The 57,671-nt window shown below is 71.4% G+C and carries 24 protein-coding genes and 2 pseudogenes (1 of these 26 running past the window's edge); 10 read left to right on the forward strand and 16 right to left on the reverse strand.

Features of this window, described 5'->3' with window-relative positions:
- A partial coding sequence (locus DTL70_RS01260) for a beta-ketoacyl synthase N-terminal-like domain-containing protein (RefSeq protein ID WP_281278643.1) occupies positions 1-4,687 on the reverse strand: 4,687 nt, incomplete at its 3' end.
- Between the two features lie 444 nt (positions 4,688-5,131).
- Here DTL70_RS01260 and DTL70_RS01265 point away from each other — a divergent pair.
- The 7 genes from DTL70_RS01265 (at position 5,132) to DTL70_RS01295 (ending at position 12,932) form a co-directional block, all read left to right on the forward strand.
- The gene (locus tag DTL70_RS01265) at positions 5,132-6,349 is read left to right on the forward strand and encodes a nucleotide disphospho-sugar-binding domain-containing protein (RefSeq protein WP_245978905.1); all 1,218 of its coding nucleotides are present in this window, start codon (positions 5,132-5,134) and stop codon (positions 6,347-6,349) included.
- Positions 6,349-7,773: an NDP-hexose 2,3-dehydratase family protein gene (locus DTL70_RS01270; protein ID WP_114019945.1), complete on the forward strand. Its 1,425-nt coding sequence runs from the start codon at positions 6,349-6,351 to the stop codon at positions 7,771-7,773. Before DTL70_RS01265 ends, DTL70_RS01270 begins: the two co-directional genes overlap by 1 nt.
- Before the next feature lie 11 nt (positions 7,774-7,784).
- Positions 7,785-8,789 carry a Gfo/Idh/MocA family protein gene (locus tag DTL70_RS01275; protein ID WP_114019946.1) on the forward strand — a complete coding sequence of 335 codons (1,005 nt, stop codon included), beginning with the start codon at positions 7,785-7,787 and terminating at the stop codon, positions 8,787-8,789.
- Positions 8,790-8,811: 22 nt separating this feature from the next.
- A complete protein-coding gene (locus DTL70_RS01280; RefSeq protein WP_114019947.1) occupies positions 8,812-9,672 on the forward strand; it encodes an NAD-dependent epimerase/dehydratase family protein in 861 nt (286 codons plus the stop codon).
- An 11-nt stretch (positions 9,673-9,683) separates the two neighbouring features.
- On the forward strand, positions 9,684-10,895 hold the full coding sequence (locus DTL70_RS01285; RefSeq protein ID WP_114019948.1) for a nucleotide disphospho-sugar-binding domain-containing protein: 1,212 nt from the start codon (positions 9,684-9,686) through the stop codon (positions 10,893-10,895).
- Positions 10,896-10,904: 9 nt separating this feature from the next.
- Positions 10,905-11,972 (forward strand): glucose-1-phosphate thymidylyltransferase, encoded by a 1,068-nt coding sequence (locus tag DTL70_RS01290; protein ID WP_114019949.1) that lies wholly within the window; start codon positions 10,905-10,907, stop codon positions 11,970-11,972.
- Positions 11,973-12,125: 153 nt separating this feature from the next.
- Positions 12,126-12,932, forward strand: coding sequence for a thioesterase II family protein (locus DTL70_RS01295; protein WP_114019950.1), 807 nt, complete (start codon positions 12,126-12,128; stop codon positions 12,930-12,932).
- 229 nt (positions 12,933-13,161) lie between these two features.
- Here the strand turns inward: DTL70_RS01295 and DTL70_RS01300 are convergent, their stop codons facing one another.
- The 3 genes from DTL70_RS01300 to DTL70_RS01310 form a co-directional block, all read right to left on the reverse strand.
- Positions 13,162-13,824, reverse strand: coding sequence for a DedA family protein (locus tag DTL70_RS01300; protein ID WP_114019951.1), 663 nt, complete (start codon positions 13,822-13,824; stop codon positions 13,162-13,164).
- Between the two features lie 204 nt (positions 13,825-14,028).
- The gene (locus DTL70_RS01305; protein ID WP_114019952.1) at positions 14,029-15,015 is read right to left on the reverse strand and encodes an SDR family NAD(P)-dependent oxidoreductase; all 987 of its coding nucleotides are present in this window, start codon (positions 15,013-15,015) and stop codon (positions 14,029-14,031) included.
- A gap of 128 nt (positions 15,016-15,143) precedes the next feature.
- Positions 15,144-16,109, reverse strand: a complete 966-nt coding sequence (locus tag DTL70_RS01310) for an alpha/beta hydrolase family protein (protein WP_114019953.1) — start codon at positions 16,107-16,109, stop codon at positions 15,144-15,146.
- Positions 16,110-16,325: 216 nt separating this feature from the next.
- Between DTL70_RS01310 and DTL70_RS01315 the strand changes: the two genes are divergently transcribed.
- From DTL70_RS01315 to DTL70_RS01325, 3 genes and pseudogenes are all read left to right on the forward strand, one after another.
- A complete protein-coding gene (locus tag DTL70_RS01315) occupies positions 16,326-16,880 on the forward strand; it encodes a TetR/AcrR family transcriptional regulator (protein WP_181860732.1) in 555 nt (184 codons plus the stop codon).
- Positions 16,881-17,367 (forward strand): annotated as a pseudogene (locus DTL70_RS01320) (transposase); the annotation flags it as partial.
- A gap of 132 nt (positions 17,368-17,499) precedes the next feature.
- Positions 17,500-17,943, forward strand: coding sequence for a nuclear transport factor 2 family protein (locus DTL70_RS01325; RefSeq protein ID WP_114019955.1), 444 nt, complete (start codon positions 17,500-17,502; stop codon positions 17,941-17,943).
- Positions 17,944-18,211: 268 nt separating this feature from the next.
- Here DTL70_RS01325 and DTL70_RS01330 read toward each other — a convergent pair whose 3' ends face one another.
- The 12 genes and pseudogenes from DTL70_RS01330 to hemA form a co-directional block, all read right to left on the reverse strand.
- Positions 18,212-19,054: a class I SAM-dependent methyltransferase gene (locus DTL70_RS01330; RefSeq protein ID WP_181860725.1), complete on the reverse strand. Its 843-nt coding sequence runs from the start codon at positions 19,052-19,054 to the stop codon at positions 18,212-18,214.
- A 10-nt stretch (positions 19,055-19,064) separates the two neighbouring features.
- A complete protein-coding gene (bagA, locus tag DTL70_RS01335; RefSeq protein ID WP_114019957.1) occupies positions 19,065-20,660 on the reverse strand; it encodes a bagremycin/ferroverdin biosynthesis tyrosine ammonia-lyase BagA/FevW in 1,596 nt (531 codons plus the stop codon).
- Positions 20,657-21,175 carry an adenylyl-sulfate kinase gene (locus DTL70_RS01340; RefSeq protein ID WP_114019958.1) on the reverse strand — a complete coding sequence of 173 codons (519 nt, stop codon included), beginning with the start codon at positions 21,173-21,175 and terminating at the stop codon, positions 20,657-20,659. The genes bagA and DTL70_RS01340 overlap by 4 nt, the downstream gene beginning before the upstream one ends.
- Positions 21,172-21,927 (reverse strand): phosphocholine cytidylyltransferase family protein, encoded by a 756-nt coding sequence (locus DTL70_RS01345; protein ID WP_114019959.1) that lies wholly within the window; start codon positions 21,925-21,927, stop codon positions 21,172-21,174. The genes DTL70_RS01340 and DTL70_RS01345 overlap by 4 nt, the downstream gene beginning before the upstream one ends.
- On the reverse strand, positions 21,924-22,583 hold the full coding sequence (locus DTL70_RS01350; RefSeq protein ID WP_181860726.1) for a gamma-glutamyl-gamma-aminobutyrate hydrolase family protein: 660 nt from the start codon (positions 22,581-22,583) through the stop codon (positions 21,924-21,926). Before DTL70_RS01350 ends, DTL70_RS01345 begins: the two co-directional genes overlap by 4 nt.
- Positions 22,580-24,928, reverse strand: a complete 2,349-nt coding sequence (locus tag DTL70_RS01355; RefSeq protein ID WP_147266712.1) for a PEP-utilizing enzyme — start codon at positions 24,926-24,928, stop codon at positions 22,580-22,582. The genes DTL70_RS01350 and DTL70_RS01355 overlap by 4 nt, the downstream gene beginning before the upstream one ends.
- Positions 24,925-25,692 (reverse strand): class I SAM-dependent methyltransferase, encoded by a 768-nt coding sequence (locus tag DTL70_RS01360; RefSeq protein WP_114019962.1) that lies wholly within the window; start codon positions 25,690-25,692, stop codon positions 24,925-24,927. The genes DTL70_RS01355 and DTL70_RS01360 overlap by 4 nt, the downstream gene beginning before the upstream one ends.
- Before the next feature lie 8 nt (positions 25,693-25,700).
- A complete protein-coding gene (locus tag DTL70_RS01365) occupies positions 25,701-26,606 on the reverse strand; it encodes a sulfotransferase domain-containing protein (RefSeq protein ID WP_181860727.1) in 906 nt (301 codons plus the stop codon).
- Between the two features lie 1,492 nt (positions 26,607-28,098).
- Positions 28,099-39,498 (reverse strand): annotated as a pseudogene (locus DTL70_RS01375) (SDR family NAD(P)-dependent oxidoreductase); the annotation flags it as partial.
- A 20-nt stretch (positions 39,499-39,518) separates the two neighbouring features.
- Positions 39,519-55,220 (reverse strand): type I polyketide synthase, encoded by a 15,702-nt coding sequence (locus DTL70_RS01380; RefSeq protein WP_114019966.1) that lies wholly within the window; start codon positions 55,218-55,220, stop codon positions 39,519-39,521.
- 118 nt (positions 55,221-55,338) lie between these two features.
- A complete protein-coding gene (locus DTL70_RS01385; RefSeq protein WP_114019967.1) occupies positions 55,339-56,880 on the reverse strand; it encodes a long-chain-fatty-acid--CoA ligase in 1,542 nt (513 codons plus the stop codon).
- On the reverse strand, positions 56,877-57,671 hold the 3' portion of the coding sequence (gene hemA / locus DTL70_RS01390) for a 5-aminolevulinate synthase (protein WP_114019968.1). 465 nt of this gene lie beyond the right edge of the window; 795 of the gene's 1,260 nt are visible here — the last part of the coding sequence; its start codon lies beyond the right edge, outside the window; the stop codon is at positions 56,877-56,879. Before hemA ends, DTL70_RS01385 begins: the two co-directional genes overlap by 4 nt.

Below are 57,671 nucleotides of genomic sequence, written 5' to 3' on the forward strand. Positions count from 1 at the left end.
AAGACCCCTCAGCAACCGCACGCAAACCACCCACCACACCACCACGCCCCACACCCACCACCGCAGCACGACAACCAAACACACCACGCCGACCCAACACACCAGCAACCTCAGCAAGCCCATACTCCGCACGCGCCCCCACAAAATCCGCAAGCTCCGCAGCGTTCCGACGTAGCTCCGGCTCGGACTCGGCCGACAACGCCAATACCACCGGCTCGGTCGGCTCTGCCGGGGCGGGCGGAGCTTCGAGGATCAGGTGGGCATTCGTCCCGCTGATTCCGAACGAGGAGACCGCAGCCCGACGGGGACGCCCCGTCTCCGGCCACTCGGTCGACTCGGTCAGCAGCCGCACCGCACCCGCCGACCAGTCCACATGCGGGGTGGGCTCATCCACATGCAACGTGCGCGGCAGCACACCGTGCCGCATCGCCTCCACCATCTTGATCACACCCGCCACACCCGCAGCAGCCTGCGTATGACCGATGTTCGACTTCAGCGAGCCGAGCCACAGCGGCCGCTCGGCGGGGCGGTTCTGCCCGTAACTCGCGAGGAGGGCCTCCAGCTCGATCGGGTCGCCGAGTGTGGTGCCGGTGCCATGTGCCTCCACGACATCGACATCGGACTCGCTCAGCCGGGCATGGGCCAACGCCGCCCGTATGACGCGCTCCTGCGACGGGCCGTTGGGAGCGGTCAGACCGTTGCTCGCGCCGTCCTGGTTGACGGCGCTGCCCCGGATGACGGCCAGCACCGGATGACCGTTCCGCTGCGCGTCCGACAACCGTTCCAGGACGAGCAACCCGACGCCCTCGGCCCAGGCGGTGCCGTCAGCGGAGGCGGCGAACGGCTTGCAGCGGCCGTCCGGTGCGAGCCCGCCCTGCTGGCTGAACTCCACGAACATGCCGGGGTTGGCCATCACGGTGGCTCCGCCGGCGAGGGCGAGCGAGCATTCGCCCTGCCGCACCGCGGCCGCGGCCAGGTGCAGTGCGACGAGAGAGGAGGAACACGCGGTGTCCACCGTGACGGCCGGGCCCTGCAATCCGAGGGTGTACGCGATCCGGCCCGACGCGACGCTGGCGGTGTTGCCGGTCAGCAGATAGCCGCCCAGGGCGTCCTCCGCCTCGTGCAGGCGTGGGCCGTAGTCCTGGGCCATGACGCCGCTGAACACCCCCGCCGTTGTCGCCTTGAGCGACGCGGGATCGACTCCGGCCCGCTCCAGCGCCTCCCACGAGGCTTCCAGCAGCAGGCGCTGCTGCGGGTCCATCGCCAGCGCCTCGCGGGGGCTGATGCCGAAGAACTCGGCGTCGAACTCGTCGGCGTCGTAGAGGAAGCCGCCGTGCCGGGTGCTGGACTTGCCGGGCGTGCTCCCGGCGGGGTCGTAGATATCCTCGATGTTCCAGCCGCGCCGGGTGGGGAAGGGGCCGATGGCGTCGCGGCCTTCGGCGGCGAGCCACCACAGCTCCTCCGGGGAGCGCACCCCGCCGGGGAACCGGCAGGCCATGCCGACGATCGCGACCGGCTCGTCCGCGACGGACGCGGCCGTGGACCCGTTGGCGCGAGCGTGGGCGGCGTTGCCCTCGTCGGCGCCGGCGGCTTCCCGGGCAGGGTCCGCTCGCACCAGCTCGCCGCGGATCCGCTCGGCCAGGGCGTCGGGGTTCGGGTGGTTGTAGGTGAGCGCGCTGGGGAGCTCCAGCCCGGTCGCCGCCGCCAGCCGGTCGCGGAGCTGGACGGCGGAGATCGAGTCGAAGCCCAGTTCCTTGAAGGTCCTGTCCGGGTCTATGGCCGCGGGGGTGACATGGCCGAGGACGAGGGCCATCTGGGAGTGCAGCAGCTCTCGCACGGCCTCCGTCTGTGCGGGGGCCGGCAGCGGGGCCAGCCGCTGCCGCCAGGCCGACAGTCGCTCCGCCGGCGCGTCCTGCGCGGTTGCGGAGGGGTGGGCATCGGAGAGTGCGGCGGTGGACGAGGACGTCTGGTACGCGTCCTCCCTCAATGGCGTCTCGCTGGGCAGTTCGGGCCAGTGGCTGCGGCGCTGGAACGCGTATGTCGGCAGGGTGACGGGAAGCGCGCCCTCGGGCGGTGACGGGAGCACAGAGTTCCAGTCGACCTCGGAGCCGAGCACGTGGAGCGTGCCTACGGCCCGCAGGACCCGGGACGCCGGCAGCCGCTCGGCGTCGGGCCCGTGGGTCCCCGCATCGGTCAGCGACCCGTTCTCGTCGTGCCCGTCGGTCGCGACAGCACGCACGTCCTCGGCGCTCAGTTCCAGGCGTACGGTGCAGCCGAGATCGGCCCACTGACGCTCCTCGCCCGCGCGCCCCGCGAGCTCCGGTGCCGGCCTCTCCCGTTCCGGGTTCTCCCTTTCCGGGGCCTCCCGTTCCGGGTCACCGCTCTGTGCGCCTCGCCCGAGGCTCCGCAACCAGTACTCGGCCGTCGCGTGCTCGGCGGCGTCGATCACACGCCCGGTGGCCGCGCACAGCACCGGCAGGCGAGGCTCCGCGAAGGAAACCTCCCCCACCGCACGGGCCACCTCGCCCCTCCTCGAACGGACCGCGTCCCCCGTACCGTCCGCGTCCTCGACACCGACCGCATCGTCCATACCGTCCGCGGCCTCGGCGCCGTCCGCCTCGGAGTGCTCACAAGCGGCGATCAGTGTGACCGCGTCGGCCGCGGACAGGACGCCCGCCACGTGCGCGGCGGTCACCGCGCCCGCGGACCGTCCCGCGACGACGTCCGGGCGCACGCCCCAGCGCTCGAAGAGCCGGAACAGCGCGGTCTCCACCGCGAACCGCTCCGTCAGCGAGCCGGCGGTGTCCGGGTGCGACGGGCGCAGCGGAGGTGCGAACAGCGGACGTACAAGCAGCGGGTCAAGTTCCGCGCGCACGTCGTCCAGCGCCCGCGCGAACCCCGGCAGCTGCTCTCCCAGTGCGTGCACGTCGTCGGCCCTCAGGCCGCCGTCCCCGGTGAACACCGCGGCGACCCGGGGCGCGTTGGCGGCCCGGCCCCGCACGAGGCTCGTGGCGCTCTGCCCGTCCGCCAGGGCGTCCAGTTGCCGCATCAGGGTGCTGTGGTCGGCGCCGATGAGCACGGCGCGGTACTCGAACGCCGTGCGGGTGAGCGCCAGGCCCCGGCCGATCCGCGCGACGTCGGCTGCCTCGGCCGGGCCGTCCGGCGCCCCGCCCCCGTGCGTGCCGGGCCGCTCAGCGGCCGTGAGATGGTCGCGCAGCCGGGCGGCCTGTGCTCGCAGGGCGGCGTCCGTGCGGGCGGAAACGGTCCAGGGCACGAGAGGGCGGGCGGCTGCGTCGCCGCTCCGGCCGGGCTCGGCGTGCCGTCGTGCGCTCGCGGCATGGCCGGGACGCGCGGGAGGCTCGGAGACGATGACGTGGCAGTTGGTTCCGCCCATGCCGAAGGAGCTGACACCGGCCGTCAGCCGTCGGTCCTGCGCGGGCCACGCGCCCAGCGAGGTCTGCACCTTCAGGTTGAGCCGTTCCAGGGGAATGCGCGGGTTCGCCTCGTGGAAGTTCAGGCTGGCGGGCACCGCGCGGTGCCTGATGCTCAGGGTGGCCTTGACGAGTCCCGCGATGCCCGCGGCGCTCTCCAGGTGGCCGATGTTGGTCTTGACAGAACCCACGAGCAGTGCGTGGTCCCGCTCGGCCGCTCCGTACACGGCGCCCAGGGCGGCTGCCTCGATCGGGTCGCCGACGGGGGTGCCGGTGCCGTGCAGTTCCACGTACTGGACCTCGTCAGGAGAGATGCGCGCGCGCTCGCACGCACGCCGCAGGACGTCCTGCTGGCCCTCGGCTCCTGGCACGGTCAGCCCGTCCGTCGCGCCGTCGTTGTTGACGGCCGATCCGCGGACGACTCCGTGGACGGTGTCCTGGTCGGCGAGTGCGCGGCCCAGGGGCTTGAGCACCACGAAGGCGCCGCCTTCCCCGCGTACGTAGCCGTCGGCGCGGGCGTCGAACGTGTGGCACCGGCCGTTGGGTGACAGCGCGTTGAAGTGGGCGGCCTTGGCGGTGCTGTGCGGGTGGGTGATCAGGTTGACGCCGCCCACGAGGGCGAGGTCGCACTCCCCGTTCCGCAGGCTCTCGGCCGCCATGTGGACCGCGACGAGGGACGAGGCCTGGGCGGCGTCGACGGTCAGGCTGGGGCCGCGCAGGCCCAGCGTGTACGAGAGCCGGTTGGCGATGATGGCGCGGTTGGTGCCGGTCATCGTGTGATGGGTGTACGAGGCGTCGCCGTACTGGGCCGTCAGTGTGGCGTAGTCGTCGGCGCCCGCACCCACGAAGACGCCGGTGCGGCTGCCGTGCAGCGCGGCGGGCAGCAGGGCGGCGTCCTCCAGTGCCTCCCAGCCCAGTTCGAGTGTCAGCCGCTGCTGGGGGTCCATGACGAGGGCCTCGTGGGGCGAGATGCCGAAGAAGTCGGCGTCGAAGCCGTCCACGCGGTCCAGCAGGGCGGCATGGCGGAGCCGGACGTCGGCGCCGCCGCCGGGGCCTTGCGTGCCGGGGTTCTGCGGGTACCGCAGGGCCAGGGTCTCGGCGGGCGCGTCGGAGACGGCCTCGGCGGAACCGGCCAGCAGCCGCCAGAACGCGTGCGGCGCGGGGGCGTGCGGAAGCCGGCAGGAGAGGCCGATGATGGCGAGGTCGTCGTCGTCACAGTGGGCTCCGGTCACTGCGGAATCCCGCTCGTTCGTCATCGTTCAGCCGACCTTCCATTGTCCCCCCGCCGGCACGGTCCGCATGGCCCCGGGGAAAGCTGTCATGGCATTCCTCTGCTGTTCTGCCACCCTCAGGACAATTGCTAAGGAGCCCCTTGGCGTCCTCTAAAGCTGATGCGCCGCTCTTTTCGGCGCGCAATCAAAGCGGCGTTCTCACACCGGTCAGCCGAGCGGTCACCCAGCGCTGGAGGGAACGCTGGGGAGTTTCTGGGCCGCGTGGCTGCCCGGGCCGGCGCGGGGTTCCGCCGGGCGGGCGTCAGCGGGATTTTAGGGGCGGGTTGGCGAGGAACTACCGCGAGGTTAGGGCTGCCTGGTGTCCTCGGAACCGTTCATTTGCCGAGGTCGGATGAGAAAACTCTGTCACGGAGGGGACGTTTTTCGCGCCGGAACCGTGGCAGCCCACATGTGGAGTTCACATTGCGTGTGTTGTTCGTCCCGCTGGCCGCGGCTGGCCACTTCTACACCATGGTTCCACTGGCGTGGGCCTTCCGTGTGGCCGGCCACGACGTGCGGGTCGCCGCCCAGCCGTCCGTGCTCGGTCTGGTCAACAGCTCGGGGCTGACCGCTGTGCCCGTGGGCGAGCCCACCAACGTGCTGTCGAACATCAAGGGTTCGGTCGACGCGCTGCGCAGCGAGACGGGCAAGAGCCTGGCCGACTACGGCGACCTGGAGTCCATGCCCGACGAGGTCCGTGAGCGGTTCAAGGAGTTGCGGCGCGAGACGTTCGTCGCCATGGCGTCCGAGATCGCCGACGACCTGGTGGGGCTGGCGCGCGGCTGGCGTCCCGACCTGATCGTCACCGACCCGGTGATGTTCGTCGGTGCGCTGCTGTCCGAGGTGACCGGCGCGCCCCTGGTGCGTCATCTCTCCGGCCCGCTGCTGCCGACGTTCCACCGGGCCCTGGGCAGCGGTCTCCCGGTGGACGAGTGGCCCGCTTCTCTGCTGGCGCTCTTCGAGCGTTTCGGAGCCGAGCCGCGCCCCGACCCCGCCATGGTCAACGTCGATCCCACGCCGCCGAGTCTGCTGACGCGGCCGGCGGCGAACCGTGTGGGTTTCCGCTACGTGCCGTACAACGGCGCGACACAGATGCCGGGCTGGCTGCGTGAGCCGGCCGGCAGGCCGCGGGTGTGCGTGTCCTGGAGCATGACCAACACGGTGACGTCCGGTGAGAAGGAGTACCCGGCGGCGGCGATCGCCAAGGCGCTCGCGCAACGCGGCACCGAGGTCGTCGTCACGGTGAAGGCGACGGACCGGCCCCACTTCGGCCAGGTGCCGGACGGTGTCCGTATCGTCGAGGAGCTGCCGTTGCAGCTCGTCGTCCCGTCCTGCGCGGCGGCGGTCAACCACGGCGGCGGCGGTACCTCGCTGACGGTGGTGACGTCGGGTACGCCGCAGGTGATGATGCCGCAGGACCCGGCTCACGTGGTCAACGCGGAGCGGATCGCCACCGCCGGGGCGGGCGTGGCGCACCGCACCCGGCCGATCGACATCCCGGCCGTCGTCGAGGCGGCGTCGGAGATGGTGGACGAGGGCCGGTGGCGCGCGGCGGCGCGGGCGGTCGAGGAGGAGAACGCGCGGCAGCCGTCACCCGCGGAGGCGGTCCGGGTGCTGGAGCAACTCGTCATGGCGAGGCTGCGCTGATGGCCGCACTGGACCGCAGCGCTGTCCGGTTCACCGCGTCGGCTCTGACGGACCTCAAGCCCACCGCTCTCGCGGACTTCCACCGGTGGTGGGCGGAGCGGCTGCGCGCCGGGGTGTTCGAGGTGACGCCCCTTGCGTTCGCGGAGCTCAACGGCTGGTACTTCGCACCGGGCTCGGGCAACCTCGTGCACGAGAGCGGCAAGTTCTTCGAGGTCAGCGGGATGCGCGTGGACTCGGGGGACGGTGAGCAGTGGTCGCAGCCGATCATCCACCAGCCGGAGGTCGGCATCCTCGGCGTGCTGGTCAAGGAGATCGACGGGGTGCTGCACTGCCTGCTCCAGGCCAAGATGGAGCCCGGCAACGTCAGCACCCTGCAGCTGTCGCCCACGGTCCAGGCGACGCGGAGCAACTACACCCGGGTGCACGGTGGTGCGCAGACCCGCTATCTGGAGCACTTCCGCGGGCCGGGCCGCGGGCGGGTGCTGGTCGACGTGCTCCAGTCCGAGCAGGGCTTCTGGTGCTGGCACAAGCAGAACCGGAACATGGTCGTCGAGGCCACCGGGGACGTTCCGCTGCACGAGGACTTCGTGTGGCTGCCGCTGAGCCAGGTGTGGCAGCTGATGCGGTGCGAAAACCTCGTCAACATGAACACCCGTACGGTGCTGGGCTGTCTGCCGCTGGCCCGCCCGCCGAAGGCGCTGCTCCCCGTGGAGGACCCCTTCCGTGCGGCGCTGCTGCGCTCGTACGGGCCGGTCGGCGACGACGCGGGGGGCGAGCCTGAGGCGGAGGCCCTGCACACGCTGACCGACGTCGTGAGCTGGCTGACCGAGATGAAGACGCGCACGGCGTGGACCTCCCGGCTGGTTCCGCTCGACGAGGTGACCGGGTTCTCCCGCACGGCGGACGCGCTGGCGGACGACGAGGAGCGCGACTTCGCGATCGTGGCACGCGGCGTGCGGGCGGGCAACCGCGAGGTGACGCGCTGGACCCAGCCGCTGCTGGAGCCCCGGCGGCAGGGCCTTGCCGTGTTCGTGGCCAAGCGGGTCGGCGGCGTCGTCCACCTGCTCGTACGCGCGCGTCCCGAGCCGGGGCTGCTGGGCCGCGTCGAGATCGGTCCGACGGTGCGGCGCCCGCCGGCCTTCGACACGATGCTGTCCTGCGGCCCCGAGCCCTTCCACAGCCACGTCTCCGGCGCGGACCCCGCGCAGGTCCGCTTCGACACCGTGATGTCAGAGGAGGGCGGCCGATTCCTGCACGCCGAGACCCGGTACCAGGTGATCGAAGTGGGTGACGACTTCCCGCCTGACGTGCCCGAGGACTACTGCTGGCTGACAGTGCAGCAGCTCACGGAGCTGGTGCGGCACAGCCACTACCTCACCGTCGAAGCACGCAGTCTGCTCGCCTGCGTGCACTCCCTGTGGTGATGTGACGCCCCGTGAACGCCGAGACCGCGACACCCCCGCCCCTGCGACTGGCCGTGCTGGGCTGCGCCGAGTTCGCCTGGCGCAACACACTGCCGGCCGTCCGCCGCACCGACGAGGTCCACCTCACCGTCCTCGGGAGCCGCGACGGCGCGAAGGCGGCACGGTACGCCGAGGAGTTCGGCGGTGAGCCCGTCGAGGGGTACGAGAAGGTACTGGAGCGCCACGACGTCGACGCCGTCTACATCGCGCTGCCGACCGGCCTGCACCACACGTGGGCGCGCCGGGCTCTGGAGGCCGGAAAACACGTGCTGGTGGAGAAGCCGCTCACCACGGGGCTCGCCCAGACGGAGGACCTGGTCGAGGTGGCGGTACGGCGGCGGCGCTGGCTGACGGACGGCTTCCAGTTCCCGCACCACGGGCAGCACGCGCAGGTGCGCGAGTTCGTGGACGAGGGCGGCATCGGCGAGCCGCGGTTCTTCACCGCGGCCTTCGGCATCCCACCCCGCCCGCCGGGCGACGTGCGCCACGAGGCGGACCTCGGCGGCGGCGCGCTTCTCGACGTCGGCGTCTACACCGTGCGGGCGGCCCGCATGTTCCTCGGTGAGGACCTCACGGTGCAGGGAAGCACGCTGCGGATGGACACGGCTCGCGGTGTGGACCTCGGTGGCGCCGCACTGCTGTGCTCCGGCAGCGGCGTGCCCGCACAGCTCTCGTTCAGCTTCGAGACGTCGTACCGCTCCTCCTACGCGCTGTGGGGCAGCGACGGGGCGCTGACCCTGGAGAGGGCCTTCACTCCTCCCCCCTCGTTCCGGCCCACGCTGCACGTGCGGCGTGGCAACGACACCCGGGAGCTGCCGCTGACCCGCGACGACCAGCCCGCACAGCTCATGCGTGCGTTCGCACGGGCCGTGCGGGAGGGGGCGTCGATGACCGCGCACGGCGAGGAGCTGAGGCGTCAGGCGGCTCTGGTCGACGACATCCGTAATCGAGCGCTGCGCACCGCCATCCGCCTGTGAACGGCGCAAAGGAGACAAGCTAGTGGAAATCATCGGTCGCGGTTTCATCGCGCGGCACCTGGGGTCCATGGAGCACAGACATCCGCACGTGGTCGCACTGGCGTCCGGGGTGTCCCAGGTGGACGGCGTGAGCGCGGACGACTACCAGCGCGAAGCCGATCTGGTGTACGAGACGATCCGGCGCTGCCAGGAGAAGGACCAGCTTCTGCTGTACTTCTCGACCGCGAGCGCGGGCATGTACGACGCGACCCGCGGCTGCCGGGGACGCGAGGACGACCCGGTGTTCCCGGGCAACGCGCACGGCCGCAACAAGCTGCTGCTGGAGACCGTCATCCGGGCGTCCGGCGTGCGCCACCTCGTCATCCGGCTGAGCCACGCCTTCGGTGTGCACCAGTCCTCGCACCAGCTCATGCCCGCGCTGCTCGGCGCGGTCAGCTCCCGCAAGGTGCGCATACACCGGGGCTCGTCCCGGGACATCATCCACGTCTCCGACGCCATGACGATCGTGGACCGCCTGCTGACCGCGGGCGTCGACGGCGAGGTGGTGAACGTCGCCTCGGGCGTGACCGTGCCACCCGAAGCGATCATCGAGCACATGTCCGAGCGGCTCCAGCTGCCCATCCTGGAGAAGCAGGTCGTCGAGGGCGACGCGTCGGTGTGCCTGGTCTCGCTGGACAAACTCCGGCGGCTGGTCCCCGAGATCGACGAGCTGGGCTTCGGCGACACCTACTACAAGCGGGCCATCGACCGGTACGTCGCGGAGGTCGAGGCGCTCGGCGCCGCCGAGGGCACCACCGCCGAAGCCGCCGGGGGCAGTTCCTCCGCCGCGCAGGAGCGGCCGAGCGGCGGCACCGGCGCAACGGGCCGACACCACGTCAGTTAGGAGAGACACGCATGCGGATCCTGTTCATCCCGCTCGGCCTGTCGACGCACTACCTCCACCTGGTGCCCCTCGCCTGGGCGTGCCGATCGGCCGGCCACGAGGTGCGGATCGCCGGCCAGCAGCACGCGTTCGCGGCGATCGAGCAGTCCGGTATGACCGTCACCCCCGTCGGTGAGCGGTACGACTTCGTGGAGCACTGGAAGGAGGCGCTCACCGAACTCGGGCGGCTCATCGAGGCGACAGGCGGCCACCGGGCCGGCACCGAGCGCACGCCCGAGGAGCGCCGGCGGCTCGTCCAGCTCAGGAGCGACCCGTTCCTCAAGAGCGCCGAGGCCATGATCGAGGACCTGGTCCCGCTGGCACGGAGCTGGCAGCCCGACCTCATCGTCGCCGACCCGCTCGTCCTCGCCGCGCCCCTGCTGGCCAAGACCGTCTCCGTACCGCTCGTGCACCACATGTGGGCGCCCGAGGTCAACGACAAGGTCGGTTTCGGCGGCGTACGCGGCGGCGGCCTCCCCTGGCCCGACGACCTGCGGCGGCTCTTCGAGAGCTACGGCCTCCAGCCGCAGGACCGGTACTCGACCGCGGTCGTCGACCCCTGCCCCGACAGCCTCCAGGCCCCCGGCATCCCCGGCCGGATGCCGATCCGCTACGTGCCCTACAACGGGCCCGGCACCGCGCCCGCGTGGCTCGCCGAGCCGCCCGCACGGCCGCGGGTCTGCGTCACATGGGGATCGACGCACACCGAGATGGTCGGGACGCACAACTTCCTGGTGCCCGAGATCCTCGCGGGCCTGGAGAAGCTCGACGTCGAGACCGTCGTCGTGGTCCGTGGCGCCGACCGCGCACTCGTCGAGCCCGCCGCCTCCCCCGAGCGCGTGCGGATCGTCGAAGGGCTGCCCCTGCACGCGCTGCTGCCCACCTGTGACGCGATCATCCACCAGTGCGGCTCCGGCACGATGCTGACGGCCGCGGCGCTGGGCGTCCCCCAGGTGCTGATGCCCACCACCGTGGACCGGGCGGAGATCTCCCGCATGGTGGCGGACACCGGGGCCGGCATCGTGGCCGACACCTCAGACACCGCGGCCGAGACCCTCCGGCCGGTCTTCGAGCACGCGCTCTCCGACACCGCGGTGCGGGAGTCGGCCGACCGGCTGAGCCGTGAGATCGCCGCGCAGCCCTCACCGGCAGCGGTCGCCGCCTCCCTCGACAAGCTGCTCTGAGAGGTGCATGTGAAGGCCCTCGTGCTCTCCGGCGGCGCCGGCTCCAGGCTGCGCCCTTTCAGTCACACCACGCCCAAGCAACTCGTCCCCGTAGCGGGCAAACCCGTGCTCTTCCACGCCCTCGACGCACTCACCGCCGCAGGGATCGACGACATCGGCCTCATCGTCGGCGAGGCCGACGGACCGGTCAGCCGGGCGGTGCGCGAGCGGCCCGGGTTCGACGCCCGCGTCACCTGCATCGCCCAGGACGCGCCCCGGGGCCTGGCCCACTGCGTGCTGATCGCCCGCGACTTCCTCGGCGACGACGACTTCACGATGTACCTCGGGGACAACATCTTCCAAGGAGGCATCACCGACACCCTCGACGCGTTCCGCGCCCGGCGCCCCACGGCACAGCTCGCCGTCAGGAAGGTCACCGACCCCGGCCAGTACGGGATCGCCGAACTCGACGCCGAAGGCCGCGTGATCGCGCTCCAGGAGAAGCCGGAGCACCCCCGCAGCGACCTGGCGATCACGGGCGCGTACGTGTTCACCTCCGAGATCCACGAGGCGGTGCGCGCCATCGGGCCCAGCGCCCGTGGCGAGCTGGAGATCACCGACGCCGTGCAGTGGCTCGTGAGCCGGGGCCGCACGGTCACCGCCCACCACTTCTCCCGTTATTGGGCGGACACCGGCACCCTCACCGATCTGCTGGCGTGCAACAAGGTGCTGCTCCAGGCGCTCACGCCCGCCGTCGGAGGATCCGTCGACGAACACAGTCGGCTGCTCGGCCCTGTGGTCGTCGAGGAAGGCGCCACGCTCCGGGCATCCGTCGTCGAAGGCCCGGCGATCATCGGCCGGCACAGCACACTCGTGAACTGCCGTGTGGGGCCGTACTCGGCCGTCGGCGCGCACTGCCGGATCGAGGCCTCGGACGTGGCGGACTCCGTCCTGCTCGACCGGTCCACCGTGCAGGGCGTGCACAAACTGCGGGGCTCGATCATCGGCAAGGCCGCGGACATCAGGCGGGACTCCACCGACCCGGGCTGCCACAAGCTGCTGGTCGGTGACGACTCCCGCGTCTTCGTGCCCGGGTGACCACGCGCCGCCGGCCGGCGGCGCCGACCGGCCGCACAGGTCGGCGGCACAGGCCCGCGGCACAGGCACCGGGGCCGCGCCTGCGGCGGCCGCTGCGCTGTTGCCGCGCCCCCGACCGCACCACACCACCACACGACTTCCACGGAGTACCGCATGACAACGGCATCCGGCAGCCGGCCCCACCGCACCCCGGCCGACCTCAGAACCGATCTGTGGCTGCGCCGGCTGACCCGCTCGGCGGACGCCCGTGCCCGGCTGGTCTGCCTCCCGCACGCCGGAGGGTCGGCGAACTTCTTCTTCCCGTTCGCGGACTCGCTGCCCGCCACGGTCGAGGCCTACGCCATCCAGTACCCGGGCCGCCAGGACAGGCGCACCGAACCGTGCCTGACCACCGTCGAGGAGCTGGCCGACGCCGTCTACCCGGTACTGCGCCAGGGCCTGCCCGGCCTCCCCCTCATCCTCCTCGGCCACAGCATGGGCGCGATCGTCGCCTTCGAGGTGGCCACGCGCATGGAAGCGTCGGGAACCGGATCGCCGCTCGGGCTGATCGCCTCCGGCCGCCGTGCGCCGTCCATCCACACCGTCGAGACGGTGCACCAGAGGGACGACGCGGGGCTGGTGGCCGAGATCCGCCGGCTCAGCGGCACGGACGACGCGCTGCTCGACGACCCCGAGATCCGCGAGATGCTCCTGCCCGCCCTGCGGGCCGACTACAGGGCGATCGAAACCTACCCGGGCCCCGCAGGGCCCCCGCTGAACTGCCCGGTCAGCGTCTTCGTCGGGGACGACGACCCGCGGGTGTCCCTCGACGAGGCGGACGCCTGGCGCCACCACACCCAGGGCGACTTCGCCCGCCACATCTTCCCGGGCGGCCACTTCTACCTGCGGGACAGCCCCCGGGAGTTCACCACGACGCTGACCCGCGAACTGTCGCGGCTGTGCGGGTCCACCGCTCCGTGAGGTACCCGGGGGCGCGGACGTGCCGCGTGCACACACGGCGTCGCTGACCGCGTGCGTACCGGTCGCTCCGCCGAGGAGGAGGCACCCGGTGCGTCGTCGGGAGCGGCTGGGCGGCCACGTCCACCGGGCCCCTCGCCCGTCGTCGGGAGCGGCCCCGCGGCGCGGGCGGAACACCAGCGTTCGGACCGCGCGGCGACGGGGCCGGTCACGGCGTAGGCGGTGGCGGCGATCACGGCGTACGGCGGTGGCGGGCGGTGCCACGCGAGCGCAGCCGGACCACGACGTAGCAGACCAGTGCGGCCACCACCAGGACCAGGACACCCTTGCTGACCACGCCGACGTAGTCCCCGACGGTGTCCCACTGCTCGCCGAGCCAGTAACCGGACATGACCAGTACGGCGTTCCACATCAGGCTGCCCAGGGCGGTCAGGATGAGAAAGGTCGGCAGTGGCATGCGCTCGACGCCCGCCGGCACGGAGATCAGACTGCGGAAGATCGGCACCATGCGGCCGAGGAGAACGGCCTTGGTGCCGTGCTTGGCAAACCACGCCTCCGTCCGCTCCAGGTCGGACGCCTTGACCAACGGCAGCCGCGCCCAGAGCGCGTGCATGCGCGCACGGCCGAACAGCCCGCCGATCCAGTAGAGGACCGTGGCACCCACCACGGAGCCGAGAGTGGTCCAGAACAGGGCCGCGAAGACAGTGACGACACCCTGCCCCGCGGCGAAGCCGGTCAGCGGCAGGATGATCTCGCTGGGCAGCGGCGGGAAGAGGTTCTCCAGAGCGACAGCGAGGCCGGCGCCGGGTGCCCCCATGGCATCCACCAGGTCGGCTGCCCAGCCGGCGATGCCGCCGGCTGGCTCCTGCGGCAACGCGAGGGTGACGTGGTCCATTCGAAGTCTCCAGGTACGAAGCGCTCGCCGCGGGCCGGTGCCGCGGTTCGATGACCACGCTAGAAATCGCGGCTCAGCACCGGCATGCGGAGAACCGTCGTGCGTGTACGGCTTCCCGCACCCGGGACCCTGCGGCTTTCCGCAGGGTCCCGGGTGCGGGTCGGGGCCCGGCCCCCGGTACCCGGAGGCCGGCGTGTGGCGCCGTCAGGAGTCGAGCAGCCGCTCGCTCAGTTCCCAGAGCCGGAGGGCGTTTTGCGGGTCGAGCGAGTGTGACGCCGCGTCCGCCGGGATGCTGTCCGCCGTCAGCGGCCGATGCTCGTCGTCCAGCGGTGCCACATCGCTGTCCTTCAGGTAGACGCCGCCGATGTCGGCGAGAAGCGGGCTCACAGCGCCGAACACGACGGTCGCCGCGCCTTGCTGCACCGTCTTCTTCCCGACCGCCGGGTCGATGACCGGCCTGCCGTCCTCGTCGACGAGCCCGGCGGCGCGCAGCCCCTCCTTCCCGGCCCCGCTGTTGAGCGCCGTCCCCACCACCACGCCGGGATGGACCGCGTAACCGCGAATGCCGTCCTGTGCCCAGCGGCGGTCGAGCTCGACTGCGAAGAGGACGTTGGCGGCCTTCGACTGGGCGTACGCCGGCTGCGGAGCATAGTCACCGGAGTCGAAGTGCGGGTCGTCCCAGCGGATGCCGGAGAAACGGTGCGCGCCCGAGCTGACGTTGACCACCCGGGCGCCGTGGGCCGCTCGCAAAGCGGGCAGCAGGGCGCGGGTGAGCTGGAAGTGGCCGAGATGGTTGACCGCGAACTGCAACTCGTGTCCGCGCGCGTTCACTTCCCTCGTCTCGGGAGCCACCACCCCCGCGCAGTTGATGAGGATGTGCAGGGGCCGTGCCGACTCGTTCCACCGGTCGCCGAACGCGGCGACCGAGGCGGGGTCGGCCAGGTCGAGCCGGCTGACCTCGACGCCGTCGATCCCGGCCACGGCCGCACCAGCCCGCTCCGGGCTGCGGGAACCGACGGTCACGGAGGCACCGCGTGCGGACAGGGCGCGGGTGACTTCGCGCCCGATGCCCGCGTGCCCAGCGGTGACGATGACGTTCTGGCCGCTCAGGTCCGTGCCGGCGAGAACCTCGTCGGCTGTCGACGCCGGTGTGAATCCGGACCCGAGGGGCTTTTGCTGAGGGTGTGTCACGTGGTTTGTCCTCTCGTCAGGGGCAGCAGCCGCGAGGCGGCACCCGGGCCGTGCCGCGCCATGCCGTGCCGAGTACGCCTTGCCGATGCCCGGGAGCACGCCTTGCCGGTGCGGGGAAGCGCTGCCGGCTACTTGGACTCGACGCGCCCGACCGCGTCAGGGCCCGTCGTCAGCCCGCTTCGGGCCCGCTGCCAGGCGCCCTCGTCACGGCCGAATCGCGCGCGCAGGTAGGCCGCGGTGAGCTGCGCGATCGCTGCGACGTGTGCCGGGTTCTCGTCCGACAGTTGCGCGCTCTCGGCCGCGTCGTACCCCTGTATTCCGCCGAGCAGATGCCCCGCGCCGAAGACGGTGAACAGGGTCTTGGCACCGGGGGCGAGGTGGTAGGGGTCGTGGTACCAGGCCGGGCCCATGTCCGTGAAGTGCCGGGGGTCGTCCTGGTCGCCGGCCACGACCAGCGCCGGCTGGGCCATCGTGGAGAAGTCGACGGTGCGGAAGGGCCGCATCTGGTCGGCCATCGGCCCGTTGAGCGTGTCACCGCCCCGGCCGGGCGCGGCAAAAAGAATCCCCTCCTTGATGCGCGGTTCGAGGTAGCTCACCCGCTCCCCGGTGTCGGGGTCGGTGATCTCCGCCCCCAGCAGCACCTCAGCCGTGGCGCCGCCCAGGGAGTGTCCGGCGACCGCGATGTCCTCGCGGCTGAGGCGCCCGTCGAGCAGCGGCACGCTCTTCTCGACCTCGTCGAGGCGGTCGAGGATGTGGATCATGTCCTCGGCGCGCGAGCGCCAGAACAGCGGTGCCCCGGGGGTGGTCTCCCACAGGTGGCCGAGTCGGCGGGAGCTGAGGTGGGTGGGCTGGATGACGACGAATCCGGCCGACGCCCAGCGCTGGGCGATCGGCATGTAGCCGTCCTCCGAGGAGAGGCTGAGGGAGCCCCCGTGACCGTGCGAGAGCAGGATGACGGGCAGGTCGTCCCCGGTCGCGGGCGCGGTGACCCGCAACGTCAGGTCCGCGGGGCGCCCGGGCACCCGGAGTACCAGGGGGCTGTAGGACAGGGTCGGGGCGGTGTCGCGGGCGGGTGAGGTGATCGATGCGGGCATGCTGCGTCGTTCCCTTCGATGTGCGGACGGTCCATGGAGGAGCACGGGGAGTGCCCGGTTGCCGCCACCGACAACCGGAACAGTGCTCCATTTACTTTACGGAGCACTGTTCCGGTTCGCAAGCGGAGTAATGTTCCGCCTGGGTTCGCCCACAACGGGAAGGAGAGCGCGGTGCCCACCACAGAGGAGTCAGACGAGCGGCCGGCCCCCCGGCGCATGCGGGCCGACGCCCAGCGCAACCAGGAGAAACTGCTGGCCGCCGCGGCCGAGGTGTTCGCGAGCGCGGGCGTCGACGCACCGATCCGCCAGATCGCGGCCAAGGCGGGCATGGGCGTGGGAACGATCTACCGGCACTTCCCGACCCGCTCCGACCTCGTCGTGGCCGTCTTCCACCACCAGATCGAGGAGTGCGCCCAAGCCGGACCGAGACTCCTCGCCGACGCCGACTCCCCGTTCGCCGCGCTGCACCGGTGGGTCGACCTGTTCGTCGACCTCCTGGTCACCAAGCACGGCCTCGCCCAGGCACTGCAGTCGGACAGCAGCCGCTTCGCCCCTCTGCACGCCTACTTCCTCGACCGCCTGCTCCCCGTTGCCACGCAACTGCTCGACGCCGCAGCCGGGGCCGACGAGATCCGCTCCGGCACGCACCCCTACGAACTACTGCGGGGCATCGGCAACCTGTGCATCGGACACGACGACGACCCCCGCTACGCCCCCCGCCGACTGATCACGCTGCTGCTCCAGGGGCTACGGCGCCCAGGGCCGACCTGAGCCCCCGACGCCGCCGTGATCGCGGGCGCGGCCCGCACCATGCCGCACACCCTGCGCTCGCTGGAGCTCACCGAGGTGATGCGGCCCGAGGCCCCGCGCATGGCCGCCCGGCTGATCGACGACATCTCCAACGCCCTCGATGAACAGACCGTCGTCGTCCCGGGCACCGGCACCCTCGATGTGGTCATGCCCTCGCCGGCCCGCTCGCTCGCCGCGGTCCACGAACAGCGCCGGGCCCTGGAAAACCAGATCAAGGCCCTGCTGGAGGACCACCCTCTCCCCAAGGTCCTGACCTCGATGCCGGGGGGCGCGGTCAGGACCGCCGCCGTACTGTTGGTCACCGTCGGCGACGGCACCGGCTTCCCCACCGCCGCCCTGTACGACCCCGCGCCACCGCATCAGCGGGCTCTTCGCCATGCTCCGCGACGGCACCTTCTACGAACCACGCACTCCCGAAGCGGCCGTCGCACGACCAACTCGGGCTTGACGCGGGACGTAGAAGCCCTCCACCCGGCCATTACCTCTGACGTAATCGACCACGCTCCCCTGCTGCGGCAGCGTGTCACATGTCAACGAGATCCCGACGAGGGTTCCGGCACCTAAGGCGCGAGGAGCAACCATGGCCACCAAGTCCGCTGACCGCACCGCGAGTTCCGTCACCGATACCACCCGCCACGTCGTCCAGGAGTTCCTCGCCGCCCGGATGGCCGGGGACGTCGAGCGGCTCGTCGCGCTCTTCGCGGACGACGTCGACTGGCTACTCGCCGAGAACCCCGCCGTCCCGTGGATCCGGCCGCGCTCGGCCGGAGCCGAATGCGCCGCCCAGTTCACGGAGCTGGCCGAGCACACGGTGGCCGAGGACGCACGGGCCTCCGTCGACACGTTCCTCGTCGACGGCACCGACGCCGTCCTGATGGGGTACCTCTCGGGGACCGTGCGCGCGACGGGGAAGTCCTTCGAGGGCCCCTTCGCGCTGCGCCTCACCGTCGAGGAGGGCCGGATCACCCGGCATCACCTCTACGAGAACAGCGTATCGATCGCCGAGGCGTGCACCCCTTCCTGAGTCCCGCCCCCCCCTCAGTTGCGACCTGGCTGGTGCCGGGGCAGGCCCTCGCGGAGATGGTCCGCTCGCCGAGCGGGTGGCGTGGCGCGGTCTTCGGAAAGACCATGCCCGAGCCCCCTTCGCCTGGCCCGCCACCGCACCAGTGTGCTGCCGCGATGCTCGGCGACAGCACCTTTTACGAACCCAAAACGCCGCGCGCCGCTTGACGAAAGACATAGAGGCCCCCCGAGAGCCGCGAGTTCGACGTAGCCGGTCGGGTCGCAAGTCGTCAGGTGTCACGGGGTGGCCCAGGCAGGGGGTCCGTGGTGCGGGCGGTGAACAGGAAGTCCGTCGGGGCGTCTGGTTTGTCGCGGGGTACCACCGGCAGCGGCCACCGCCCCGTGCCGTCCTCACCCGGCTGTATGACATCCACCGGCTGCCAGCCGTGGGAGGCCAGCAGTTCTTCGGGGCGGTCCACGCCGAACTGCCAGGGGGAGCCACCTTCGGCCAAGCCCTTGATGAACGGACGGGCCTTCTGGTCGGTGATGGCCGCTTGGTTGAGCAGGTCCCCGGTGAGCAGGCTGCCCGGACCGGACAGGGCGCAGCTCTCCGTCAGCAGTCGGTGCGCCGCGTCCTCGGGCAGGTAGTAGAGGAGCCCCTCGGTCACCCACACCGTGGGACAGCCGGGGCGGAAGCCCGCGTCCTTCAGCGCCTCCGGCCACGGCTCTGCCAGGTCGACGGGAACGGGTACGCGGGTCACGCCGCCGGCGGGTGCGGCGCCGGAGAGCAGTTCCTCCTTGATGTCGAGCAGTTCGGTGTGGTCGAGCTCGTAGACGGTCAGCCCTGCGGGCAGCGGGAGCCGGAGGGCGCGGGTGTCCATACCGGCGGCCATGAGCACCACTTGCCGGATCGGACCGTCCGCCGTGGCCTCCAGCACCACACGGTCCAGGTACGCGGTGCGGATGGCGAAGTAGACGTTGCTGATCGGGGTGTTCAACCGGTCGATGATCTCGAACCCGGCAGAACCGGCGAGGGAGCGCGCGTAGGGGTCGTCGAACAGGGCGTCCGGGCGCTCGGACTCCAATGCGCGCGCGGCGGCGACCCATTGGGCCGTGCGCGAGACGGCTTTCACGATGGTCCTCCTAATGCGTCAGCGTCTTCGCGGTCTCGCCGAGGGCACCCGAGGAGATCAGCTCGACGACGGCGGCGATGTCGCCGTCGAAGCGGCGGTCTGTGGAGGCGAAGGGGACCTTCTCCCGGATGCGCTCGTACACGGCCCTGGTGCGGGGGCTCATCTGGTCGGCGCCGCGCAGCTCGACCGCCTGGCAGGCGGCGATGAGGTGGATGGCCGCGACTTCGCGAGTCAGCTCGATGACGGTGCGCGCGTCACGGGCGGCGATCGTCGACATGCTGACCTTGTCCTGGTTGTGCGCCTCGGTCGAGCGGGAGAAGGTGCTGGCCGGGCCCGCGTTCTTCAGCGCCTCGGCGGTGAGCGCCGAGCAGGCGATCTGCATGCCCTTGAAGCCGTGCTGAAGCCCGGCTTCCCGGTCTTCGTCGGCCACACGGGCGATCAGGTTCGGGGTGAGGCCGTTGTTGAACTTCTCGTCGACCAGCAGCGCGAGCTGCCGGTCGAGCAGGTCGGCGATGCCCGCGACGGCTGTTTTCAGCGCGTCCATCGCCGTGACGATGTGGCCGCCGTAGAAGTTGCCGCCGCTGAACACGCTGTTCGTCGCGGGGTCGAACAGCGGGTTGTCGCTGGAGGAGTTGATCTCCACGCGCAGCCACGTGCGGACCCAGCTCAGCATGTCTCCCAGCACGCCGGTGACGTGCGGGGCGCAGCGCAGCGAGTAGCGGTCCTGGATGCTGCGGGTGAGCTTTTGATAGTGGCGGCCGTCCAACGGTTCGTTGAGGTCCACGACCTGGTCGTAGGACATCGCGAGGTTCGATCCGTCGAGCAGATCGTGGATGCGCCGGGCGCTTCGCCGCTGGCCGTCGTGGGGTTTCTCGTTGTGGATGAACGGCGCGTAGTGCCCGCGGTTGCCGAGCGTTCCCTCGCTCGCGAGGGCGGTGCATATGTCGGCGACGTCGGCGATCTCCGCCGCCGCCTGGACGTTGAGGACGGCGAACGCAGCGCTGAACGACGTCCCGTTGATGAGCGCGAGTCCGTCCTTCGCCTCCAGCACGACGGGGTCGAGCCGCAGCTCGGACATCACCTCCGCAGCGTCGCGCACCTCGCCGCGGTAACGCACGCTCCCCTCTCCCATGACCGCGGATGCCAGGTAGCACAGGGGGACGAGGTCGCCGCTGGCCCCGACCGAGCCGCGCTCCGGGATGAGCGGGAGGACGTCGAAGCGCAGAAAGTCGAGCAGCCGCTCGACGACGGGCGTGCTGACGCCCGAGTTCCCGCGGGCGAGGCAGTTGGCGCGGATCAGCAGGGTGGCTCGGACGACCTCGTCGGAGGTCAGCGGGCCTGTGCCGTTGAGGTGGTAGCGGATCAGCTCGTGCTGCAGCCGCGCGGTCTTCTCCGGCGAGATCTGGCGGTTGACGCTGTCACCGAAGCCCGTCGTCACGCCGTAGATGGGCTTGCCGGTTTCCAGGATCATCAGCTTGAAGTCGCGCGAGGCGGTCATCGCCTTCATCGCGTCCTCGGACACCGAGACCGCCGTACTGTCTCGATACGCGGCAGTTACGACCTCCTCGATGTCGAGGTCGTGCCCATCGATGGCTATGTCTGTCACTGGGACGCCTTTCTGGTAGCCATGGCGAGAACCTGTTCCGCTGCCTTGTCCGGGGTGGTGTCTCCGTAGTTGTCGATAATCAGGTCGGGTGCGAGGGGAAACTCGGCCGCGGAGTCCAGCCCCACGACGTGGGATCCCGCTTCGGCGTTGTAGAGCGCCGAGCGTCCGTCCCGTTCGCTCAGTTCGCTGACGGGCACGCGCAGCCACACCTCGAGGTAGCCGGGTGTGTTGTCGCGGTTCCATGCCTGGACCTGGTGGAACAGCGAGATCGTGGAACAGATGACGAGGTGGCCCTGTGCCGCCAGGTTGTTCGCGAGGCGCGCGTAGAACATCGCGAGCCGCAGACGGTCCTCGCGTTCGTAGCCGAGCTTCACGGGCAGCACCTCGCGAAGCCGGTCGCCATCGAGGAGCACCGGGCGCCCGCCGTCGGCCGGCAAGCCGTCCCGTACGAGACCCGCCACGGTGCTCTTCCCCGCACCGGACAGGCCCGTCAGCCAAAGAACTCCTTGTCTCATGCGCCCGTATCCTCCAGCGTGAGTTCGGTGTCGAGTCGGCGCAGGATTTCCAGCCCCACGGTGAAGTCGGAGGGATGGTCGAACTCGCACCACGGGCCGGCGGTGGGAACAGCCGCGACCTTCAGCTGGAGTTCGCGCACCAGGTGGCGGAGCAGGCCCGTCATGTCCAACGCGGCGATCTCGGGTACGGATCTGGCCTCGCGAATGACCGACCAAGCGGGTGGCGTCATGCGCACCAGGCCCATGAACTGTCCTTGCACATCGTCCACATTCCCGGCCCTGGCGCCGATGTCGGTCAGAAATCCCGACGCGTCCATGGCGAACGTCTCGGCGTCCTGCAGGGGATCGACGAATCGCCGTCGCCACAGTGGCAGCCACTCCGGGTCGTAGGCGATCGCGACATCCGCCTTGGCGGCGGCAAGCCTGCGGACGGTTTCGCCGGTGTAGACGATGTCCCCGTACGAGATCAGCACCGTGTCGCTGGACAACCAGGAATCGGCGGACGCCAGCGACTCGGCCATTGTCGTCTCGGCCCATCTGGGGTTGGGGAAGACCGGAAGCCCGGTGGCCGCGAAGAGTTCGGCGCACCAGCCCACGGCGACTCCCACGCTGTCGACGTCCGCAGCGGACAACGCTTTCAGTTGCCGCTGGAGAAGCGTCCTGCCGGCGACCTCCACCAGGCACTTGGGGCGGTCGACGGTGAGGCCGCCCATGCGTGATCCGCGCCCGGCAGCGAGGATCAGCGCCTTCACGGCCGGCCTCCACCGGTCGGAAGCGGACCTCCGGTCGCAGACGTGGTGCCGCTCGGCGGACTCGTCGAAGACGTGCTGAAGAAGGCGCGCACGCTGTGCACGTCACGCGGGTCGAAGGGGCGCTCGCGCTCGGGATGCCACATGATCCCCTGCACGCGCGCGTGGTCGTGCTCCACGGCCTCGACCACGTCGCCGCTGTACGCGAGGGCTCTCAGTGGGGGCAGTACGGCGCGGGCCGCCATCCGATGGTAGCTGTTCACCTCACGTCCCTGGGTGATCGTGTGTCTGGTCGCCACGTGGTCGCTCACTTCCGTCAGTTCTGTCCCGTAGGCGCGGAGAATGATCTGCATTCCCCGGCACACTCCGAGGACGGGGATATCGTGTTCAACCGCCCAGGCCAGCAGGCGGTTCTCCGTCTCGTCCCGGTGCGGTGAGGGGCCTCCGTACACCGCAAGATCGTCCCCGCCCGAGAGGACGAGCCCGCGCACGCCGCTCTCGCGTGCCACAGTCAGGACGAGATCGGGACGGTTGGGCAGCGGTACCGGAGCGATACCGCAGGCCGCGAAGAAGTCGGGCCAGCGGATGTCGAGCGCGTCGCGGCGCTCGCCGAACTCGTTGGCCGGCTGCACTCTTTGCGTGATACCGATCAGCGTCACAGCGGCACCACCATGCCGCTCGCGGCGTCGATGTCCACCATCCTGGCCTGGGACCATCGGTGGAAGAGCGCCTCACCGGCCCCGATCACCGAGGGGATGCCGAGCTCCAGAGCCCTTATCGCCATGTGGGAGTTCGCCCCGCCGAAGGCGGTCACCAGGCCCGCGATGTTCCGGGCGAACAACCAGTCGTAGCCCGGATCTGCGCTGGTGACGAAGGCGATGGCGCCTTCCGGCGCGGCTCCCGCGTCGATGTCGGCGACCGGCGCCAGCGCCCTCTTCTGGGTGATGAAGTTGGGCTGTGCCTGGGGAATCACGAAGCTGAAGGCATCGCGTTCGCCGGCGACGAGCGGCGGCAGCGACGTCACCCGGGTGGCTTCGTACGCCTCCCGTCCTCTCGCCACGGCCGTGCGGAGGATGCGTCGGTCGTCGGCTCTGCGCCCGGTGAGCGCGGCGATCGTGTCGACGGGCACGTACGACAGGTCGTCAGGGGTGAACCCCAACCGCTCGCCGAGCAGTTTGATCTCGACCAGGGTGTCGCTGAGTACCGCGGTGAAGTCGAACTTCCCTTTCTCCCTGCCCCGGATCGCGGTAGCGGCGAACCGCAGCAGCCGCTCGGCGTCGAAGGTGAGACCTTCCCGTGCGATCAGGTCGTCGATGCGCCTCAACTGGCTCGGAGACGGGGTGAATGGCGGCGCGTCGTCGGGTACGTGGCGTGGCGTCGACCAGTCGAAGTAGCGCTCGGGTGCCTCGTCATACCGGGGTGAGAGGAGGTCGTACGTACCCGGCCTGAGGTGTCCGTACCGCTTGAGGAAGTCCTCGCGATCCAGTACCGCCAGGTCGCGTTGCAACGTTCCGGAGACGAGGCCGAGGCCGCCCACGAACGCCGCCACATCCGCGCGGGTGAACACCTCCTCGGCGCTCAGATCCTCCAGCAGCCCGGTCGCGATGAACGCGGCGCGGGCCAGAGCCGCGAAGGGCTCGGTCCCGAACTCTGCGCACAACGCGAGCCGGCCGGCGACGGCGGGGCCGCAGCATCCAGGACGGTCTGCCGGGCAGCCGGGCGCGTGCACCGCGGGTGTGCGAGCGCCGCCGAGCCGGTCGAAACGCGCGAGGTCGCGCTCCCACAGGTCCGAGCGAACCAGTCTGTCGGTCAGCCCGCGCAGACTGCTGCTGAGCATGTCCCGGTCATGGGCGCCGAACCCGGCGTCCGCGAGCCGCTCGATTCGCCGTCCCGTCCGGAATCCCCAAGCGGAGACGACGACGTGGGACTCCAGCTTGTCGTGCAGGTGGGGCGATTCCACCAGCTCGCCGAGCCAGTGGTCCACCAGCCGGCTCGCCAGCGCGTCGGGCACGTCTGCCGGGATGAACGAGGTGACGCTCGCGCGGACGTCGACGTAGGGCAGGCCCCCGAAGTCCACCATGAGCGGCGTGCCGCGAAGATCCCGGTAGCCGTAGCGGTGCCGGGCGTGTGCCCAGACCTGGTCCGTGATCAGCCGCCGGTACAGGGAGAGCGGCAGCGGGCGGGGACGCAGCCCGATCATCTCCGCGGGATTCCAGTCGGGCATGACGCCGAAGACGCCGCGGGAACCGAGGACGCCGCGCGCCGGCCGCTCGGTGTCTTCGGCGATGCGCCGCGCCACGCGTGTCAGTACGGTCCGGTGGGCGTCCTTGTCGACGGTTTCGGTCGCCACGGCCAACGGCCGCGCCTGGAGCAGCACCGTCTCACCCTCCGGCGACTGCGCGAACTCGATCTCCAGGCGGGGTTCGCCGGTGAGCGCGACCACCTCGCTCAACAGGTCCCACACGGCGGCGACAAAGGGCGAGGGAGCAACGACCGAGGGATCGTAGAAGGCGCCGTAGGAGATCCGCAGTCCGGACGACCTCCCGCCTGTCACGGCGTCGGTGCGGGCACCGTCGCTCCAGTTGACCACCGCGTACGGCGCTCCGTTGCTGGGGTCGCACGAGAAGGCGACGCCACTGCCGCGCACGTCTACGAGCTGCGGCTGCACGAGGACCTGATCTTGTGGGCGCTCCTGGTCGTACGACCCGAAGACCTGGTCCACAGCATCGGCGAGTTGGGATCTGCCGCGCCGTCCCACGAGGGAGGTGAACCGCCCTGCCTGCGAACCGGTGCCGGTGTCCTCGATGACCGCGCTGCTGCGGACGATCAAGGGACCCGACGCCCAGTCGCGACGGAGCAGATCGGCGAGCAGACGCGTCCGGGAGCGCCGCCAGTCGTCGAGGGTGAAGTGCGCCAGCGGCAGGACGCGTGCGGTGGTCAGTGCCGGCGCGAGGCGCGCCAGCGTCTCGGCCTTGGTGCCGAGCCGCACACGCGGGCCGGTCATCGCCTGCCGGCCCGATCGGCGGTCCGCGCGACCCACACCCGCGTCACGTACGGAACGTCGACGAACGCGTCACCGGCGTCGTTCACCAACTCGCGTATGCCCGCCACGATGTCGCGGAAGTGCGTCCCCGCCTGGCGGCCGAGTGTCGCGTGCGACGCCCAGGCGTCGCACCAGGCGTCGGCTCGCAACCGGACGACCCGCCGGGCCGACAGGTGAACGGGCGGCTCGAACAGGCCGCTCTCCTCGATGACGGGACGCTGGTCGGAACGCCGTATCCCGTAGCCGTATCCGGGGACGTGCTCGTGAATGAGCGCCTCGATCCGCGCTTGGAGCGGATCGTCCAGGTCTCGGTGGTTCCACAGGCAGGCGAAGGACCCGCCCTGCCCGAGGATCCGTGCCGCCTCCGCCAGTGCCGCCGGGCGGTCCATCAGGTCGAAACACGACCCGAATGTCACGAGGCGGTAGCTGCCCGGAGGCCTGCCGGATTCCTCGCCCGTGCCCGAGTGCCAGGTCACCTCGTCGTAGTCGGCGGTGCGCGCCTCGCCCTCGGCGCGCATGGCCCGAGTCGGCTCCACCGCGTGGACCCGCAGTCCGTACTGCAGCAACGGCTCGGTCAGGTGCCCCGCTCCGGCGCCGACGTCGCACACGAGGTCGCCGGGGGTCACGTCGGCGACGCGGAGCAGGGCGCGCAGTGCCTCCGGCACGTAGTCCGGTCGGGCCGCGTAGGTGGGTGCGTAGGGAGCGTAGTCGTAGAAGTTACCCATGTTCGTCCTCAGTGGCCGGGAGTGGAATCGTCACTTCGCGTCACCTGGTAGCCGAAGCGGTCCGCCGTCTCGACGAGCCGGGGTTCGTGGAAGGGAGCGGCGAGTCCTGCGTTCCCCCACCATTCGCGCCATTCCTCGACCTTGCCGCGCCGCATAACGAGCGGCCGGTCTGTGGCGCCGGCCCCCAGGCTTTTCTCTTCGTGTGCGCGCATGTTCTCGTACCGGCTGTTCCGTGTCGCGCGCGCGATGGACTCCGGTGAACGCTCGAAACCGAATGCCTCGACGAGGCGGGCAGTGGTGGCCTCGGGATCGGTCTTGAGATCCTCGAACCTGATGACAGCGGAGCGTGGGAAACCTTCCAGCGCGTCAGCCCAGGCTCGGTTGAAGTGGCACCATCCCTCGACGGGAGGTTCGCCATTGAGGGCGATGCCGTCGAGGAACTCGGCGAATGTTCCCTGGCCTTTCGCCTGCGCCAGCCGGTCCGCCGAGAACGAGTGATACCAGTGGTAGCACGAATGCAGCGTGTCTCGTGGATCGCGCACCAGCAAGACGGCCCCTGCCAGTCCTTCGGGGCTGAAGAACCGAGGATGCAGGTGATTCTTGACGAATCGGAGCTGTCCTTCCGGCCGTGTCCCGGTGGACCGTATCTTCCGGTCCAGTGCGGCCATCGCCGACAGCCGGCTCCGGTAGGCCAAGTCTTCCTGGAGTACGTCGCAGCGGCCGTCTTCGGCGATGACCTCGGAATAGGGATCGACATGGTCGAAGCCCAACTCGATCAGGATGTTGCTGATAAGCGAGGCCCCGGATCCGGGGTAGGCCGCGATTACCACGTCACGAGGACCGAGACGTGCTGCGTTCTGCCGGTGCAGTGCTACAGGATCGCTCTTCTCGCGCGACTGTTGGTCCATGTTCATCTCCCCCATGTTCACCGGAATTTTTCCCGCTCGACAGCGAGAGGCCTTCCAAACGCACTTTTACATGGCACAGTTCAATGTGGCTATAGAGGTGGCGGCAATATCGGGTCGGAAAATCCGTGACCCGCGTCCGCAACGCGCTATTGCGCTCCCCTGGCGCAGCAGTGCGAGGTTCCGGTTCCGACCGGCCCCAACCAGTCGAATAGCTACCTGGGTCGCGGTGGGTTCTGCTGTTTTCCGTCGCGTCAGGAACTGTCAGTGCCAGCGCCCGCATGCGTGGGTTGGTCACCCGATTCCGGCGCGATGGGCCGGTCCCGCCGCAGAGCGGCTACTCCGCCGACCGTCCTCAGACTCCCGCGCCGGCCCCTTGGGTCTTTCGCCCGTACGCAAGGCGTAGGCCGGCACGGCTGTTGCGAAGAGTCCGACGGACATGCTCCAGACGACGCCGAGGTGCACGGCCTGGATGAACGCGTGATCGGCGGACTGCGCCAGGGCGGACCGGTCGGCTGTGGCGGCGGCGCGCCGGGCCTGTTCCGCCGATACCCGGGCGCCGGCTGAGCAAAAGTCCTGCCCATACCGGGCCCGCTGCCATTCCAGCCCCGATGGAGGTCGAGGAAATGGCGATTGCGGTCGCCCGGGTGGGGCCGGTGAAGGTCCACAACAGGACGGCGAAGCCGGCGGGCGTGATCAGTGCGGTGCCCACTCCCATCGCGGCCCGGGCGGCAATCAGCTGGTCGGCATCGCCTGCGTATGCGGCCCAGATCGAAGCCCCGGCAAAGATCACCAAGCAGCGAACACACCATGAGAACGGAAAGAATCAACCGCTGCCTGGACTTCGACACTGTGGGAGGCGTAGCCATGGCCACCTTTGAATATCAGCGGGAGCACGGAACGTGTGGACTATAAGCAAGCTCCACAACACTGTCAACCTTGGACTTACTCGCCAAAATACTTGCGACCCAGCGCACTATATGCCTCTCCGATATTTGCCGACTGAACAATTTTATGCCTCCGAAGGATTTCTCGAGGTGAAAAGCCCGCTGTTCCGCGCTCGGGCGATCGGCAGAGTCCGGAGACCGGAGTCCGGCCTTCGGACAGGATCTGCCGCGGCGCATCAGGAAGTAGTTGGCGGCACGCCTCCGTCGGCTGCTTCCTGGACACCTTGCGGTCCACCCCGGCGGGCCGGACACCTGGCTTCTGGACCGGCCCCGCGTACCCATGCACAGAGCGCTCGACGACGTCGACCACGGTGTCCATGTCGCCCCTTCCACCCGGCGCTGTCCATCGGCCTCTCGGAGCCGTCGAGGGGCCTCGACGGCTCCGAGAGGCCAGGACTCTCACCCCGGGCGCCGGTGCCCGTGCGGAACCCGACCGACGAAGGAGCGGACCGCTGTCATGTGCCCCCTTCCATCAAATCTCCTCGAATCTCCTAGGAATTACCTCGAATTACCTCGGGTTTCCTCGGGTTTCCTCGAATCCGACGGTCCGCATATCAATGGCCGCCCAGCGCGTCGAGCCAGCGCCCGAGGTGCGCGGCGGTCTCCGCCGCCTGTTCCTCGATGATCGAGAAGTGATCTGCCTCGATGTGCTCGCTCGGCCCGCGGTGTTGCCAGTCGGGAACGGGGTCGACGTCTCCGAAGCTGCCCAGCGCCACGGTGGCCCGCAGATTCAGTGTCGGCGCGGCGATCGGCTTGGCCTCGCGCTCCGCATACAGCTGCGCATAGCCCCCCATGGCGACCAGTCCGTGGTCGTCGACGGGGGTCAGTGCATTGTCCCTGGACAGGATCTGCCCCAGCGCGTCGGTGAGTACGCCGCGGTTGAGTTCGACGTCTTCCGTGGAGTAGGTGTCGATCATCGCGACACCCGCGAGGTCGTAACCGTCGTCTTCGAGCCGCCGGGCGACCGCGTGGGCGAGCGCACCACCGATCGAATAGCCGATGAGCGCCACCGGGCCTCGTTCGAGTTGCGAGGCGACGGCCGCGGCGAGGCTCCCGATCGCCGCCGTCCATGTCGCCGGCAGGTCGTCGCCCGCGCTCGTCCCGGGCAGCCGCAACGCGCTGACCTGCCGCTCACCGCCCAGTTCGCGGGCCAGGCGGGCGAACTGGTGCGGGCCAGAGCCCGGCAGGAACGAGGGGACACACATCAGCGCCGGTGCCGCGGCGCCGCGCGCCAGGAGCCGCGCTGCCGGGCGCTGTGCGGCGGCCTCGTCAGCGGGGTATGTGGCCATCAAGGCCGAGCTCGCGAGCAGCAGGGGCATCGCCCCTGCCAGCTCACCGCGGCGATGCGCCGCCGACACCAGGTCGGTGATCGTGCCGCGCACGCCGGAAGGTGCCTGCTCGACCACGCCGGTGTCGGATTCCTCGATCAGCGAGCGCACCAGTTTCGCCACATCGGTGGCGGTCGGGTGGTCGAAGACCAGCGTCGACGGCAACGTCAGCTCCGTCAGCCGTGCGAGCCGGTTGCGGAATTCGACGGCACCGAGGGAGTCGAATCCGAGCTCGGTGAACGGCGCGTCCGGGTCGATCGCGTCGCCGGACAGATGCCCCAGGACCGCCGACGCGACGTTGCGCACCTCGCGCAGGATCGCACCGTCGCGGTCGGCGTCGGGCAGTGCCGCCAACTGCCGCGCCAGGTTGACATCGGCGCTCGCGGCAGCCGGGGGAACCCGGATCATGCCGCGCAGTACTGCGGGCAGTGTGCCGGCGCGCGCCAGGTCGGTGAGCGCCGAGGTGTCCAGCAGTGCCGTCATGGGTGTGGCCCGATCGGTCGCGAGTGCGGTGTCGAACAGCGCCATCCCGGACTCCGAGTCGATCGGGACGAGACCCAGCCTGGCCCGGATCTGGCGGGCGTACTGCTCGGCGCCCTCCCCGCTGAGGAGCTCTGCCATGCCGACGGTCCACAGTCCCCAGGCCAGTGAGTGCGCGGGCAGGCCCGCGGACCGCCGCACGCGTGCCAGCGCGTCCAGCGCGCTGTTCGCGGCGGCGTAGTTGCCCTGTCCTTGTCCGCCGAGCAACGGCGCCGCGGACGAGAACAGCACGAACGCCGACAGGTCCAGGCCGCGGGTCAGCTCGTGCAGGTGCAGTGCCGCATCGATCTTCGGTGTCAGCACCCGTGTCGTCTGGTCGGCGGTGAGGGTGTCGAGCGTGCCGTCGTCCAAGACGCCCGCCGCATGGATGACGGCAGTCAGCGGGGCGTCGTCGTCGATGCCGGCCAGCAGGGCCTGGACCGCGGCGCGTTCGGTGACGTCGCAGGCCGCGACCCGCACCTGGGCGCCGAGGTCGGTCAGCTCAGCGACCAGGTCGGCGACGCCGTCGGCGGCGGCACCGCGCCGCGATGCCAGCAGCAGCCGTCGTGTGCCGTGCGCTGCGACCAGGTGCCGGGCGACGATCGCGCCGATGCCGCCGGTGCCGCCGGTGATGAGCACCGTGCCCTGGCCGAACGACAGGGGCACGTCCGGTTCGGTGGCGGGCAGCGACTGCAGTCGCGGTGCCAGGAGCCGGCCCTCGCGAACGGCCAGGTGCGGTTCGTCCCGGGCCGCGGCGTCGGCGAGCGACGTGATCGGCAGGGCGTCGCTGTCGTGGTCGATGAGCAGGAACCGCCCCGGGTGCTCGGACTGTGCGCTGCGCACCAGGCCCGCCACGGCGGCTCCGGCCACATCGGGTTCCTCACCGGGCAGTCCGGCGGCCGTACGCGTCACGATCGCGAGCCGGCCGGGGTGCCCGGCCGCTATCCAGTCCTGCAGCAGTGCGAGCGTCCGCAGCACGCCGGCGTGTATGTCCGCCGCGCCGGCACCGGCTGCGCGGGGCGCCTGCCATACCACCGTGTCGGGAACATCCTGCAGCGCGGCGAGTTCCGCGAGACCGACACAACTTGCCGGGGGCTCAGGGGCCTCGACGGTCGCCGGGTCGCCGAGCACGACGATGCGCCCGGGGTCCGCCTGGGCGACGGCGGGTACGGCCACCCACTCGAGGTCGAACAGCGGTGCCGCGCCGCGCAGCTGGGCCAGCGCCCGCCGCTCGATCGGGCGGACTCGCACCGAGTCCATGCTCAGCACGAGGGCGCCGCTCGCGTCGACCGCCTGCACGCGGAAGGTGTTCGGTGCGGTGCGGACGATGCGGGCGCGCAAGGAATCCACGCCGGGCTGTGCCAGCTGGACACCGTCGAAGACGGAAGGCAGTGGCACCCGGCCGTCGGGCCCGCCCTCGGCGAGCGGGCCGACAGCCGCGTGGAAGAGCGCGTCCAGCAGTGCCGGATGCAGTCCAAAGGCGGTGGCCCGCGCTGCGGTGTCGGTGTCGAGCGCCAGGTCGACGAAGACTTCCTCCCCGCGCGTCCACGCAGCGCGCACGCCCTGGAACACCGGGCCGTACCCGAAGCCGAGGTCGCCGAGCGCGCGGTACACCTGCTGCCCGTCGACCGGGTCGCCCGCGGCCGGAGGCCACGCCTGGGACCAGTCCGGTGCCGGGGTCGGCGCGGCGGGCGTGAGCAGGCCGCGGGCATGCGGCACCCAGGCGTCGGCGGCGCGGGCGTGGATGGTCACGGTCCGGTGCCCGTCGGCGTCGGGTTCGCCCACGGCGAGCTGCATGTCCGCGGCGCCATCGGCCGAAAGCATCAGCGGCGCCGCGAGCTCCAGTTCCGCCAGGCGCGGCACGCCGAGCCGGGCACCGGCTGCGAGGGCCAGTTCCACGAATCCGGCACCCGGCATCACGACCGTGCCGAGGACGGTGTGATCGGCGAGCCATGGGTGCGTGCGCAGCGAGAGCCTGCCGGTGAACAGCCACTCGTCCTTGCCGGCGAGCTGCACTCGGGCGTGCAGCAGCGGATGGTCGGCGGAGTCGGCGCCGGCGAGCGGCGCCGCGCTCTCCGCGGGCTGCAGCCAGAAGTGTTCGTGCTGGAAGGCGTAGGTGGGCAGGGCGATACGGGCCTGCGGTCGGGCTCCGAAGTAGGCCGCCCAGCGCACCGGCAGGCCCGCGCAGTGCGCGGTGGCCAGTACGGTGGCCAGCTGCTCGGGTTCGGCGACGGTGCGCCGGGATGCCGCGGCCACCGATGCCCGTGCTGCGGGGTCTGCCGCCACAGTGGCGCGGGTCATGGCCGTCAGCACCGCGTCCGGGCCCAGCTCCACGAACAGGCCCACACCCGAATCGAGCAGTGACTGCACCGCCGGGGCGAAGCGCACTGACTCGCGCACCTGCCGTACCCAGTACTCGGGCGTGAGTACCGCGCCGTCGGCGAAGGCGCCGGAGACCGTGGAGCACAAAGGTATGCGCGGCTCGTGATACGTCAGGCCCGCGGCGATCTCCGCGAAGTCGGCCAGCATCGGATCCATCAAGGCGGAGTGGAACGCGTGGCTCACCCGCAGCCTGCTGGTCTTGACGCCCTCGGCCGCCAGCCGCGACTCGAGGTCCGATACCGCCTCGGTGTTTCCGGAGAAGACCACCGCATCGGGGGCGTTCACGGCGGCCAGCGAGACGGCCCCGGCCGCGCTCAGTTCCCGCGCCCTCTCCTGCGGCACCGCGGCGGCGAGCATCGCTCCCCCGGCCGGCAGCGCGCCCATCAACCGGCCACGGGCGGCCACGAGCCGGCACGCGTCCGACAAGGACCACACCCCGGCCGCATACGCCGCGGCCAGCTCACCGATCGAATGCCCGGCCAGCACATCCGGTGTTACGCCCAGCGACTCGACAAGGCGGTACATCGCCACCTCGAACGCGAACAGCGCGGGCTGGGCGTACTCGGTGCGGTCCAGCAGAGTCCCGGCGGCCGCGCCGCTCGCGGCGGCCGGCACGCCGAACATCACCTCCCGCAGCGGATGCTCCAGATGTGCGTCGAATTCCGCGCACACCTCGTCGAGCGCGGCGGCGAAAGCCGGGAACTCCCGGTACAGACCAGCGCCCATCCCGGTCCGCTGCGCGCCCTGACCGGTGCACAGGAACGCCGTCGTGCCCCTCCGACCGACGCCGTCGACGAGGCCCGGTCCCGGCTCGCCGGCTGCCAGGCGCGCCAAGGCCGCCAGCAGCGTCTCCCGGTCCGTGCCCACGACGGCGGCACGCTGCTCGAGTTGCGCGCGGTGCTGCGCCAGCGTCACCGCGACGTCGGTCAGGTCCAGCTCGGGACGTGCGCGCAGCGCGTCGTGCAGCCGGCGCGCCTGCGCCCGCAGCGCGGCGGTCGTCCGCCCGGACAGCAGCAGCGGCAGGGCTGCCGGGTCCGGCAGCTCGGCCGGCCGCGGCGGGACCGCGGGCGCCTCTTCGAGGATGACGTGCGCGTTGGTCCCGCTGATTCCGAACGACGACACTCCCGCCCGGCGCGGACGCTTCCCGGCCGGCCACGGCTCGGCCTCGGTCAGGATCCGTACCGCGCCCTGCGACCACTCCACGTGCGGCGACGGCGCGTCAACGTGCAAGGTGGGCGGCAACATCTCCTGCCGCAGCGCCTGCACCATCTTGATCACACCGCCGACACCGGCCGCGGCCTGCGCGTGCCCGATGTTCGACTTGAGCGACCCGATCCGCAGCGGCTCGGCGCGCTCCTGTCCGTAGGCGTTGATCAGTGCCTGCGCCTCGATCGGGTCACCCAGCGTGGTGCCGGTGCCGTGCGCCTCCACCGCGTCCACGTCGGCCGCGGCCACCCCCGCGTTGACCAGTGCCTGCGCGATCACCCGCTCCTGGGAGGGGCCGTTCGGTGCGGTCAAGCCGTTGCTCGCACCGTCCTGGTTGACGGCGCTGCCGCGGATCACGGCCAGCACCGGACGCCCGTCGCGCTGCGCGTCGGACAGCCGCTCGAGGGCGAGCACACCGACGCCCTCCGCCCACGAGACACCGTCCGCGCCACTCGCGAACGCCTTGCAGCGCCCGTCCGGTGACAGCGCCCGCTGCCGGGAGAACTCCAGGAACAGCAGCGGAGTCGACATGACCGTCGCCCCGCTGGCCAGGACCAGCGAGGCCTCCCCGGCGCGCAGGGCCTGCACCGCCAGATGCAGGGCCACCAGCGACGACGAACACGCCGTGTCCACCGTCACCGCGGGGCCTTCCAGACCGAGGGCGTAGGACACCCGGCCGGAGACGACGCTGCCGGCCGATCCGGTCGCCAGGTAGCCGTCCGCGGCACCGTCGGCGGCCTCGCGCGCCGTGTAGCCGTAGTCCTGGTACATGACGCCCGCGTACACCCCGGTGTCGCTGCCCCGCAGTGCGGTCGGATCGATGCCGGCGTCTTCGAGCGCTTCCCAGGACGCCTCGAGCAGCAGCCGCTGCTGCGGGTCCATCGCCGCTGCCTCGCGGGGTCCGATGCCGAAGAAGGCGGCATCGAAGTCACCCGCGGCATGCAGGAACCCGCCTTCCCGGGTGTAGATCTTGCCGGGTTTGCCGCGTTCGGTGTCGTACAGGTTGTCGAGGTCCCAGCCGCGGTCGCCCGGGATCGGGGTGATCGCGTCGACGCGCCCGGCGAGCAGTTCCCACAGCTGGTCGGGATTCTCGACGCCGCCGGGATACCGGCAGCTCATGCCGACGATCGCGATCGGCTCGTCGGCCGTGGCTTTGGCCCTGGTCGAGGCCGGGCGCGGGCGCGCCTGCTCCTCTCCGTCGACCCGGGTACGCAGGAAGCCCGCCACAGCGGCGGCGGTTGGATAGTCGAATACCAGCGTGGAGGGAAGCTGAACGCCTGTGGCGGCGGTCGCCTTGTTGCGGAACTCGACTCCGCCGAGCGAGTCGAAGCCCAGCTCCGTGAACGGTGTTTCGGGGTCGATGGCGTCGGCCGACTCGTGGCCGAGGACCGCGGCAGCGATCGCGCGGACCTCATTGCGGATCAGCGCCTCCCACTGATCGGTGGGGGCGTCGAGCAGCCGTCGGCGCAACGGGCTGTCGGCGACCCGGCCTCGCGACGGTATGTGCATCAGGCCGCGCAGCACCGCGGGCAGCGTGCCGAGCCGGCCCAGCGCGGTGAGGGCGGGTGTGTCGAGCAGCGCGGTCATCAGCATCGGTTCGCCGGTGCTCAACGCGTCGTCGAGCATCTGCATGCCGGTGTCCGGCTCGATCGGGGACAGCCCGAGGCGCGCGCGGATCTGACGCGCCAGATGTTCGCCGCCCGAGTCGTTCAACGCCTCGGCCATGCCGCGCTTCCACAGCCCCCAGGCCAGCGAGTGCGCGGGCAGACCGGCGCTGCGGCGCGCCTGGGCGAGTGCGTCCATCGCCGCGTTCGCGGCGGCGTAGTTGCCCTGGCCCTGCCCGCCGAGCAGCGGCCCGGCGGAGGAGAACAGCACGAACGCCGACAGGTCCATGTCGCGGGTGAGCTCGTGCAGATGCCAGGCGGCATCGGCCTTCGGGGCGAGCACCCGGTCCACCTGCTCCGCGGTCAGGGTGTCGATGGTGCCGTCGTCGGCCACGCCCGCGGTGTGCACGACGGCGGTCACCGGTTCGTGCGCCGGTACGGATTCCAGCAGCGCCGCGACCGCGGCGCGGTCGCCGACATCGCACGCGGCGACGCGTACGTCGGCGCCCAGCTCGGTCAGCTCGGTGACCAGGTCGGCGACGCCCGTCGCGGCGGGGCCGCGGCGCGAGGCGAGCAGCAGTCTGCGTACCCCGTGCCGGGTGACCAGATGACGTGCGGTGACGGCGGCCAGTCCGCCTGCGCCGCCGGTGATCAGGACGGTGCCGTCGCCGAAGGGCTCGCCGGTCGGTTCGGCGGTGGTCGCACGCGTCAGCCGGGGTGCCACGGTGGCGCCGTCGCGGATCGCGAGCTGTGGTTCGTCCGTGGCGGCTGCGGCGGCGATCCGCTGGTGCGGGTCCGCGAGGTCGCCGTCGTCGAGGTCGACGTTCACGATGCGCCCCGGGTACTCCGATTGCGCACTGCGTACCAGGCCGCGGACGGCCGCTGCCGCGAGGTCCGGCCTCTCGCCGGGCAGGCCGGCTCCATTGCGCGTCAGCACGATCAGTGTCGAGTCGGCGCAGCCCGGTTCGGCGAGCCAGTCGCGCAGCACCGCGAGGGCGTCGTGTACGGCGGTACGGATGGTCGCGGGGACGTCGTCGTCCGCCGACGCCGTTTCGGGCGACCAGAGAACAGCCGCGCCCGTGTGGCCCCCGCCTGCCGCGAAGGCCGCGACATCCTCGAACGTCTCGGCGCAACCTGCGACGGGTCGACCCAGTGCGACCAGTTGCCGGTCCGACACCGCAGGCGCCGTCACCGCCGTCCAGTCGAGAGCATAGAGCGGGCTGCGGGCACCGGCCAGAGCGCTGGCGGCCGCGGGGCGGGCGAGCACGGAGTCGATCGACAGCACCGCGGCGCCGGTGGCGTCGCAGGCGTCGATGCGCACCTTCTCGGGGCCCGAACGCGTGATGCGGGCGCGGACCGCGGTGGCGCCGTACCGGAAGACACGCACGCCGCCGAAGGTGAACGGAAGCGGCAGCCTGCCCTCGGGCAGGTCCTCGGCGAGCGCGTCGATGACAGCGTGGAAGGTCGCGTCCAGTAGCGCCGGATGCACCCCGAAGTCCGCCGCCCGGCCCGCTGCCGTCTCGTCCAGGGTCACCTCGGCGAACACCTCGTCACCACCGGTCCAGGCGGCGTGCACGGCTTGGAAGCTCGCGCCGTAGCCGAATCCCAGGTCGGCGAGCCGGTCGTACAGCCGCGTTCCGTGGATCGGCGTGCCGTCGGCCGGCGGCCAGTCGGCGTCGGTCCAGGCCGGTGTCACGCCGTCGGCGGGGGCGAGGGTGCCGGTAGCGTGCAGTGTCCAGTCCGGCTCGGCCGGCTGGGTCCCGGCGGTGCCGGTGACGGCACGCGAGTGGATCGACAGGCGTCGGCGGCCGGTGTGGTCGGGCTCGGCCACCGAGAGCTGCACGTCCACGGCCGTGGAACCGTCGAACAGCAGCGGCGCCGCCAGGACGAGTTCGTCCACGACGGGCAGTTCCAGGCGGCTGCCCGCGGCCAACGCGAGATCCACGAACCCGGTGCCGGGCAGCAGCATCGTTCCGAAGGCCGTGTGGTCGGCGATCCACGGCTGGTCGGTGGTGGAAAGCCGGCCGCTGAACAGCCATTCGTCGCGGCCGGCAAGCGGCGCGGCGACGCGCAGCATCGGATGATCGAGCGCGGTCAGACCAGCGCGGCCCATGTCACCGAGCGCGCCGTCGTCGGGCTGCACCCAGTAACGGCGATGCTGGAAAGCGTAGACCGGCAGGTCGAGGTGGGCGGCCGGCCTGCCCGGTGTCAGCGGCGCCCAGTCGACGCCCACGCCCGAGCAATGGGCGGCGGCGAGCAACCGCAGGAACTGGTCGACCTCGTCGACGCCGCGCCGTGACGCCGCGGCGACCAGCGCGCGGGACGCCACCTCGTCGGTCAGGGTCCGGCGGGTCATCGCCGCCAGCGCCGCGTCGGGACCCACCTCGACGAAGCGGCGCACGCCGGCGTCGGCGAGTGACTGCACCGCCGGGGAGAACCGCACGGCCTCGCGCACCTGCCGCACCCAATACTGCGGCGTCAGCAGTTCGGGACCGGCCGGCGCACCGGACACCGTGGAGCACACGCTGATGCGCGGCGCCCGGTACTCGACCGATCCGGCGACCTGCTCGTACTCGGCGAGCATCGGCTCCATCAACGCCGAATGGAAGGCGTGACTGACCGTCAGCCGGGTCGTTTTCACCCTCTCGTCCGCCAGCCGGTCCTCCAGCGCGGCGATCGCCGCCGTCTCGCCCGAGAAGACCACCGCGTCGGGGGCGTTCACAGCGGCCAGCGAGACGGCCCCGGCCGCGAGCAGCTCCTGCGCCCTCTCCTGCGGCACCGCGGCGGCGAGCATCGCTCCCCCGGCCGGCAGCGCGCCCATCAACCGGCCACGGGCGGCCACGAGCCGGCACGCGTCCGACAAGGACCACACCCCGGCCGCATACGCCGCGGCCAGCTCACCGATCGAGTGCCCGACCACCACGTCCGGGGTCACACCGAACGACTCCAAGAGGCGATACAGCGCCACCTCGAACGCGAACAGGGCGGGCTGCGTGCATTCCGTCCGGTCGAGCGGGGCCATGCCCTCGGTGTCGCCACCGCCGCTCCGGCCGCCACCCATCCCATCGAACATGACCTCGCGCAGCGACACCCCCAGCAGGGCGTCGAATTCCGCGCACACCTCGTCGAGGGCAGCGGCGAACACGGGGAAGGCGGCAGCCAGCCCAGCTCCCATCCCGATACGCTGCGCGCCCTGGCCGGTGAACAGGAAGGCCGTCTCGCCGCTGGTGGCGGTACCCGAGACCACGTGCGGGGAATCCGAACCCGCGGCCAGCGCCGTGAGGCCCGCGCGCAGACCGTCCCGGTCGGCGCCGAGCACCGCGCCGCGCCTGCCCAGCTGCGCGCGCGCAGTGGTCAACGCGGCAGCGACATCGGTGTCGTCGGCCTCGGGGTGGTCGGCGAGCCAGTCCAGCAGCCGGCTCGCCTGTGCCCGTAGCGCGGCCTCCGACTTGGCCGAGAGCAACCACGGTGCCGGCGGGGTCGATGAGCCCGACTGCGACTGCTGTGCGGCAGCGTCCGGTCCCGTCGCCGGATCGGCAGCACGGTCGCGCGGCACCTCTTCCAGGATCACGTGGGCGTTGGTCCCACTGATCCCGAAGGACGACACACCCGTCCGACGCGGACGATCGAGTGTTGGCCACTGCTGAGCCCGCGTCAGCAGCCGCACGGTGCCCGCCGACCAGTCGACCTCGGAGGTCGGCTCGTCCACGTGCAAAGTCGAGGGCATCACCCCCTCGCGGAGCGCCATCACCATCTTGATCACGCCCACGACACCCGCCGCGGCCTGCGTGTGACCAATGTTCGACTTGACGGAACCCAGCCACAACGGGTTGTCCTCCCCGCGGGCCTGGCCGTAGGCGGACAGCAGCGCCTGCGCCTCGATCGGATCGCCCAGCCGCGTCCCCGTACCGTGCGCCTCCACGGCATCCACCTCGGACGCCGGCACCCGCGCGTCAGCCAGCGCAGCCCGGATGACCCGCTCCTGCGACGGCCCGTTCGGCGCGGTCAGCTGGCTGCTCGCACCGTCCTGATTCACCGCGGAACCACGCATCACCGCCAGCACCCGATGCCCGCTGCGCTCCGCGTCCGACAGCCGCTCCAGCACCAGCACGCCCACGCCCTCGGCCCAGCCCGTGCCGTCCGCCGACGACGAGAACGCCTTGCACCGCCCGTCCGGGGACAAGCCGCGCTGCCGGGAGAACTCCACGAACGTGCCCGGTGACGCCATCACCGTCACACCGCCGGCGAGCGCCATCGCACACTCACCCTGCCGCAGCGACCGAGCGGCAAGATGCAGTGCGACCAGCGAGGACGAACACGCGGTGTCGATCGTCACCGCGGGTCCCTCAAGACCGAAGGTATAGGCCAGACGACCCGACGCGATGCTGCCCGCGCTTCCGGTCAGCAGGTAGCCCTCGAAGTCCTCGGGCGCCTCGGGAATCCGGGAGCCGTAGTCGTCGTACATGACGCCCGCGTACACCCCGGTACGGGAGCCCCGCAGCGCGGTCGGGTCGATGCCCGCGTGCTCGACGGCCTCCCACGCCGTTTCCAGCAGCAGCCGCTGCTGGGGGTCCATCGCCGCCGCCTCGCGCGGACTGATGCCGAAGAACTCGGCGTCGAACTGGTCCGCCTCGTGCAGAAAGCCGCCTTCGCGGGTGTACGAGGTCCCCAGGTGGTCGGGGTCCGGGTGGTACAGGTTTTCCAGGTCCCACCCGCGGCCCTCCGGGAAGGGACCGACCGCGTCGCGTTCGGCGCTCAGCAGTTCCCACAGGTCGTCCGGGGAGGCGATGCCGCCCGGGAGCCGGCATGCCATGCCCACGATCGCGATCGGCTCGTGCGCACGCTCCTCCAGCTCCTCCACACGCTGCCGGCTCTCCCGCAGGTCGACCGTTGCCCGCTTGAGGTAGTCGCGAAGTTTCTGCTCGTTGTCCATGTCTACCTGCCGAGTTCGTTGTCGAGTGCCGCGAAGAGTGCGTCGTCGGTTGCCAGCTCGAGGTCGGCGCCGCCTGCGCCGTCGGCGCCGCCGCCCACCGTCCGCAGCAGCCCGCGCAGCCGCGCGGCATACGTTCCTGCCGGTCCGTCGCCGTCCGCCGGGCCGGCGGCCGACAGAGCGGCCTCAAGTGCGTCAAGGGCCGCTTGGACCGGGTCCACCGCCTCGCCGGCCAGCTCGCCCCGCAGGAATGCGGCGACAGCCTGAGTGGTCGGGTGGTCGAAGACGAGCGTGCTGGACAACCGCAGTCCGGTGGTGGCGTTCAGCCTGTTGCGCAGTTCGACCGCGGTGAGGGAGTCGAAGCCCAGGTCCAGCAGTCCGCGCTGGACGTCGATCGTCCGCGGGGCCGGGTGGGCCAGGACGACGCCGACCTGTTCCCTGACGAAGTCGAGCAGCAGCTGGTGCTGCTCTTCCACATCCAGGCCCGTGAGCCGCTGCGCCAGCGGGATCTCCGCCGGAGCGGAGGCGCGCAGGACCGGCCGGTGCTCGGTGCGCACCAGGCCCCGGTACAGCTCGGGCAGTGCCTCTCCGAGGCTCCGCAGGGCCGCGAGGTCGAGTGCCACCGGCGCGAGCACCGGCCGGCTCTCCGCCTCGCCGTCGGCCTGTGGCACCTCGGCTCCGGCCAGGGCGACGTCGAGGGCGGCGAGTGCGCGGTCGGTCGGCATCGGCAGGATCCCGTTGCGTGCGAGCCTGGCCCGGTCGGCACGGTCGAGGTCGCTCGCCATGCCGTCCTGCCACATCCCCCAGGCGAGGGACACGGCGGGCAGGCCCTCGGCGCGCCGGTGTTCGGCGAGCGCGTCCAAGAAGGTGTTGCCGGCGGCGTAGTTGGCCTGCCCGGCGTTCCCCACCAGGCCGGCGACGGACGAGAAGAGGACGAAGTCCGTCAGCTCCAGTCCGGCGGTCAGCTCGTGCAGGTTCCAGGCGGCTTCCACCTTCGGCCGCAGGACCCGGGAGAGGCTTCCCGGGCTCATGGCCTCCAGCGTGGCGTCCTCGACGACTCCGGCCGCGTGCACGACCGCGGTGAGCGGGTGCTCGTCCGGGATCGAGGCGAGCAGCCCGGCCAGCGCCTCGCGGTCGGCCGCGTCGCATGCCGCGACCCGCACGTCCGCGCCGAGCGCCCTCAGTTCGGCGACCAGGTCCTCCGCCCCGCCTCGCCGGCTGGTGAGCAGGAGGCGGCGGGCGCCGCGGGCGGTCACCAGGTGCCGGGCGACCTGGGCTCCGAGTGCGCCCGTGCCACCGGTGATCAGCACCGTACGCTCCGGGTCGAACGCGTCGTCGGCGTCCGGGATCCGGGCCGGGTGCGGGACCTTGGCAAGCCGGGTCACGTAGGCCTGGCCCTGGTGCAGTGCGAGCTGCGGCCGGGGATCGGCCAGCGCCGCGGCCAGCAGCTCGCGGTCGGCCGGCGAGCCGTCCGTGATCACGTGCTGGAAACGACCCGGGTGTTCCGACTCGGCGGTGCGCAGCAGCCCGGAGAGTGCGCTGTGCGCCAGTTCCCCGGTGCTGACCACGGCGAGCCGCGCTCCGGCCGGCGCGTCGGTGGCGAGCCACTGCCGCAGTACCGCCAGCACCTCCTCCGTGATCCGGCCGGTCTCCTGCACCGTGGCCGGGCGTACCGGAAGGACGACCACGTCGGGTGCGGTCGCGCTGTCCGCCGTCGAGGCGGCCAGGGCGGCCAGGTCGGCGTGGTGCTCGGCGGCGAGTCCGAGGTCGGCCTCGCCGAGGACCGCGAGGGTCGTGCCGCCCCCGGTGGGCAGTTCCACACCGGCCCGCTCCACCGCGTACCCGTACTGGTCGGAGGGGCGGGTCAGCGCGGTCCCCGCCGGCAGGGCCCGCAGGGCGAGCGAGGCGACGGTCGCGACCGGCGCGCCCGTCTCGTCGGCGATGCTGACCGCGACCGTCTTGTCCGGGCCGGCCGACAGCTTGACCCGCAGGACGCCGGTCCACGCCCCGGTCAGCTGGACGCCGCCGAAGGAGAAGGGCAGCCGCAGTCCGGCCGACTCCTGTAGGAGCAGTGGGTGCAGCGCGGCGTCGAACAGTGCCGGGTGCAGGGCGAATCCGTCAGGGGCGGCGGACAGCCCCACCTCGGCGTAGAGATCCTCGCCCGAACGCCATGCCGCCTTCAGGCCCTGGAAGGTGGGGCCGTAGCCGTAGCCCTGGTCGGCGAGGCGGTCGTACAGGCCCTCGACCGGTTGGGGTTCGGCGCCGGCCGGAGGCCAGGACGCGAGGTCGGGTTCGGGGGCGCCGGGTACGGCGGCTCCCACGGTTCCGGTGGCGTGCCGGTTCCAGACGTCGCCTTCCTGGTCTCCGCGCGAGTGGACGGCGACGGGCCGGTGGCCGTCTCCGTCGGGGCCGCCGACGGTGATCTGGAGCTGGAGCGCACCCTCGTCGGGAAGGACCAGGGGTGCCTGGAGGGTGAGTTCCTCCAGCCGCTCGCAGCCGAGTGCGGCTCCCGCGTGGAGCGCGAGCTCCACCAGGGCCGTGCCCGGGACCAGCAGGGTGCCGGCCACGGCATGGTCGGCGAACCAGGGGTGGCTGCGGGCCGAGATCCGGCCGGTGAACAGGACGCCGTCGGAGTCGGCGAGCGGAACCGCGGCCCCAAGGAGCGGGTGCCGTGCGGAGTCGAGTCCCGCTGAGGCGACGTCGCCGCCTCCGGGCCCCTCCGTGAGCCAGTAGCGCCCGCGCTGGAAGGGGTAGGTCGGCAGGTCTGCGGCCGGTCCGGCGTTCTCGCCGAACAGGGCACGCCAGTCTACCGGCACACCCCGTACGTGGGCGTGGGCCAGGGCGGTGACGGCGGTGTGCGGTTCGTCGCGCCCGCCGCGCAGCAGCGGGACCAGCAGCGCCCCCGCGTCGAGGAAGTCCTGCCCCATCGAGCTGAGAACACCGTCAGGGCCGAGTTCCAGGAAGGTCCGCACGCCTTCGGCTTCCAGGGCGCGTGCCGCGTCCAGGAAGCGCACGGGCCGGCGGACGTGCCCGACCCAGTACTCGGGTGTGGTCAGTTCCTCGGCGCCGACCGGTTGCCCGGTCAGGGTGGAGACGATCGGGATGGTGGGCGCGGCGAACGTGAGCCCCTTCGCGACCATGTGGAATTCGTCCAGCATCGCGTCCATGTGCGGGGAGTGGAAGGCGTGGCTGACGCGCAGTCGCTTGGTCCTGCGCCCCCGGGCGGCGAGTTCGGCTCCGACGGCCTCGACGGCATCCGCGTCGCCCGAGAGCACCACGGAGGTGGGGCCGTTGACGGCGGCGACACCCAGCAGGCCCTCCCTGCCGGCGAGCAGCGGCACTACCTCCTGTTCCTCGGCCTGCACTGCGAGCATCGCGCCGCCACCGGGCAGTGCCTGCATCAGCCGGCCGCGGGCCGCGACGAGCTGCGCCGCGTCCGCCAGCGAGAGGACGCCCGCGACGTGCGCGGCGGCCAGCTCGCCGATGGAGTGGCCCGCGAGGAAGTCCGGCCGTACGCCCCAGCCTTCCAGGAGCCGGAAGAGCGCGACCTCGGTGGCGAACAGGGCGGCCTGAGCGAAGCCGGTCTGGTCCAGCGGCACCGGGTCCTCACCGAAGAGGACATCGAGCAGCGGCGTCTCCAGCCACGGGTCGAGCTCTTCGCATACGGCGTCCAGGGCCTCGGCGTAGGCGGGGTAGGCGGTGTACAGCTCCCGGCCCATGCCGAGTCGTTGGCTGCCCTGACCGGTGAAGAGAAAGGCCGTGCGGCCCTGCACGGGTGTGCCCCGCACGGTCAGCGCCGCGCATCCGTCGACCGCTTCGGTGGAGGTGGCAGCCACCACCACGGCGCGGTGCGGCAGTCCGGCCCGTCCTACGGCCAGGGTCCGGCCCGCCGACGCCAGGTCCTGCTGCCCGGTGCCGGCCAGGGCCGCGCCCACCCGGTCGGCCTGCGCACGCAGGGCCGTGTCGGTGTGCGCGGACAGCAGCAGCGGCACGACTGGCATCGGCTCGGGCTGCGGGACCGTCCCCTCGGCCGTCGGCTGCTCCACGATGACGTGCGCATTGGTACCGCTGATGCCGAAGGAGGACACGCCTGCCCGGCGCGCCCGCTCGGTCTCGGGCCACGGCACCGCCTCGGTGAGCAGTTCCACCTCGCCGGTGGACCAGTCCACGTGCGGGCTGGGCTCGTCGATGTGCAGGCTCTTGGGGAGCACCCCGTGCCGCATCGCCATGACCATCTTGATGACGCCGGCCACACCGGCGGCGGCCTGGGAGTGTCCGACGTTGGACTTCAGGGAGCCCATCAGGAGAGGCGCCGGGCGCTCCTGCCCGTAGGTGGCGAGCACGGCCTGGGCCTCGATCGGGTCGCCCAGCGTGGTGCCGGTGCCGTGGGCCTCCAACGCGTCGACGTCCGCGGAGGTCAGGCCCGCGTTGGCCAGGGCTTGCCGGATCACCCGCTCCTGCGAGGGACCGTTGGGGGCGGTGAGGCCGTTGCTCGCACCGTCCTGGTTGACGGCGGTGCCGCGGATCACGCCAAGGATCCGGCGGCCGTTGCGCTGGGCGTCGGAGAGCCGTTCCAGCAGCAGGATTCCGGCGCCCTCGGCCCAGGCCACCCCGTCCGCCCGCGCGGAAAACGACTTGCACCGGCCGTCCGGTGCCAGGCCACGCTGCCGGCTGAATTCCACGAACAGACTGGGCGAGGCCAGCACGGTCGCACCGCCGGCCAGGGCCAGCCCGCATTCGCCGTTCCGCAGCGCCTGCGCGGCGAGGTGGAGGGAGACGAGCGAGGAGGAGCAGGCGGTGTCGACGGTGATCGCCGGTCCCTGTAGGCCGAAGGTGTAGGCGACGCGGCCTGAGGCGACACTGACCGTGCTGCCGACCGACAGGTAGCCTTCCATGGCCTCGGGGACGTCCTTCAGGCGTGCCGCGTAGTCGTTGGCCATGACACCGGCGAACACACCGGTCTGGCTGCCCTTGAGCGAGGTCGGGTCGATACCCGCGCGCTCGAAGGCCTCCCAGGAGATTTCCAGCAGCAGGCGCTGCTGCGGGTCGATGGCGGTGGCCTCCCGGGCGCTCACCCCGAACAGCTCCGGGTCGAACTGCGGAGCCTCGTGGAGGAATCCGCCGTGCCGCGTGTACGAGGTGCCCGCCCGGTCGGGGTCCGTGTCGTACAGGCCGTCCAGGTCCCAGCCGCGGTCGTCGGGGAACGGGCCGATGACGTCACGCTCGTCGGACAGCAGCGCCCACAGCTCCTCCGGGGAGCTGACCTCGCCCGGGTAGCGGCAGGCCATCGATACGATCGCGATCGGCTCGTCGGAGGCGCCTGCGACCGGCTCGGCCTCGGCCATGACGGCGGCCGAGCCGAACAGTTCGGTCCGCAGGAAGTCGGCCAGCCCGACCGTGTTCGGATAATCGAACACCAGCGTCGCAGGCAGCTTCAGGCCCGCGGCCGCGTTCAGCCGGTTGCGCAGTTCCACTGCCGTGAGCGAGTCGAAGCCCAGCTCCTTGAAGGCCCGGTCGGGCGCGACCTGGTCGGCGTCGCTGTGCCCCAGTACGGAGGCCACCACGTCGCGGACCAGTTCCAGCAGCGCGCGCCTTTGCTCCTTCGGGGCCAGGCGCTCCAGGCGTTCCCGAAGGGAGTTCCCGCCCGCCTGCTCACCGGCGGCGGCGCGCCGTGCCGGGCGCACCAGACCGTGGAAGAGCGCGGGCAGGGTGCCGTCCTCGCGCTGTGCCCGCAGTCCGGTGTAGTCCAGCAACGCCGGAACGGGCACCGGCCCACGGGCCGCGAGGGCCGCGTCGAACAGCGCCAGCCCCTGCTCGCTGCCGATGGGGGCGATGCCGCCCCGGGCCATGCGGGCGAGGTCGGCGTCCGTGAGGTGGCCGGTCATCCCGCTGCCCTCGGCCCACAGGCCCCAGACCAGCGACGTACCGGGCAGGCCCAGGGCCCGGCGGTGGTGCGCGAGGGCGTCCAGATAGCTGTTGGCCGCGGCGTAGTTGGCCTGTCCTGCGGTGCCGACCGTACCGGCCAGCGAGGAGAACAGGACGAACGCGTCCAGTTCCAGGCCGGCCGTCAGCTCGTGCAGATGCCGGGCGGCATCCACCTTGGGGCGCAGTACGGTGTCGAGCTGCTCGGCCGTGAGGGCGTGCAGCGTGCCGTCGTCGAGGACACCTGCGGTGTGCAGGACCGCGGTGAGCGGGTGCTGCGAGGGGATCGCGTCCAGCATCGCGGCGACCGCCATGCGGTCGGCCGTGTCACAGGCGACCACGGACACGTCGGCTCCGTGAGCCGCGAGTTCTGCCTCCAGCTCCGGCATGCCCGCCGCGTCCCGGCCGCGGCGGCTCGCCAGCACCAGGTGCCGGGCGCCGTGTCCGGCGACGAGGTGGCGGGCGAACATCCGGCCCAGCGTGCCGGTGGCGCCCGTGATGAGCACGGTGCCCTGGGGGTTCAAGGCGGGCACGGCGTCATCCGTCGCCGGCGACTTGACCAGCCGCGGTACGCGCAGTGCCCCGTCCCGCAGGCTCACCTGCGCGTCCGGTACGGCCAGCGCACGGCCGAGCTCGGCCTCGGTGAGGTCCCGGTCCGGCAGATCCAGCAGCCCGAACCGGCCGGGGTTCTCGGCCATGGCGGTACGTACCAGCCCCCAGACGGGAGCCGAGGCGAGTCCGTCCTCGGTACGGGCGGTGGTCGCGTCACGGGTCACGAAGACCAGGCGCGAGCCCGCGAACCGTTCCTCGGCGAGCCACTCCTGGGCCAGCCTCAAGGCCCGGTGTGCCACGGCGCCGGGCCCGTCCTCACCGGGGAAGGGGACCACGACGAGCGGCGGGGTTGCGACCATGCCGGCGAGGTCGGCGTAGCTGCCCAACGGGGCGGGCAGCTCCCACCGGCCGCTGCCGGACTCGTCGAGGACGGCCCATCCGGCGGCCGGGGCGGCCTCCGGGGCGGTCGCCCACTCCACCTGCAGCAGCGGCTGGCGGGAGGCGCCCGAGCCGGCCAGCCGCGCGGGGTCCACGGCCCGCAGGCTGAGCGTCTGCACGGACGCGACCGGCGCACCGCTCGCGTCGGCGAGGGACAGGGCGGCACCCGAGCCCTCCGGCGTGATCCGTACCCGCAGCACGCCGGCGTTCACCGCGTGCAGCCGGACGCCGGTCCAGGCGAACGGCAGCACCACGCGGCTGTCCTCCGCGAGGGCCAGCGGGTGCAGGGCGGCGTCGAGGAGGGCCGGGTGGATCCCGAACTCGTCAGGGGGGACGTCCTGCGGGAGCGCGACCTCGGCGAACATCTCCTCTCCCGCGCGCCACAGCGCCCGCAGGCCCTGGAAGGCGGGTCCGTACTCGAAGCCCCGCTCGGCGAGCATGTCGTACGCCGCCGTCAGGTCGACCGGCTCGGCGCCGGCCGGGGGCCAGGCGGTGTCGGCCGGTACGCCCGCACGTTCCTCCGCGTACCCCAGTACGCCGGTGGCGTGCAGGGTCCACGGGTGGACCGCGGTGTCCTCGGATTCGGGCTCCGGGCGCGAGTGGACCGACAGCGCGCGCCGGCCCTCCTCGTCCGGAGCCTCGACCACGACCTGGAGCTGTACCGCGGCGCGCCCGTGCGGCACCAGCGGTGCCTGGAGGGTCAGCTCGTCGAGCTGGTCGAGGCCCGTGTGGTCACCCGCCCGGATGGCGAGGTCGACGAAGGCCGTACCGGGGAGCAGCACGGTGCCGGACACGGCGTGGTCCGCCAGCCAGGGCTGCGTGTGCAGGGCGATCCTGCCGCTCAGGACCAGCTTGTCCTCGTCGGCCATCCAGAGCGCGGCGCCGATGAGCGGGTGCCGCTCGGCGGTCATGCCGAGCCCCCCCGCGTCCCCGGCCCGCGCCGGGCCCTCCAGCCAGTAGCGCCGGCGCTGGAAGGGGTAGGTCGGCAGGTCGACGACCGCGCCGGGGCCGCCGACCACGGCAGCCCAGTCGAGCGGGGCGCCCGAGACGTGGGCCTGCGCCGCGGAGGCGAGGAAGTCGTCGAGTCCGCCCTCGTCGCGGTGGAGCGAGGGCACGGTGACGGCGCTGTCGTACGACGTGTCGTCGATCGTCTCCTGAAGCGCCATGGTCAGCACCGGGTGGGCGCTGGCCTCGATGAAGACGCGGTGGTCCTGGTCGAGCAGGGTCCGGGTGGCCTCTTCCAGCCGGACGGTCTGGCGCAGGTTGCGGAACCAGTAGGAGCCGTCGAGCTCCGTGCCCTCCAGCGACTGCCCGGTGACGGTGGAGAGGAAGGGCACCTCGACGGCGCGCGGAGTGATCGAGGACAGGGCGTCGCGAAGCTCTTCCCGCAGGCTTTCGACGTGCGCGGAGTGGGAGGCGTAGTCGACCGGGATGCGCTTGGCGCGCATGCCGTTGTCCTTGCAGTGGGCGACCAGCTTTTCCAGAGCGGTCACCTCTCCGGCGACCACAACGGACCGCGGGCCGTTGTGTGCCGCGATGTCGATGGCGCCGTCCCAGCGGGCGATGAGCTCGCGGACCTCGTCGGCCGGAAGGGCCACCGAGACCATCCCGCCCGTACCCGCCAGCCGCACGACCGCCCGGCTGCGCAACGCCACGACCTTCGCCGCGTCGTCCAGCGACAGCGCCCCCGCCACAGCGGCCGCCGCGATCTCGCCCTGCGAGTGGCCGATCACCGTGTCCGGCTCGATACCCGTCGAACGCCACAACGCGGCCAGGGACACCATCACCGCCCACAGCGCCGGCTGCACCACCTCCACCCGATCGAATCCGGGCGCCCCCTCCACACCGCGCAGGACATCCAGCAGCGACCAGTCCGTGTACGGCGCCAGCGCCCGCTCGCACTCCACCAGCCGGGCGGCGAACACCGGGGAGGAGTCGAAGAGGTCCAGAGCCATGCCTTGCCACTGCGAGCCCTGGCCCGGGAACACGAACACCGTCTTGCCCGTGCCCGTGCCCGTGCCCGCACCCTGCACCAGGTTCGCCGCGGGCCGGCCCGAGGCCAGCGCCTCAAGACCCGCCAGCAGCTCATCCCGGTCGGTGCCCGAAACCGCCGCCCGGAAGGGGAGGTGCGGGGCCCGAGTCGCGAGAGCGGAGGCCGCCCGCGCCGGATCGACGGTCTCCGAGGCCAGCAGCTCGCGCACCTGCCCGGCACGCGCCGCCAGGGCCGCCTCGCTCTTCGCCGAGACCACCAACGGAAGCCCCGCCACCGCCGGCTCACCGGCCACGACCGGCTCCGGGCCCTGCTCCAGGACCACATGCGCGTTCGTACCGCTGATGCCGAACGAGGACACCGCCGCACGACGCGGACGCGCCACCTGCGGCCACGCCTGACGCTCGGTGACCAGCTCCACCGCACCCGTCGACCAGTCGACGTGCGGCGTCGGCTCGTCCACGTGCAGCGTCGCCGGGAGCTCTCCGTTCCGCATCGCCATCAGCATCTTGATGATGCCCGCGACACCCGCGGCCGCCTGCGTGTGACCGATGTTCGACTTGATCGATCCCAGCCGCAGCGGCTCGTCGCGGTCCTGGCCGTAGGTGGCCAGCAGCGCGTTGCCCTCGATCGGGTCACCGAGCCGGGTACCGGTGCTGTGCGCCTCGACCGCGTCCACTTCGCCCGGAGCGAGGCGGGCGTTGGCGAGGGCCTGGCGGATGACGCGTTCCTGCGCGGGGCCGTTGGGGGCGGTGAGGCCGTTGCTCGCACCGTCCTGGTTGACCGCGGACCCACGGATCACGCCGAGGATGTCGTGTCCGAGCCGCTGAGCGTCCGACAGCCGCTCCAGCACCAGCAGGCCCGCGCCCTCGCCCCAGCCCGTACCGTCCGCCGAGGCCGCGAACGACTTGCAGGTCCCGTCCGGCGCCAGACCGCGCTGACGCGAGAACTCGACGAACGTCGTCGGCGTGGACATCACGGTGACACCGCCGGCGAGGGCCATCGAGCACTCGCCCTGGCGCAGCGACTGCGCGGCGAGGTGCACCGCCACCAGCGACGAGGAACACGCCGTGTCCAGCGTCACCGTCGGCCCCTCAAGACCGAACGTGTAAGCCACCCGGCCCGACACGACGCTCGAGACCGTGCCCGTCAGCAGATGTCCTTCGAAGCCCTCCGGGGCACTCCCCAGGCGCGACCCGTAGTCGTTGTACATCACCCCCGCGAAGACACCGGTCGGGGAGCCGCGCAGCGAGGCCGGGTCGATTCCCGCACGCTCCAGCGCCTCCCACGCGACCTCGAGCAGCACCCGCTGCTGCGGGTCGGTCGCGAGCGCCTCCCGCGGACTCAGGCCGAAGAACTCGGCATCGAAGTCCGCCGCCTCGTAGAGGAATCCGCCCCTGCGCGTGTACGACGTGCCGGTCTTCTCGGGGTCCGGGTCGTAGAGGGATTCCACGTCCCAGCCGCGGTCGGACGGGAACGCGTCGATCGCGTCCCGGCCCTGTGCGACGAGCCGCCACAGGTCCTCCGGCGAGGCGACCTCGCCCGGGTAGCGGCACCCCATACCGACCACGGCGATCGGCTCGTCCACACCCGGGGCGTGGGCGACCGCCGACGGGACGACGGCCGTTCCGGTCGCGTCGAGCCGGTCCAGCAGGAAGTCCGCCACCGCCCGGGGCGACGGGTGGTCGAATACGAGGGTGGTGGGCAGTCGCAGCCCGGTCACCGAGGTGAGCCGGTTGCGCAGTTCGACGCCCGTGAGGGAGTCGAAGCCAGTGTCCGTGAAGGGCTTGGCCAGGTCGATTCCGGCGTCGGCCCCGTGCCCGAGAACCAGCCCCACGGTCTCCCGTACGGTCTTCAGCACGGCCTGCGCCCGCTCCTGACCGGTCAGCGCGAGCAGCCGCTGGACCCACGACGAGTCGGCGCCGCCCGCGCCGCCGGCCGCCTGCCTGCGGCGCGGACGGACCAGCCCGGTGAACAGCCCGGGCAGCGCGTTCTCCGCGGCCCGTGCGCGCAGGGCGCCCAGGTCGAGTTCGGCGGGGACCAGCAGCGGCTCCGCCGAGGCGAGTGCCGCGTCGAACAGGTCGAGGCCCAGCTGCGGGTTCAGCGGGACGATCCCGCTGCGCTTCCACCGCGCGACGTCGGTGTCGGCGAGGGTCGCGGCCATTCCGTCGGCGCTGTCCCACAGGCTCCACGCGAGAGAGGTGGCGGGCAGGTTCCGGGCGCGGCGGTGGCGCGCGAGGGCGTCGAGAAAGGTGTTCGCGGCCGCGTAGTTGGCCTGTCCGGCATTGCCGATGAGACCCGCGATGGACGAGAACATGACGAACGAGGCGAGGCCGGCGGACTCGGTGAGGCAGTGGAGGTTCCAGGCCGCGTCCACCTTCGGGCGCATCACCCGCTCCAGATGACCGGCCGACAGTGACGCGATCGTCGCATCGTCCAGGACACCGGCCGTATGCACGACGGCGGTCAGCGGACGCTCGGCCGTGACCTGGGCCAGCAGTCCCGCCAGCGCGTCGAAGTCCGACACGTCGCACGCCGCCACCGAAGCGCGCGCGCCCAGCTCCGCCAGCTCCGCCACGAACTCGGCGGCACCCGGGCTCTCACCGCCACGGCGCGACACCAGCAGCAGGTGCCGCGCGCCGTGCTGCGTCACCAGCCGGCGCGCCACCAGCCGGCCGAGCGTCCCCAGAGCACCGGTCACCAGGACCGTACCCTCCGGATCCAGCCCCTCCGCCTGACCCACCGGACCCGCCGCGGCACTCGCCAGCCGCGGCACGAACAGCTCGCCGCCCCGCACCGCCACCTCGGGCTCACCCGAGGCCAGCACGCCAGGCAGCAGCTCCGTACCGCCCTCGTCCACGTGGACGAGGACCAGCCGGTCGGGCTGCTCGGTCTGCGCGGTACGGATCAGGCCCACGAGCGGGGCCGTGTGCAGCGCGCCGTCCGGTACGACGAGGACGAGGCGGCTCTCGGCGAACTGCGGGGCGGCCAGCCATTCCCGTACCGCCTCCAGCCCGCGCACCGCCGTGGTGTGGGTCCGGTCGAGCACATCACCGGTGCTGCCGCCCACGAGCTCCCGCTCGCCGAGCACCACGAACTCCGGTGCTCCGGCTCCGGCGTCGACCGCGGCGCCGAGCGCGGCGAGATCGGCGTAGGGTGCCTCGCCCAACCGGACCCACCGCTGCTCGGCGACCGGCTCGGCCTCCGGGACAGCGTCCCAGGCCACCCGGTACAGGGACTCCGCTTCCTGGCCGGCGACGGCGAGCTGATCGCGGGCGATCGGCCGCAGGGCGACCGACTCGATAGCCGCCACCGGAGCGCCGGCGCCGTCGGCGAGAGCGAGACGGGCCGAGTCCTGGCCGGTACGGGTCCAGCGGACGCGCAGCACCGTGGCGCCGACCGCGTGCAGGGCGAAGCCCGAGAACGAGAACGGCAACCGGATCGTGCCGCCGTCCTGCGCCGGGGCCGCGTCCTCAAGTACCAGCACGAGCGGGTGCAGCACCGCGTCGAGGAGGGCGGGGTGCACGCCGAAGCGCGCGGCTTCGGCGTGCAGCTGGTCGGGCAGGGCGACCTCGGCGAAGAGGTCGTCACCGGCGCGCCAGGCAGCGCGCAGGCCGTGGAACGCCGGCCCGTAGCCGTAGCCCATGTCGTCGAGGCGGTCGTAGACGCCGTCCAGCGGGATGGGGACGCCGTCGGCCGGGGGCCACGGGGCCAGAGAGTCGCCCGGCGCGGGGACGGAGGACGTGAGCAGGCCGGCCGCGTGGGCGGTCCACTGCTCGTCGCCGGTCCGCGCGTACACGGTGAACTGACGATCCCCGCGCGCGTCGGCCCGGTCGACGGTCAGCCGCAGCTGAACGCCCCCCTTCTCCGGGAGAGCCAGGGGTGCCTGGACGGTGAGTTCCTCGACGGTGGCGTGGCCCAACTGCTCGGCCGCGGCGCCCGCGAGCTCCAAGAACACCGTGCCAGGAACCAGGACCGTCCCATCGATCGCGTGATCGGCCAGCCACGGATGCGAGGACAGCGACACCGAAGCCGAGAACTGCACCGCGTCCCCGTCCGGCTCCGCGATCACCGCGGCCAGCAGCGGGTGGTCGACAGCCATGAGACCCAGCCCCGCCGCATCACCGGAACGCGGCGCGTCCAGCCAGTGGCGTTGGCGTTGGAAGGCGTAGGTGGGCAGTTGCACCAGGCCGGAGCCCGGTACGAACCGCTCCCAGTCCACGTCCACGCCGTGTGCGTGCACAGTGGCCAGGGCGGCAAGGAGGGTACGCCTCTCGGCACGGTCCTTGCGCAGCACCGGCACCACGACCGCGCCCCCGGCCCGGCCCCCGACCTCGGTCCCGGTCTCGGTCTCGGTCTCGGTCTCGGTCTCGGTCTGGGCCAGGCACTCGCTCGTCAGACCCGCGAGTGTCGCGTCGGGACCCACCTCCACATACGCGGTCACGCCAAGACCGGCCAGCGTGGCGATACCGTCGGCGAAACGGACCGCGGAACGCGCCTGAACAGCCCAGTACTCCGCCGTGAACTCCTCGACCACCTCACCCGTGACATTCGAAACAACCGGAATGCGGGGAGCCTCATACGTCACAGACCGGGCGACCTCGGTCAACTCCGCCAGCAGACCCTCCTGATGCGCCGAGTGGAAAGCATGGCTCACCTTCAGCCGCGTAGCCTTAACCCCCTCCCCCCGAGCCAGCTCAGCAACCTCCAGCACCGCCGCCTCATCACCCGAAACCACCGTGCTCGAAGGGCTGTTACACCCGGCCACCTCCACACCACTACGCCCCTCAAGCCACCCCGCAACACGCGCCTCCCCCGCATTCACAGCGACCATCGCACCACCCCGGGCCACACCGTCCATCAAACGCGCCCGCGCACACACCAAACGCGCCGCGTCCTGGACAGACAACACCCCCGCCACATGAGCCGCCGCCAACTCCCCCACCGAATGCCCCACCACATAATCCGGGACCACCCCGTAATGCGACAACAGACGGAACAACGCCACCTCGACCGCGAACAACGCCGGCTGAGTGAACAACGTCCGCTCAAGCAACTCCGGCTCGCCCCCGATCACCCCCGCAACCGAACGACCCACATACACATCCAACGCCGCAACAACCTCATCAAAGGCAGCCGCGAACACCGGCTCCCCCGCATACAACTCACCCCCCATACCCACACGCTGACTCCCCTGCCCCGAAAACAGGAACGCCACAGAACCCGCAGGCACCGCACGACCCGACACCACACCAGCCGCAGGCGCACCCGCAGCCAACGCCCGCACACCCGCCAGGAGCTCCTCCCGGGTCTCCCCCACAACCACCGCACGGTGATCGAAGCGCGTACGCGACACCGCCAGCGAACGGCCCACCGCCGCGACATCCAACCCCGGCCGCTCCTCCACGAACGACACCAGCCGCCCCGCCTGACCAGCAGCAGCCTCAGCCGACTTGCCCGACACCACCCACGGCACCACACCTGAGCCGGGCTCGGCGCCAGGCGACTCCTTCTCCGCCGCTGCCTCGGTGCGCCAGTCCGAGAGCACGACGTGGCAGTTCGTGCCGCCCATGCCGAAAGAGCTGACACCCGCGTAGAGAGACTCGTCCGGGCGCGGCCACGGCTCGACGCTCTGCTGCACGGCGAGCTTCAGCTCATCGAGCGGAATGCGCGGGTTGGGGGTTTCGAAATTCAGGCTCGGTACGAGCTCGCGGTGACGGAGGCAGAGCGCCGCTTTCAGCAAGCCGACGATGCCGGCGGCGCCCTCGAGGTGCCCGACGTTGGTCTTCACCGATCCGACCCGCAGCTCGGCCCCGTCCACCCGGTCGCCACCGAGCACCGCGCCCAGAGCCGACGCTTCGATCGGGTCGCCCAGCTCGGTACCCGTGCCGTGCAGTTCGACGTACTGCACCTGCTCCGCTGAGACCTCGGCACGCTCGTACGCCTGCCGCAGGACACGCTGCTGGCCGGCCCCACTCGGTACGGTGAGACCCTCGGTCGTCCCGTCGTTGTTCATCGCGCTGCCGTGCAGCACGCAGTAGATAGGGTCGCCGTCTGCCACGGCCGCGTGCAGCGGCTTGAGCACCACGAACGCGCCACCCTCACCGCGCACATATCCATTCGCCCGCGCATCGAAGACGAAGCTGCGACCGTCTGGTGAAAGTGCGCCGAACCGCTCCGCGCCGAGGGTGCTGTCCGGCACCACATTGAGGTTGACACCGCCTGCGATGGCCATGGCGGACTCGCCGCGGCGCAGGCTCTCGGCTGCCAGGTGCACCGCGACCAGTGAGGAGGACTGGCCGCTGTCCACGGCCGCACTCGGTCCATGCAGACCCAGGGTGTAGGAGATCCGATTGGCAACAACGCCACGGCTGAGGCCGGTCAGCGTGTGGCGGGTGATGCCGTCGGCTCCGTGCCGGTGTGTGAGGGCGGCATAGTCGTCGGCGATAACACCGGCGAAGACACCTGTCCTGCTCTCGGCGAGATCGGACGGGAGGATCCTGGCGTCCTCCAGTGCCTCCCAGGCGAGTTCGAGCATGAGCCGCTGCTGCGGATCCATCGACGAGGCCTCACGCGGACTGATGCCGAAGAAACCCGCGTCGAAGCCGCTGACGTCCTCGAGATAGCCCCCCGGCCGTGAGGGCAGTTCGGGGCGGCTCTCCGGGGGCGCGCCCAGCGCGCTGCGGCCGTCACGCAGCAGCTGCCACAGCTGAGCGGGGTTCTCCGCTTGCGGCAGCCGGCAGGACATACCGACGATGGCTATCGCTTCGGTCGATGTCGACGTGTCTGCTTGAAATTCAACCATGGTCGAGCTGTCCTACCTATTGTTGCGTACGATGCTTGGGCGCAGGCGTATCACCCGCAGCCGCCCTGCGGGTGATATACGCGTTGTTTCTGTGCCGCCCGGTGAGCCGCACAGGCAGCTACGAACCGGCGGTCGGACCGTATTTCGAGGCGAGCGCCTGCTTGAGAACTTTCCCGCTGGCTCCCACCGGGAGTGATTCGATGAACTCGACCCGCCGCGGGTATTTATATGCGGCGAGACGCTGCTTGCCCCATTCGTAGATCTCCTGATCCGCTCCAGCGGTCAGCGCCTCCGGCTGGGCAGGCACGACAACGGCCCAGACCTCCTCACCGAGCTCAGGGTGCGGAACACCGATCACCGCCACCTGCGCCACGGCCGGATGCCCGACGAGGATCTCCTCGATTTCGAGCGGGTAGACGTTGTAGCCACCACGAAGGATCAAGTCCTTCTTACGGCCCACGACCGAAAGGTAACCGTCGTCATCCAGCCGGCCGAGATCGCCGGTAAGGAACCAGCCGTCGATCAACACCTCGTCAGTGATATCCGGGCGGCCGAGGTATCCGGCCATGACGTTCGGACCGCGCACCACGATCTCGCCCACCTCACCGGCGGGCAGGAGATCGATCCTGTCGCCATCCGGCCGAGCTATACCGACAGTGATGCCAGTGATCGGAACACCGACCGTTCCGGGGCGAAACGACAGGCCGGGATAGTGATACGCAACGCTGCAGGAGGTCTCGGTCATCCCGTATCCCTCGTACACCGGACATCCGAACGTGCTGCGGACATCGTTGAGGGTTTTGACCGGAAGCGCCGATCCGCCGCTGTACACGCGGTCGAGCTGTGGGACCTGCTCTCCTTGGGCCGCCGCGTCGAGCAACTTGACATACATGGTCGGCACGCCCATGAACACCGTGCATCGGTGCTTCGCCATCAGTGCGAGGGCCTCCCGTCCGGAGAACCTCGGCATCATGACGAGGGAAATACCGGCGCGGAATCCAGTCAGCATGCCGCAGATCTGACCGAAGCCGTGCGCCAGCGGCAGACACCCGAGCAGGACGTCGTCGCTCCGGAACGCGTACGGAGTCGTGACCATCCTCTCGACGTTGTACAGAATATTCCGGTGGGTGAGCATCACCCCTTTCGGCTCACCCGTCGTACCGGACGTGTAGAACACGACCGCGACATCGTCGGCTCCCCGCGCTGCGGAAATCTCGATCGGCGCCGCGTCCTGTGCCGCGTCCTCCAGGTCGACAGTGCCCGCAGGGCCCGGGCCAACCGTGAGGAGTGCCGCGCCGACCGGCTCTGCCGCCTCGCGCGCCCGAGCGAACAGTGAGGCGCCACAGACCAGAAAAGAGGCGTCCGCATCGGTCAGTACGTGCTCGATCTCCGACGCGGTCGACATGACGTTCAGCGGGATCGCGACGGCGCCGGCCGTCAGCACGCCGAAGTAGGTAACGGGAAACTGCGGGGTGTCGGCCAAGAGCACCGCGACCCGGTCTCCTGGCCGTACCCCGTTGGCTCGCAGCACAGAGGCGCAGCGACGCGCCTGTTCCCACAGCCACCCGTACGTGAAGTGCTCGGACTCGTAGATCAGGGCAGAGTGGTCGGGTCGCTGCGCCGCTGTGCCGGCCAGCACCGCGGCAACTGACGTGGTCATCGCGGCGACAGTCCGTCTTTCGCGGTGATGGGCCAGTCCCGGGCACTCGCAGTCGGTATGTGCAATTCCTCCCACAGCCCCTGAAGAGCGCGGGCGAAGTTCTCGACATCGCTCTGTTCGTGCACGGCAGACGGAGCGATCCGCAGGATCTCCTCACCCGCGGGCACGCTGGGGGCGTTGATGGACTGGACGTAGATACCGTGCCGCTCGAACAGCAACTGGGACGCCCGCTTACAGGTGTCGTCGTCACCGACGAAGGCCGAAACGATATGGGACTCCGTCGAGAGGAACGGGATGTCGGCCTCGATCAGCAGGCGGTGCAAGAGCCCCGCGTTCTCCGAGAGAAGCTTTCGCTCGACGTCGGAGGACCGCAGGTACTGAACCGACGCCAGCGAAGCGGCCGCCACCGCGGGCGGCAGCGAGGTGGTGAAGACGAACGAGCGCGAATAGGTCCGCACCGCGTCCACGAGGGCCGCCGGGCCCGCAATGTAGCCGCCGACCGTTCCGAAGCCCTTCGCCAAGGTACCCATCACGACCGTGAACCGGTCGGCGATGCCTTCCCGCGCGGCGATGCCGGCGCCTTGCGGGCCGTACATACCGACCGCGTGGACCTCGTCGATGAAGGTCGTAGCACCGTACTTGTCCGCGACATCGGCAATCTCGGCAAGCGGTGCGATGTCGCCCGACATGGAGTAGACGGATTCCGCGACGATCAGCTTCGGGCAGTCGGCGGGAGCGGCCGCGAGCAATTCCTCCAGGTGGGCGACGTCGTTGTGGCGGAAGATGCGCTT

The sequence above is a fragment of the Streptomyces diacarni genome (assembly GCF_003323715.1).
Classification (GTDB): Bacteria; Actinomycetota; Actinomycetes; order Streptomycetales; family Streptomycetaceae; genus Streptomyces; species Streptomyces diacarni.

Coding starts and splice junctions, on each gene's coding strand:
- DTL70_RS01295 (WP_114019950.1), top strand. CDS start 12,126: ATGACAACGGCATCCGGCAGCCGGCCCCACCGCACCCCGGCCGACCTC.
- DTL70_RS01285 (WP_114019948.1), top strand. CDS start 9,684: ATGCGGATCCTGTTCATCCCGCTCGGCCTGTCGACGCACTACCTCCAC.
- DTL70_RS01380 (WP_114019966.1), bottom strand. CDS start 55,220: ATGGTTGAATTTCAAGCAGACACGTCGACATCGACCGAAGCGATAGCC.
- DTL70_RS01340 (WP_114019958.1), bottom strand. CDS start 21,175: ATGAGACAAGGAGTTCTTTGGCTGACGGGCCTGTCCGGTGCGGGGAAG.
- DTL70_RS01300 (WP_114019951.1), bottom strand. CDS start 13,824: ATGGACCACGTCACCCTCGCGTTGCCGCAGGAGCCAGCCGGCGGCATC.
- DTL70_RS01270 (WP_114019945.1), top strand. CDS start 6,349: ATGGCCGCACTGGACCGCAGCGCTGTCCGGTTCACCGCGTCGGCTCTG.
- DTL70_RS01385 (WP_114019967.1), bottom strand. CDS start 56,880: ATGACCACGTCAGTTGCCGCGGTGCTGGCCGGCACAGCGGCGCAGCGA.
- DTL70_RS01360 (WP_114019962.1), bottom strand. CDS start 25,692: ATGGGTAACTTCTACGACTACGCTCCCTACGCACCCACCTACGCGGCC.
- DTL70_RS01355 (WP_147266712.1), bottom strand. CDS start 24,928: ATGACCGGCCCGCGTGTGCGGCTCGGCACCAAGGCCGAGACGCTGGCG.
- DTL70_RS01310 (WP_114019953.1), bottom strand. CDS start 16,109: ATGCCCGCATCGATCACCTCACCCGCCCGCGACACCGCCCCGACCCTG.
- DTL70_RS01325 (WP_114019955.1), top strand. CDS start 17,500: ATGGCCACCAAGTCCGCTGACCGCACCGCGAGTTCCGTCACCGATACC.
- DTL70_RS01365 (WP_181860727.1), bottom strand. CDS start 26,606: ATGAACATGGACCAACAGTCGCGCGAGAAGAGCGATCCTGTAGCACTG.
- DTL70_RS01315 (WP_181860732.1), top strand. CDS start 16,326: ATGCGGGCCGACGCCCAGCGCAACCAGGAGAAACTGCTGGCCGCCGCG.